A 57,274-nucleotide genomic window follows, 5' to 3' on the forward strand; every position below is an offset into this window, starting at 1 on the left:
CGCCCAAATCCATGATCCATTCGATGCCGGTAATTGCATAGAGACCGTCAATGAATTGGCTGACACCAAAACCGATTGTGACGGACACCCCGAGGATCGTTGCAACAACGCCCAGAACATCGACCACGTGGCCGAAAAAGCCGTTGACGAAACGACCGAACAGCGGTGTCAGCGCCGAGCGGATGGTCAGCGGCATATCACGGGTGTAGGCGTAGTAAGCCAGCGACAGGCCGGTCACAACGTAGATCGCCCAGGCATGGAAGCCGTAGTGCAGATAGGTGAAACGATAGGCCGATTGCAGCGCCTCTGGCGAGTTTCCCTCGACCGCACCGGAAACGACCACGGGGTTCGAGCCCCACAGGCCCAGCGGCTCGGCGGTGGCGAATACCATCAGGCCCACACCCAGACCTGCACCGAACATCATCGAGAACCAGGAAAAGTTCGAGAACTCGGGCTTTTCACCCGGCGTTCCCATTATCCGTCGACCGGTGGACGGGATGATGGCGACAATGGCGAGAAAGAAGAAAAACGCGCCAACAATAACCACGTAAAAGCCGTTGAATACCTCAAGCAACTGGCTGTTCAGACTACCAAGTGTGCTGTTCGCATTGGCCGGGAAGACTAGCGCCCAAAGCACCAATGCGACCATGACGGCCTTACTGATCAGTGCAATCGGGATACTGTAGTTCTCATAGAAACCGGCATCGGCCGTATCTATCTCAACGTCCGTAAAGGGTTCAGGTACCGACATATTCTCCTCCGTATTGTCGTCCTTATTGGGGAGGCCCCGTGTCGAAACATGAGCCGCCCGGATTTGTGGTGGTCAGATTGGCAGGCCGGGTTAGATGGCGCTGCCGAAAGGCGTCTCCTATTTTTGTGGCGTAAGTGGATCTTCCGGCCCAATAGCAAGCCCTTGTTTGCACAGTAAGTCAGTTGCGGTGAATTCAACTGATGAACGCTTCGAACCGAATGTGCCGTCTGCTTTTGTGTGCTGCGTTCCCATCAAATTTCCCTTCGGTATTTCCGGTCGGTCAGCAAAAACGGTCAAACCCGGGCCCGGATCTGACAAGGTTGTCAGGCGACCACGAAAGCTTGTAGAGCGCGATGTTTCTTGATCTGCTTGACTACAGCGCCCATCTGTCGCTACTCCGACCAGAACCGACACATTCTATAAAAATGCCGACATCCCACGGAAACATGACCGTCAAAATCACCTTTCACCCAGTACTCTCTGGCTTTCACCCTCAAAAATACTAATACTCAAGTGAATTGTAGTAACCCGTAACCTGACAGCGAACCCAAAGGCATCATGTCCAGACGTCATTATAACCTGCCACCCTTGACCACTTTGTCTGCTTTTGAGGCTGCCGCCCGCCACCTGAGCTTCAAGAACGCCGCAGAAGAGCTGTCGGTCACGCCCGGTGCGGTCAGCCATCAGATCAAGGCGCTGGAGGGTGATCTGGAATCGACCCTGTTCCAGCGCAAGCACCGCGGCGTGGACCTGACCGAAGATGGCAAAGCTCTGCACGAGGCTTTGTCCTCGTCCTTTGGGCGCATATCAAAAGTGATGGCCACAATTCGGGATCGCAAATCGGGGGGCAAGGTCACAGTCGGGTCAACGACGGCGGTGGCGGCGCTATGGCTGTCCCCGGCAGTGATCCGGTTCTGGCGCGAGAACCCCGATGTCAACGTGGATCAGCTGTCGCAGGACCGGCCGTTTCGGGAACGTCCCGATGTGGACTTCTTCATCCGCTACGGTCGGGACAGCGATCCTAACCTGTCTCACACGCCACTGTTTCGGGATCACCTGATCCCCGTCGCCAGCCCCGAAGTGGCGGAACGATTGCAGGGTGCCAGCCTCGAGGCGCTCGCTGCCGAGCGGCTGATCCATCTGGATCCAGAAGATCGCACCTGGACCACCTGGCCTGAATGGTTTCGGCAGTTAGGGCATAATGGCACAATCCCGATGGACTCGCGCGTCAACAGCTATTCGGTCGCACTGCAAGTGGCCCGCAAGGGGGCCGGGCTGGCATTGGGTTGGCAGCGCCTAATTCAGCCGATGTTGCAATCGGGAAAGCTGGAGGCGATCGGCCCTCATTTTCTGACCGCGCCGAACCAGTTTTACCTTGTGGGTCGCCCGGACGAAGAGCTGTCGGACAGCGCCCGCGCCCTGAAATCGTGGATTTTGCAAGAAGTTCAGGACGGCACGGTTTAGGTGAAATCAATCTCTGATGAACTTTTCTGGTATTGAGAGGAATCCTCCATATCCGCCAATAGGGTTAAAACGCATCCAGCAAAACCTCAGGAGAGCCCGATGAACAAGCATAGCGCGCTGTCTTCCGTTCTGGCCGATGTGGCAGTCGCAAATGGCCTGCCGAACGAGCATTATATCGACCCGGCCATCTTTGCCGAAGAAAAGCGTTCGGTGCTTTTTGCCAACTGGTCAGGGATCGGGTTCGGCAAGGATGTTCCCGAGGAAGGCGATGCCAAGCCCGTCGACTTTTTGGGCATGCCGCTGCTAATCGTCCGGGACAAAGATGGTGAAGTTGGCGTATTCCAGAACACCTGCCGTCATCGCGGCATGATCCTTGTCGACACCCCTCGCAAGATCGGTGGAGCAATCCGCTGCCCCTATCACAGCTGGTGCTACAGCCTGAAAGGCGAGTTGCGCGCGACCCCGCATGTTGGCGGCCCCGGCCAAAACAAGCACGCGGACGTCAATCGCGAAGATCTGGGATTGGTGCGTGTACGCTCATACATCTGGCGCGACGTAATCTTTGTGAATGTCGACGGCAAAGCACCCGAGTTCGAAGAGGTTCACAGCGCCCTGCTGGAGCGTTGGAAAGAGTTCGAGCAGCCCATCTTTCATGGCGGTGAAACATCCTCGTTCAAGCTTGAGGTCAAGACCAACTGGAAGCTGGCGGTTGAGAACTATTGCGAAAGCTACCACCTGCCCTGGGTGCATCCCGGCCTGAACAGCTATAGCCGGTTGGAAGACCACTACAATATCGAGGTGCGTGGTCATTATTCCGGTCAGGGCACGTTGGTCTATCGACAATTGGCCGATCAGGACGGCGCGACCTTTCCAGACTTCGATGGGCTCAGCGACAAATGGGGTGAAGGCGCTGAATACGTAGCGCTTTACCCCAACGTTCTGCTGGGCGTTCAGCGCGACCACAGTTTTGCCATCGTGCTGGAGCCTGTGGATCACGAAAACACCGTCGAGCATATCGAGCTATATTACGCCAAGAGCGTGGAAGACACGCCAGAACATGACGGGCTGCGTGCATCGAACGCGCAGCTGTGGAAGACCGTATTCGAAGAAGACGTCTTCGTAGTCGAAGGCATGCAGAAGGGTCGGCACGGGTTGCTGTTCGACGGGGGAAGATTCTCTCCGGCGATGGACGGTCCTACGCATAACTTTCACCATTGGGTCGCGACGCAAATCGAAAACGGCCGCGCCGAATAATGCACCAGATCGGCCAGCCATCGCCTGGCTGGCCGATTGCGTTTCAGACGGGGAACCAATGGACAAAGATGAATTGGATCGCCTGCTGCTGGAGGCGCATGAACGCAATGATCATGCGGCTTTGATCCGCTATTATACCATGGCCGCGGATGAGCGCGAACAGGCGCAGGATATCGACGCGGCTTGCTTCTATCTCACCCATGCCTTTGTTTTTGCGCTGGAATCCGGGTCGAAAGAGGCTGAAGCACTGAACCTGCGACTGGTTGCCCATGGGCGTGCACACCGGTTGGAGTTCTGAGTTTAGCTTCAGGTTAAACCCGCTCAACTCCGCATGAAATTTATGTCCGTTGTCCGCTTTGCATCCTTGGTGACACAAGGCGTATGAACCAACTTGGACACGGCAGACTCATGAAAACGAATGCACAGGCGGTGGTTATTGGCGGCGGGGTGATCGGGTGCTCGATCCTATATCATTTGACTAAGCTGGGCTGGCCGGATGTGGTGCTGCTGGAGCGGGATGAGCTGACTTCGGGGTCAACCTGGCATGCGGCGGCAAACATCCACGGGCTGCATGACAGCACCAATATCAGCCGGATTCAGCACTACACAATGACGCTCTACAAAGAGCTTGAGGCCGAGACCGGCCAAAGCTGTGGCGTGTTCCAGCCTGGTTCACTTTACCTGGCGCAAACCGAAGATAGGGAACATCAGCTGAGATTGCAGGCCGCGAAGGCCAGGCTCTATGGAATGAACTTCTATGAGATCAGCATCGAAGAGGCGCAGCGCCTGAACCCGCTGGTCAACTATGATGGCATCCGTTGCGTGATGTACGAACCGGACGGAGGCAATGTGGACCCTTCGGGTGTGACCAATGCCTATGCGGTCGGCGCGAGACAGCGCGGGGCCGAGATACATCGCTTTACCCCCGTCACCGCGACAGAGCAGCAGGAAGACGGCACGTGGATCGTGCGGGCGCCCAAAGGTGATATCCGCACCCCATGGGTCGTTAATGCCGCAGGTCTTTGGGGCCGCGAAGTGGCCAACCTGGCAGGGATTGAACTGCCCCTACAACCGACCGAGCACCAGTATTTCGTAACCGAGGCCATGGCTGACGTGGCCGCGCATGACGCCCGCCTGCCCTCGGTCAGTGACCGTGATGGCGAGTATTACCTGCGGCAGGAGGGTCAGGGCCTGCTGGTCGGCGCCTATGAAAAGGACATGAAGTTCTGGGCCGAGGACGGCACTCCGCTGGACTTTGCCCACGACCTGTTCCCCGACGATCTGGAGCGGATCGAAGAGAACATGATGAACGCCATCGAACGCCTGCCCGCCGTGGCTGAGGCCGGGATCAAGCGGATCATCAACGGGCCGATGATCTGGTCTCCGGATTCGAACGTTCTGATGGGCCCGGTGCCCGAGGTGGACGGCTATTTCTGCTGCAACGGCATTATCCCCGGCTTCTCGCAGTCCGGCGGCATGGGCCTGATGGCGGCGCAGTGGATCATCGAAGGCGAAACCCAATACGACATGTTCGCATGGGACATGGCGCGGTACGACACATGGGCCACCAAGGAATTCACCAAAGCGCGTGTAAAAGACCAATACGCCCACCGGTTCGCCATCCACTTCCCCAATGAGGAACGCAGCGCAGGTCGCCCCGCGCGCACGCGTCCGATCTATGAGACCCAGAAAGACATGGGGGCCGTGTTCGGTTTGAACGCGGGCTGGGAACACCCGCTATGGTTCGCCGACACGCCGGGGACGTTCGACACCAACGGCTTCGCCCGTCAAAACTGGTGGGGGCCAGTCGGCGAAGAATGCCGGATGCTGCGTGACCGGGCGGGGATCATGGATATCTCAAACTTTGCCAAATACGTGTGCAAGGGGCTCGGGGCCGAGGATTGGCTGAACGCCGTCTTTGCGAACACCATGCCCAAAGCGGTGGGTCGGTCCTGCCTGACGCCTTTGATATCAAAACGCGGGGGCATCGCCGGGGACTTCACCGTCACTCGCGTCGCTGAAGATGAGTTCTGGATCATCGGCTCGGGTTTAGCAGAGCGTTATCACAAGCGGTTCTTCAAGCAGGTCCCGCTGCCTGAAGGCACCACATTCGAAAGCCGGACCGAGGCAGTCTGTGGCTTCAACGTCGCCGGCCCAAAATCGCGCGAGATCCTGCAACGCCTGACTAATGCGTCGCTGGCTACCGAGGATTTCCCTTTCATGCGATCAGCCAGGTTCGAATTGGCGGGGATCGAGGCGCTTGCCCTGCGCGTTTCCTTCACCGGCGACCTCGGGTGGGAGCTACATTGCGCCACCGAAGATCAGACCCGCCTTTACGACGTACTGATCGAAGCCGGAAAGGAATTCGGCGCGGGTCCGGTTGGAAGCCGGGCGCTGATGTCGCTGCGCGTGGAAAAGGGCTATGGCTCGTGGAGCCGCGAATACAGCCCGGAATACTGGCCACATGAAGTTGGGCTGGAAAGGCTTTGCAAGTTTGACAAGGACTTCCTCAATAGGGACGCCGCCGCAGCCGTGTTGAATACCCCTGAACGCGAGCGGTTGGTCCTACTGCATCTGGATGAGGGCGACGTGACCGCGTCCAACGCCGATGCGACCGGCGGCGAGCCGATCTTCAAGAACGGTGAAGGTATTGGACGGGTAACTTCGGGCACCTATGGCTACACTGTCGGCATGTCGCTAGCCATGGGCTACGTCAAGAATGCGCAGCCGGGGGACGCGGTCGAGGTGATGGTGCTGGGTCGGCCCCACAAGGCGGTCATTCTGCATGAACCGCCCTTTGATCCCAAAGGCGAAGCCCTGCGCCGCTGATCGTATGGTGAACAGCCCCTGACCCTACGAGAGGCTGTTCACACGTTTCGCTCGGTTTATAGTCCAAATCGACCATAACGGTCGCTTTGGGAGGGGCGAGCGCATGGAACATCGCACGGACATGCTGATCGTCGGCGCCGGTTTCTCGGGGTTGACCATGGCGATCGAGGCGCGCAATCGCGGCATCAGCGACATCGCCATACTCGAAAAAGCAGGTGACATCGGCGGGACATGGCGTGAAAACACCTATCCCGGTGTGGCCTGCGATATCCCATCTCATCTTTATTCGATGGCCACCCACCTGAATCCGGATTGGAGCCGCGCCTATGCGGGCGGGTCTGAGATTCAGACCTACTTGCAGAAGGTCTGCCGCGATGAGGGACTGTATGACCTGTGCCATTTCCATCAACGGCTGAAGTCCGCCCGGTGGGATGGCGACCGATGGCACGTGGAAACTGAAGACGGTCAGCGGTGGTCGGCACGGTTTTTGGTCTCAGCAATCGGCGCTCTGCACGTGCCCAGCATCCCGGAAATTCCGGGCGCAGCAAGTTTCACCGGCCCCTGCTTCCATTCCGCCGAATGGGATCATGATGTGGACCTTGCCGACAAGCGTGTCGCGGTAGTGGGAACAGGCGCCTCAGCGGTACAGTTCGTGCCCGAGATCGTCGACACAGCCGCGCACATCACCATCTATCAGCGCTCGCCACCCTATGTTCTGCCTCGACCGGACGGTCCTATTGCCACTTGGGTGCGCAGCCTCTATCGGCGTATCCCCTTGTTGCCAAGACTGCGGCGCAAGCTGTTATACGTAATCTTCGAGTACCGGCACCGCGTATTCAGAGGCGAAGAGCGGATGGTGAGTTTTGCCATGAAGATGTGGCGCAAATCACTCGAGAATGCGATCAGTGACCCGGCCCAGCGCCTAACCCTGACCCCCGACTACAGGATCGGCTGCAAGCGCATCCTCAGCTCGAATGACTGGTACCCGACACTGGCGCGGGACAATGTGACCGTGATCCCGCATGGCGTGGTCTCGGTCGACGATGACCGGATCGTTGCGGCAGATGGCGACGAGATGCAGGCCGACGTTCTGATCTGGGGAACAGGATTTCACGTCACCGACGTGGTCGAGCGGCTGGATATCACAGGCGCTGATGGCCTGACCCTGCGCGAAGCATGGGCCGACGGGATGCAGGCCAATCTGGGTACTGCAATCGCCGGGTTTCCTAACTTCTTCATCCTGCTGGGTCCTCATACCGGGCTGGGCCACAATTCAGTGGTGTTGATGATTGAGGCACAGGTGCGCCATATCGGTCGCGTGCTGGGCCAGATGAAACGCGAAAAGCTGACCGCCATTGCGCCCGACGCTGCAAAGCAGGCAGCCTTCACCCAGGAAATGCGTCACCGCCATAGCGACAGCGTCTGGCAGGCAGGCGGATGCACATCCTGGTATCAGGACGCAGAAGGACGCAACACAACGCTTTGGCCGGGCACGGTATCAGAGTATGAAAGACGCATGGCACAATCCGGGTTGGAGCAATACCACCCTGCTCCACCACAAAGCGGAGACCGCTGAGATGACCACATTTCTGGTAGTTCTATTTCTATTCGCCGCGTTTCTCATCGGCATGAACCTGTGGACCCGGAAACTGACCCGTGAGGGGCAGGAACGGGTTCCGCAACTGGGCGACGTTATCCCTGTGCGCGGCGGCAGTATTCACTATGTGGAAAAGGGTGATCCCTCCAATCAGACAATCATTATGATCCACGGGCTTACGGGACAGTTGCAGCATTTCACTTATGCGCTCGTGGATATGTTGGCCGACGATTATCACGTGATAGCTGTAGACCGTCCCGGCTGCGGGTATTCGACCCGGGACACCGCAGATCTGGGCAGGCTGCCCGAACAGGCCCGCATGATACAGGAGTTTCTGGACACCAAAGACATCACTGACGCCATTCTGGTCGGTCATTCTCTGGGCGGAGCCGTGGCGTTGGCTATGGCGCTGGACTATCCGGAAAAAACCAAGACTCTGGCGCTGCTGGCGCCATTGACGCACAAACTGTCCGGCACGCCGCAGGTTTTCAGACCCCTGGAAATCCGCACGGAATGGCTGCGGAACCTGATCGGCAAAACAATCGCTGTGCCACTGGCCGCCAAAACCGCGCCTCATACCCTTGGTGCCGTTTTCGATCCCGAGCCCGCACCCCCAGATTTTCTTGACCGCGCAGGTGGCGCCTTGGGGTTGCGCCCCTCGGCCTTCGTCACCGGCTCGCAAGACGTTGTGGGTGTTGATGCCAGTATTGAGGCGCAAATGGCCCGCTATGGCGACCTGAGCGTCCCCGGCGGTATCCTGTTTGGTGCGCAGGATGCGATCCTGTCTCCTGCTGCTCAGGGCGATCCCATGACTCTGTTCGGCTTGCAACATGAAGAGGTCAAGGGGCTGGGCCACATGCTTCTAATCACGGCGCCGGACACCTGTGCCGAATTCATCCGCCGGATTGCGGGTGGTGAGAGCTCAAAGTCGAAAGCCGTAAACGAAACAGGATAACCGAGCGCGAAAAGAATCCCGCATTGACCGTGTTTTCCCTCTTGACCCTCCCAAGCCCCTCCCTTAAATCGCCTCTCACTCATGGCGGAGTAGCTCAGTTGGTTAGAGCAGCGGAATCATAATCCGCGTGTCGGGGGTTCAAGTCCCTCCTCCGCTACCATTCAACGACACAATCCAGTACCTGCATTCGACTGCACCGGCGCCCACTTTAGATTTCCGCGGATCTGACGTTTCGTTAGAATGTCAATTTGGGTGCGGCGCGTGTGATATCCTGTGAGCGTGTATGGCCAAACCCGTCAACATGGACGATCAGCTTCTCAGCTTTAGGGAAACGGTCGAAATAGATGAACTGAATGCTTTCTATAGCGTCTATATCCTGGCATTGAACCTGATAATCGGCCTGAAATTCGGCATGATTTTCCCGATCTGCCGCTGACTCATTGCTGCTTTCCGTCCTCAACCCCCTACCCGAAAAAGTGACGTTGGACGATGTCGTGAAACAGCCCGCCTCATCGGTCAGGGCAAACAATTCAAGGGGGTTGGAGAGGTCGGAAATCGCAATGGCGACCAGAGCGCGTTCATCGTCTGTCTCGGCAGGCCCATCCAATCCTACGATATCGCTACCGGGCGCAACGAGGGACAACGTTAAACTTGTGTCCGAGTAAACGACATCCAACTGACCCGCGCCATGTTCATCCAAGTGTCCTGCCTGCGCCAGAACACCGGCGGGTATCAATAACAGGGCGAGGGCTGCACTTTTCATAGACCTTGCACCACCTAAACAGGAATCACAAAGCTCATTCTAATGTGTTTAAAACAGCGCGCAATCGGGGCCGCAGTTCCAGAACCTCGCTATTTCTGGGGACATTAGTTCGACAAACGTGCGCGTCAATTAATTCCGACAATAAAACTCAGGTTGACATAACTGACTAATTCACTCAGTTATCGCACGGTAAGCGTTGCCGAGGCGACGCCAGTAAAATTGTTTCTGACAGGAAAGACCTCACCTCTATGACCAGATTTTTTGCCGCCACCAGCGCTTTGACCCTGGGCTTCGCTTCCGCAGCCGTTGCAGCTGATGCGCCGTCGAAGACCGATGTTCTGAACACTTACGCGAACATCGCCGAAGCCAAATTCGATGATAGTCTGATCGCCGCAAAGTCGCTGCAGGCCGCCGTGAACGCCCTGATCGCCGAGCCGTCGGATGCAACTCTGAACGCAGCCCGCGCCGCATGGGTTGCCGCGCGTGTGCCTTATCAGCAAACCGAGGTCTATCGCTTTGGCAACGCCATCGTTGACGACTGGGAGGGCAAAGTAAACGCATGGCCGCTGGATGAAGGCCTGATCGACTATGTCGATGCCGCTTACGGCGGCCCGACCGACGAAAACGAGTTTGCAGCGCTGAACGTGATCGCCAACTCCAGCTTTGAGCTATCGGGCGAGACAATTGACGCCAGCGAAATAACCCCGGAACTTCTGGGCGAGACATTGCATGAGGCGGACGGGATCGAGGCAAACGTTGCCACCGGCTATCACGCCATCGAGTTTTTGCTTTGGGGTCAGGACATGAACGGCCACGGCGCAGGCGCGGGCAACCGCCCCTGGACTGATTACGCCCAAGGCGATGACTGCACCAACAGCAACTGTGATCGCCGCGCACAATATCTGAGCGCCGCGACAGAGTTGCTCGTCAGCGATCTGGAATGGATGGCGAACCAGTGGAAACAAGGCGGCGAGGCGCGTGCCGTATTGACCGCGGATGAAACGGCAGGTGTCAGCGCAATTCTGACCGGCATGGGCTCTCTCTCCTATGGCGAGCAGGCGGGCGAGCGCATGCGCCTTGGCCTGATGCTGAATGACCCCGAAGAAGAGCATGATTGCTTCTCGGACAACACCCATAACAGCCACTATTACGATGGTCTGGGGGTCCAGAACGTGTATCTGGGCAGCTACACACGCATCGACGGCACCCCGGTCAGCGGCGCGTCGCTGTCTGATCTGGTGACCGCCACCGACCCGTCGCTTGACGCCGAGATGAAAGTCAAACTGGCCAACACAATGCAGGCTCTGGGTCGTCTGAAGTCCACTGCCGAAGCCGGCTTTGCCTATGACCAGATGCTGGAGCGCGGCAATGAAGGCGGCGAGCTGTTGATCATGGGTGGAGTGAACGGCCTGGTCGACCAGACCAAAACCATCGAGCGTATCGTGACCGTGCTCGAACTGGATCAGATCGACTTTGAGGGTTCGGACAGCCTGGATGACCCCGACGCTGTATTCCAGTAAAACAGAGGGTTTCGACCCATTGGGGAGCGGCAGTTTTGTGCCGCTTCCCACCATTGTCAGAAGCCAGGAACAGGTTCTCGCTGGACCTTCGCAAAATAACCTACTAATATAGTATGACATTAAGCTCTGAGCCCCGTCAGCCATGATCGTATGCCACTGCGCAAAAATCTCTGACCACGACATCCACGCCATGATTGGCTGGATGCGAACGTCGGACCCTTATGCGGTTATCACACCCGGCAAGATTTACCATGCGCTTGGAAAATCAGCGGATTGTGGCGGATGCATGCCGCTTTTCCTAGACTCGATGCGCTCCAGCGATAAGCTGGAAGTTCCCATGCAGCTTCGTGCGCTACGCACCCGAGTATCACAGGAGAGTGAAGATGAAGGGCGATCCCAAAGTCATAGAGTACCTCAACAAATCCCTGCGGCATGAGTTGACGGCGGTCAGCCAGTACTGGTTGCACTATCGCCTGCAGGAAGATTGGGGTCTTGGCCATATGGCTAAGAAAAGCCGCGAAGAATCCATCGAAGAGATGGGCCACGCAGACAAGTTGATCGAGCGTATCATCTTTTTGGAAGGACACCCCAACTTACAGAAACTTGACCCGCTGAGGATCGGCCAGAACCCCAAGGAAACGCTGGAATGTGACCTGGCCGCGGAAAACGACGCGCGCACATTGTATGTGGAAGCGCGGGACTATTGCAGGAAAGCGGCGGACTATGCGTCGATGTCCCTGTTCGAAGAATTGATCAGCGATGAGGAAAGTCATATCGACTTCCTGGAAACGCAGCTTGATCTGTACGAAAGGATTGGCGAAGCCAATTATGCGCAACTCAACGCATCGAAAATGGACGACGGCGAGTAAACTCGTTCTGCCGGTGGCTGCCCTGGCAGCCACCCAATCCCTGTCAGCCGAGCTGCGGGATCTGCACCTGAATTACCTTCCCAGAACCGAAGACGAACAGGCCCGTATCGCCACGGTCACTGCCGCACCTGATGATTTCAGTGTGCCGCAACGGTTTGAAGACCTGCCAGCCGGTGCAGCAACCGTACGCGCAAGAACAGACGCGGATGCGTTTTCACAACCCTCGGGTAATCTGAGCTTCGAACAGGAACTGGACTTCAAGGTCGGCAACGGGCTTTTCAAGAAAATCTGGGTGTCGTCTCCATCTTCGACGCTGGCCTCTGATGGGTTGGGTCCTCTCTACAACGCTCGCTCATGCCAGCGCTGTCACATCAAGGACGGGCGCGGGCACACGCCCAATGGCCCTGACGACAACGCGACCTCCATGTTCCTTCGGGTCTCGATCCCCGGCGGTCCAGAAGACGGGTATGCCGAGATCAAGGACTATATCGCCACCCTGCCCGAACCGAATTACGGCGGTCAGATGCAGGATCTGGCGCTGCCAGGTCATCCGGCCGAATACCGGCTGGATATTACCTATGAAGAGATTCCCGTCGCCCTGTCGGACGGAAAGTCTGTCACACTTCGCCAACCGACTTATGATGCGGTCGATCTGGGATACGGCCCGCTGCACGCGGAGGCCATGCTCAGCCCGCGTGTGGCACCTCAGATGATTGGTCTGGGTTTGCTCGAAGCGATCCCGGTCGAGGATCTGCTGGCCAATGCCGACCCGGACGACATGGATGGAAATGGCATTTCCGGACGCCCGAACATCGTCTGGTCGCATGAGTATGGCACACCGATGATGGGCCGGTTCGGTCACAAGGCCGGGATGCCCACGATCATCGAGCAATCGGCGGCGGCATTTGCCGGTGACATCGGCATTTCCAGCCCGCTTTACACAGCAGCCCACGGCGATTGCACCGTAACTCAGGTGGATTGTGTGAACGCCCCGCACGGGGATGGGGATGCGCGTGAATTTGAGATCGATCAGGTCGGCATGGATCTGGTGGCCTTCTACAGCCGTAACTTGGGCGTACCGGCTCGACGGGGCGTGGACACCCCACAGGTGCTGCGCGGCAAGCAAGTGTTCCACGACACCGGTTGCGCGTCATGCCATACGCCAGCGTTTGTCACTCACCGCATGGAAGATCGGCCCGAGCATAGCTTTCAACTGATCTGGCCCTATTCCGACCTGCTGCTGCATGACATGGGCGACAGTCTGGCCGATAACCGACCCGAGGCGCGCGCAACCGGCCGCGAATGGCGCACCCCGCCGCTGTGGGGCATCGGGATGACCGAACAGGTTTCAGGCCACACGCAGTTTCTGCATGACGGCCGCGCACGGTCCCTGCTCGAAGCGATTTTGTGGCACGGAGGCGAGGCCCAAGCGGCCCGAGATACAGTTGTCTCGATGCCCAAAGCCGACCGAGATGCCCTTGTCCGCTTTCTGGAGAGTCTCTGACCCATGCGCGTTTTTGCTGTTGCCGTTGCTTTGACGCTGCCCTTTTGTGCGCAGGCTCAGGACCACGGACCGATCCTGAGTGACACTGTCGAGGCTCATATCCTGCCGGGGTTTGCAGCTCTGTCCGACGCGACTGCGACGTTGACGCAGGCCGCACAGACGGATTGTGCGCCCGGCTCACCGCAACTGCGTGCGGCCTTTCATAAAGCCTTTGATGACTGGATCTCGGTCAGCCATCTGCGTTTTGGCCCGACCGAAGTGCAAGACCGCGCCTTTGCGCTGGCATTCTGGCCGGACACGAAGGGATTCACGCCCAAGGCGCTGACCGGGCTGATCGCGACCGAGGACACGGCCGTTCGCTCCCCCGAAGCGTTTGCCGAAACATCCATCGCCGGTCGCGGGTTCTTCGCGTTGGAGCAGATGCTTTACGATCCACGGTTCTCGGAACAAGGCAGCGAAGCCTATCGGTGCGCCCTGGTGCAAGCGATCGCGGCGGATATCGATGGCAATGCCAGTGCTATCAACACAGACTGGGCAAGCTATGCGACGGCACTGACGCAACCCGGGGGGGATAGCCCGTACCGGTCGGACGACGAAGCCATGCAGGAGCTGTACAAGGCCTTGATCACAGGTCTGGAATTCACATCCGACACCCGGCTGGGTCGCCCCATGGGCATTTTTCATCGCCCCCGGCCTAGCCGTGCCGAGGCGCGGCGGTCTGAACGGTCATTGCGCCATGTTGAATTGTCTCTGGCCGCGCTGCGTGAACTGGCCATTCGTCTTTCGGCGGACCACCCCGGAATTGCGGCTGATCTGGATGACGCGTTTGCCAAGGCGATCACTCGGGCGCAGTCCCTGGATGATCCGTCTTTTGCCGATGTGGCAACGCCACAAGGGCGGCTCCGGGTCGAAGCATTGCAGCAATCAATCAGCGATATCCGTGCAATTGCCTCGGCCGAACTCGGCCCGACACTGGGCATCAGTGCCGGGTTCAACTCACTGGACGGAGATTAAGCCATGACCAGTCGTCGCCATTTTCTGGCCGGTCTGGCCGCAGCCAGCCTTACGCCGGTTCAAGGCTGGGCGTCCGTTGGAGCGCCGGATTACCTGGCGGCCGCACTTTTCCCGGATGGCACCTATCGGCTGGCCGGGTTGGAAACGGGTGGAGACATCGTCTTCTCTCTGCCCCTGCCTGCACGCGGCCACGCAGCGGCGGCCCATCCCAAACGTGCTCAGGCGGTCGCCTTTGCCCGCCGCCCCGGAACCTTTGCCATCGTCATTGACTGCACAACGGGCACCGAGATCGCGCGGCTTGAAGCCCCAGTAGGCCGCCATTTCTATGGTCACGGCATTTTTTCACTCGATGGAACCCGGCTGTTCACCACCGAGAACGATTACGAAGCCGGAGAGGGTGTGATCGGCATCTGGGACGCCGATGACCACACGCGGTTAGGAGAATTTTCATCAGGTGGCATAGGCCCACACGACATGCGCCTAATGCCTGACGGCCAGACTCTGGTCATTGCCAATGGCGGGATAGAAACCCACCCAGAAACCGGTCGCACCAAGCTGAACCTGCCCGTAATGCAGCCGCGCCTCAGCTATGTGGACCTGTCGGGTTCGGTTTTAGAACAGGTGGAGTTGCCCCGCGCGCTGCAAAAAAACTCGATCCGCCATCTGGCTATGCGGCAGGACGGGCTGGTGGGTTTCGCGATGCAGTGGCAAGGGGACAAGACGCAGCACCCGCCGCTGCTGGGCTTGCACCGACGGGGTGAGACACCCCGTCTGCTCTCTGCCGCTGAAACCGATCAGAGCAGTCTGCAAGGTTATGCCGGCAGTATCGCTTTTGCCGGTGACGGAGAAACCATCGCAATTACCTGCCCGCGCGGCAATGCACTGCATCAGTATTCGATCGCGAATGAAACACTCGCGCATGCGTACCACTTAGAGGACGTCTGCGGCCTTGGTTCCGGACCAGATGGCTTTGTCTTTACCACCGGCACCGGAATCGTTGGGCAATTATCGGGTAAACAGGCCCGGGTCGCTGCGCGGCCTGACTGTCAGTGGGACAATCACCTGATACCCATTCGCACGACTGTGTAAATTCGGGAAATCCCGTCACATAGATTACACTTGGAAGAATCGAACTGCTGCCTTATTGGCGGGCGCTAAACTAGCACCGCTACTGCAAGGATTGACCTGATTGAAACAGACACCCGACGCACCGCATTCCATCTACGGGGTTGAGAAATGGGGCAAAGGCCTCATCGAGGTGACGGAGCACGGTGAGATTGGTCTGCGCAATCCCCTGGTCCCCGAAGCAGATGCGATCAGTCTGCCCGGCATTCTACACGATCTGGACGAACGCGGCATCAAGGCACCGATGCTGTTGCGCATCAGCTCATATCTGGAAAACGAAATCGCTCATATCAACGAAAGCTTCCGCGACGCCATAGCCCGCACCGGCTATAACGGCAGCTATCGTGGCGTCTTCCCGATCAAGGTGAATCAGCAGGCTCAGGTGATCGACCGGATCGTCGAGTTCGGCCAGAAATACAGCTACGGGCTTGAGGCCGGATCGAAACCCGAGCTGGTGATCGCTCTGGCGCACCGTCTGGCCAGCGAAGCGCTGATTGTTTGCAACGGCGTCAAGGATGCTGAATTCATCCAACTCGCCATCCTCAGCCGCAAGATCGGTTTCAACACGGTCATCGTTCTCGAAAGCCCGAAAGAGGCCGACACGGTCATCCAGGTCTATAAAGAGCTCGGTATCGAACCCCTGATCGGTGTGCGGGTGAAACTGACCAACCAGATCAGCGGTAAGTGGGAGGAAAGCTCGGGCGACCGCTCGGCCTTTGGTATGAACACCGATCAGCTGGTGACCACGATCGACAAGCTGAAAGAGGCCGGGCTTTTGCATTGCCTGAAGCTGCAGCATTCGCATCTGGGCTCTCAGGTTCAGGACGTCAACGACGTGCGCCGCGCCGTGGGCGAAGCCTGCCGCTACTACACCGAACTGACACGCGAAGGCGTGCCGCTGACCCATCTGGACCTTGGCGGCGGCATGGGCGTGGATTACACGGGTGAAAAGAAGGCCGCCGAGAACTCGATCAACTACACGGTCGAGGAATATTGCGCCAACGTGGTCGAGACCGTGGCCTATGCGATGGATGAGGCTAAGGTTGCCCACCCAACGCTGGTCACTGAAAGCGGCCGGGCAGTCGTGGCGACCTCGTCCATGCTGGTGTTCAATGTGCTGGAAAGCACGCTTTACGATGCACCCAATGGCCCAAAGGTGGAACCGGATGACCACCATCTGGTTTCGGACCTCGCCGCTGTCCATGGTTACCTCAGCAGCGACCGGCTGCAGGAATGCTGGAACGACGCCACCTTTTATCGCAACGAACTGCGCGCATTGTTCCGCCGCGGCTATGTCGATCTGCGCCAGATGGCCCGGTCCGAGCGGATATATCTGTCCCTAATGGCCCGCCTCAAGGCGCTGGCGGCATCCGACGACCTGGAGACGGACGTCGATGATCAGCTGGAGAAAGTGGCCGACATCTACCACTGCAACTTCTCGCTGTTCCAATCACTACCCGATGTCTGGGCCATCGACCAGCTGCACCCGATTGTTCCGCTGCAGGGCCTGAACAAAACGCCTGACCGCCGCGCGGTCCTGTCAGACATCACCTGCGACAGCGACGGCAAGATCGACCGGTTTATTCTGGCCGACGGCGTTTCACCCAGCCTGCCGGTGCATTCCCTGCCCGAAAATGGCGAGTACTTCATGGGCGTCTTCTTTGTCGGCGCCTATCAGGAAACGCTGGGTGATCTGCACAACCTGTTCGGCGACACCAACGTCGTCACCATAGACCTGCGCCCCGACGGCGGCTTTGACCTGCTGCACGAACAGGAGGGCGACACGATCAGCCAGGTCCTGTCCTATGTAGAGTTCGACCCGACCGACTGCGTCGCCGCGTTCCGCAAAATGGTGGACGAGGCAATCTCGACCGGTACTCTGATGGCCAAGGACCGCAAAACCCTGATGAGCGCCTATCGCGACTCGATCAACGGCTACACCTATTACGAATAACCCCAGAGAGGAGATTACCCCCATGGGAACTTTGAGTGGCAAAACACTGGTTGTCGGCGCGGGCGGCGTATCCCACGCCGCCGTGCATAAGATGGCGATGAATTCGGATATCTTTACCGAAATCACTCTGGCCAGCCGCACCAAATCGAAATGCGATGCCATCGCCAAGGCGGTAAAAGAACGCGTGGGCGTTGATATCGCGACCGCCGAACTGGACGCATACAAAGTCGAAGACACGGTGAAGCTGATCAGGGAAACCGGGGCCGAGATACTGGTGAACCTCGCCCTGCCCTATCAGGATCTGGTCCTGATGGACGCGTGCCTTGAGGCTGGTATCCACTATCTGGATACCGCGAATTATGAGCCCGAGGACGTGGCCAAGTTCGAATACCACTGGCAATGGGCTTATCAGGACAAGTTCAAAGAGGCGGGCCTGACTGCGATCCTCGGTTCGGGTTTTGATCCTGGCGTGACGTCGGTCTTTGCCAAATGGCTGAAGAAACACAAGCTGGACACCATTCGGCAGATCGACGTACTGGACGCCAATGGCGGCACCAACGATCAGGAATTCGCGACTAACTTCAACCCGGAGATTAACCTGCGCGAAGTGCTGGCCGAAGTCCGCCACTGGGAAAACGGCGCGTGGCAGTACAGCCCGGCGATGACCCACAAGGTCGAGTTCGACTTTCCCGCCATCGGCCAGAAAAACATGTACCTGATGTATCACGAAGAACTGGAGTCGCTCTCGACCCACTTCCCCGAGATCGAGCGTGCCCGCTTCTGGATGACCTTCGGTGACGCCTATATCACCCACGCCAAGGTGCTGGAGAATGTCGGCATGACCCGCATCGATCCGGTGATGCATGATGGTAAGGAAATTATCCCGATCCAGTTCCTGAAAACCCTGCTGCCCGATCCCGGTGATCTGGGTGCGGAAACCAAGGGCAAGGCCTGCATTGGCGACATCGCCACGGGTCAGGCCAAGGACGGCTCGGGCGAGAAGACCTTTTACATCTACAACATCTGTGACCACGAGGAATGCTACGCCGAGGTCGGCAGCCAGGCGGTCAGCTACACCACCGGGGTTCCCGCCATGATCGGCGCGGCGCAAGTGCTGAAAGGCAACTGGACCGAACCGGGTGTATGGAACATGGAACAGCTCGACCCGGACAATTTCATGGACATGCTGAATGAACACGGTCTGCCGTGGCAGGTCCACGAACTCGACGGCCCGGTCGAATTCTGACCTTACCATGAAACGAAATCGCCCGGATTTCATCTTTTCGAAAATACTCCGGGGGTCCGGGGGCAGAGCCCCCGGCCTCTCCACCTGACGGAGACGGCGGACATGACCGACATGATGACCACACAAGCCGGCGATGCAGGGGCCTTCCGCAATTTCGACTTCAACCGCGTACCGACACCTTGCTTCGTGGTCGATGAAAAAGCCGTCGAACGTAATCTGTGCATTCTCGCCGATATCGGCAACCGGTCCGGTGCACATTTCCTCAGCGCGCTCAAAGCGTTCTCGATGTTCTCTCTGGCCCCTCTGATCCGCCAATATCTCGGCGGCACCTGCGCCAGCGGCATTTACGAGGCGCGGCTGGGGCGCGAGGAATATGGCGGCGAGGTCGCAACCTTCTGCGCCGGGTACAAAGACTCGGACATGGATGAAATCCTGTTGCTGTCTGACCACATCATCTTCAACAGCCCGGCGCAAAAGGATCGGTTCCTCGCCAAGGCGCAGGCCGCGGGAGTGCAGGTCGGGCTGCGCATCAACCCCGAACATTCCGAGGGCGAGGTTCCCAAATACGACCCCTGCGCCCCATGTTCGCGCCTGGGCACGCCTGTCAATCAACTGACCGCCGAGGTACTCACCGGAGTCGACGGGCTGCACATGCACACCCTGTGCGAACAGGGGTTCGAGCCCCTACAACGCACATGGGCGGCTGTGGAGTCCAAACTCGCGCCCTTCATTAGCGGGCTGAAATGGCTGAATTTCGGCGGCGGCCATCACATCACCCGCGACGATTATGACCGCGAGGGGCTGGTGGCCTTCATCAAGAACATCCGCGCAAAATACGGCATCGACGTCTATCTCGAACCCGGCGAGGCCGTTGCGCTGGACGCGGGCATTCTGGTCGGGGAAATCCTCGACCTGCCGATCAACGGCATGAACCTTGCGATCACCGATATCTCGGCCACCTGCCACATGCCCGACGTCATCGAAGCCCCCTATCGCCCCGCGATGATGGACGAAGCCAAGGCAGGTCACACCTATCGGCTCGGCGGTCCGTCCTGTCTGGCGGGCGACGTGATCGGCGACTATACGTGGGACACGCCGCTGGAGATCGGCCAACGCTTCGCCTTTCTCGATCAGGCGCATTACTCGATGGTCAAAACCAACACATTCAACGGCGTGCCCCTGCCGACAATTGCTTTGTGGAACAGCGAAACGGATGAACTGAAAATCATCAGGCAGTTCGGCTATGACGACTTCAAAGAGAGACTCTCATGAGCATTTTCCTCGACAGTGAACTCACCGCGTCCGAACGCAGCGATGACGCCCGGTTCCGCGTGATCCCGGTGCCACTGGAGCGCACCGTCTCTTACGGGTCCGGCACCGCCAAAGGCCCCGAAGCGATCATCGAGGCCAGCAATGAACTGGAACGTATCACCGGCCATGCGGAACCCTGCGTCGAAGGCATCTTTACCGAAGCAGAGCTGGATTGTGACGCTGCCCTGCCCGAGATCATGGAACGGCTCGCTCAACGCACCGAGGCAGCGGTGCGCGCGGGCAAAATCCCCGTCGTGTTGGGGGGTGAACATTCGCTCAGCTACGGCTCGATTATGGGCGTGGCCCGCGCGTTGGGTCAGCCAATTGGTATCGTCCAGATCGACGCCCACGCTGACCTGCGCAACGCTTATCAGGGTGAGAAACATAGCCACGCCTCAGTCATGCATCTATTGGCCGAAGAAGGCGTTCGTCTGGCCCAGTTCGGTGTGCGCGCCATTTCGACCGAAGAGGCAAAAAGCCGCCTGAAAAACCACGTGTTCCATGTTGATGCCGAAGAGTTGGTGACAGGCAACATCCACGCCGTCGACCTGCCTGAGGATTTCCCCGAGTCGGTCTATGTCAGCTTTGACGTCGATGGCCTGGACCCGTCCCTGATGCCCGCCACCGGTACGCCGGTCCCCGGGGGCTTGGGCTATTATCAGGCGTTGCGATTGGTCGAACACGCGCTCAAGGGCCGCAAATGCGTAGGTTTCGACGTGGTCGAACTGGCCCCGGACGGCAATGCCGCCTGGGACTTTACGGCAGCCCAAATCGTGTACCGCTTGATGGCCGCCTGTTAACCCTCGGCGGTCTCGTTAAGCTCCATGTGGCCGCAACCCTTGTTCAGAACGCGGCGCAGCATGGGTTCGAAGAACTCCAAAGGTTTGGTCGGATAATCCGGGTCAAACGCCTTCTGATCGTATTCGTGACAGAAATAACGGCAGTCCTCCCAATGCGGACTGTCGCGGTACTTGTCGCGCGCATTCCGATCTCCGCCAAGGTGGTGGTTGTAGTAATAGCCCTGGAACACACAGTGGTGCTTGAGAATCCAATAGGTCTTTTCGCTGACATAGGGCTTCATCATCGCCGCCGACAGCTCGCCGTGGTTGTAGGGTGACAGGATATCTCCGGTGTCGTGGATTAGGGCAGCAACGACCAATTCCTCATCCGCACCGTCTTCGTAAGCACGCGTCGCTGCCTGCAGACTGTGCTGATAACGATTCACGGGATACGGCGTCCATTCCTCGTCTAGCGAGCGGATAGCATCTAGAATCCGGTCTGGAAGTGCTGCGTTATACGCTTCTTCATACTCCATTACGGCATCCCAATCGGCTTTGGTCGCCTCTTCGAAACTGGTCCAGGTTGGTTTGTGGCGTTTGTCCAGCATGGCGCGGTCCTTTGGCTCATTTGCTGGCTTCAAAATAGCTCAGGCCAGCCTTTCAAAAAAATGAATTGATTTTATCAATGCGATCAAAAAATACTTTCGACATGCAAATTAAAGCGATCGAGACCTTTCTGTGCGTTGCAGAGACCGGAGGCTTTCACGCCGCGGCCCGCAAGCTGAACGTGACCCAAACCGCCGTCAGTGCCCGTATCCGATTGATCGAAGATGAAACCGGCAAGCCGCTGTTCACACGTGGTGCCGGTGGAACCAGTCTTACGGAATTCGGGCGACAGTTCCGACCCTATGCCGAGCAGATGATGACGCTGTGGTCCTTCGCGTCCCGCGACTTGCCCGCGCAAACACAGAACCGGGTCGCCCTGCGTCTTGGCGCCCAACTCAGCATCTGGGACCCGTTGCTGGTCGATCTTGCCATTCAGTTTGAACAACGTCTTGGTCAGCTTCTGTTGACGCTCAACTATGACCATGGCCTGAACATGGTGGACGCGGTCGCGACCCATGTTCTGGACGCGGCATTGACGCATGAAATACCATCGGACCCACGTGTACAGTCTCAGGAGCTAAACTCAGAACGTCTATTGCTTGTCAGATCCCCGGAAGCGAGCGATCCGGTTTTCGTCAATCTGGAATTGGGCGAGGTTTACCAGGATCATATACGCTCGGCCGCAAGGCAGTCCTCGGGACAGACGGTCTTTCTGGGCAATTGCATGATGGCGTTGCGCTACGTCCTGAGACGGGGCGGAACAGGGTATTTTCCGGAATACGTTATCAGAGACCACCTGTCCGCAGGTAACCTTGTTCCGGTCGCCGGAGCGCTGGACCTGATGTTGCCATTATTTCTGGTGACACGTCGGGGCAGCGCAAACAATGACGATATCCTGACCTGCCTTACCGACCTGCGCGCAGCAGGCTAAGCCTCGGACAAGGTGCCGGTCCCGCTTTGCGGTCGTTTCCGCAACAACGGGCGCCCTGCGATCAGCAAAAAGAGGCACGAGATCAGGATGCCTATGACCGCCGGCAGGTATAGCAGAACCCACTGGTCAGGATTATCGATCACGACGGGTGAAACAAACCCCCGGACACCCTCAAGCAGAACCAGAATTGTAAAGGCGCCAAATATCTGTGGCCATAAACCAAAGCGCGAAAAACTGCCCAGCATCAGGGTTGCGTATCCGGCCATAGCCACAGCGACGCAAATGGCGATCCACGAAAACCTCTGGTGGAGTTCGTCGATCAGTTCGCCCTCGGTAAAGCGTTCGGCCGCTGTAATGGCATCCCGATTTCGCAATAGCTCGACTGTCGGAATGGCCTCGAGACTGCGCGCGGCAGAGCTATCGGTATTCGTCAGTTCGGATATGTCATACGACGCATCATCAAAAAGGGTCGAGGACAGGGTTTTGCCCTGGTGGTCAAAACGCAGTGCGATCCCTTCGACCATCACAAGGTGAATTCCGGTGCCGTTGTTGACCAGGTAAGCCGTCTTCGAAGAATAGCTGACCGGATTCAACCTGTCCCGCCGGTCTGAGACGAACACCTCGTGCAGCGTGCCGTCCAGGTCGATTCTGCCGATATAGACGGTTACACCATACGTCGGGTGCAGAAACTCACCCTCGTTCAGCAACTGTGCGGTAACGTCCCCTGCAACTTCGGCCTGACGTTGTTCCAGTTGCTCAACAGAAGCCGGGCGCAAAAAGACACTGATGACGGCCATTATCATTCCGGCCACGATACCAAACAGAAATACGGCGCGCGCCAACCGCCATGGGCTGGAGCCGGTGGCCAGCATCACCGTCAGTTCGCTTTCGCGGCTCAGGCGGTTGGTGGCATAAACCGCGGCGGCAAACACCGCCATGGGCATTACGGTCCGGATCAGTGTTGGCAGGGTCAGCGCGGTAAATTCGAGAAATACAATGGCTGGCTGGCCGCCGCTGATCACACGGTCAAACAGGCTGACGGACCGGGTGATCCAGAACACGCCCACCAGAACCAGGGTGAAAAAGCCGAATAGAATCAGCAATTGCCGCAGGAAATATCCATCAAAGCGCGACATGTACCCTCTTCCGCGTATCCGTAATGCGCGGGACCTTATGTCATTCCACCGGCATAGGAAACCGCGATTGACCGAATAGCATATTTCCCGATCCGGTTCAGGCGTAAACGAACATTAATTTTCACAACAGGCGAAATTCAGCACGGCTGCCAATCTGTCCATAAGGAACAGCCAGCCATGCAAAGGAGGGTGCTATGATGGCATATGCAGATTTCATTACTGGAAACGGTATCTTTTCAAACCTTTTCGCGTCCGCAGAGGACAGAAAGGCAAGGCGTGAAAAGAAAGCCGAGTACAAAAGAAAAAAGCGCGAAGTCGATATGATGTCGGAAAAGGAACTGATGGATCTTGGATATTGCAGACGGGATCTGCACGAGATCGTTTATCGGCATCATTTCACTGGCTAAGCGCGTCGCCGAAAAAGCCCCGCGGCGCGGCAAACAAACAAAGCGTTGTCGCGCCCGGACGCCATTTCCAACCGATTTCATAAAGTATCTCGCATGTAAGTCGCCAGCCGAGGCCACCAACAACGGGTTGGCTGATTTTACCTCTAATCCGGCAAAATGTAGATCGTCAGGTAGCACAACAGCTGGAACCCGCCTTGAACCATGTGGTTTTCTTCCAGATCGAATTTCATGACGGTCTGGTCCGAGAGAAAAAACGCCAGCCACAGGCCAAGCGACACGATAAAGGCCATGTCCACCCGCCTGATCCAGATATCCTTGCGTTCATAAGACGTTACAGCCGCGAAAAGGAACAAAAGCGCTGACAGTAGAGCCCACAGAATGATGCCGACAAAAAGGGAGACATCAATCGTAGTGGTCGACCCGAACTGCTCCAGCGTCTTTACAAGGAAGGGATAGTTGTTGCCGTCGAACCACGGGGTCGAGGTAAATCCCAAAAGCTCCAGCCCGCCTATGAAATCGGTCAGAAACGCAAACGCCCACCAGAGAAACCAGAAGATCACCAAACCCTGTTTAAACAAAACCCGCATTGATCGCCCCACGATCCAATTTTCGAAATATGCATGAGCAGGATACGCGGCATTGCAAAAAAACAAAAATTCGTGGCATCCATACCGAAGTACCCGAGGTACTTTTTGCAGGCGGGCCTGGTGGATTTTTAGGAAATGGCAGGGGCAGCAGGGTTCGAACCCGCGACCTACGGTTTTGGAGACCGTCGCTCTACCAACTGAGCTATACCCCTAAGGTGCGCCTCAGATATGCCAGCCGCGCGGCGGACTCAAGAGGCTTTTTCAGATTCCGTTACACTAATGCAAATGACAAACAAGTTGCGCGCGGCGTTGAGTTCTATAAGACACGGCTTGGCCAGTATGAAGGACCCCATCCGTGAGTATCCGCAAAAAGATCGCCGACAGCGAAGCCGTCCTGAACTGGGCAGCACGGCGCATCGCGGGCTATATCCGGATGGTCAACCGCAACACGAAATGGCAGCGCGTCGGTTATGAAGAACTGGACCAGCTCGCCGACCAGGGTGAACCTGTCATCGTTGTGTTGTGGCATCAGAGGCTGGCACAGTCGCCCTATTTCTTTCCGCTGGACAAGGGGCGCATCTGCTCGATCACGTCCGCCGCACGGGCGGGCAGCATGGTGGGTCGGGTCCAGAAACTGTTCGGAATGGACACCATTGCTATGTCCAGCCGCAAGCGCCACGTCGCCTTGTCGCGAGAGGTGTTGGGCATGATGAAAAAGGGCATCTCGATCGGAATTGCCGCTGACGGACCGCGTGGACCCGAGCGCGTGTTGTCCACCGTGCCCCTGGTCTGGGCGCGCTCGTCCGGCAAGCGGGTGTTCGGAATTACGTTTTCCGCCCGCCATGGGCGGGAGGCCGGGACCTGGGATCGCCTGTTGATGCCGCGCCCGTGGCGAAATGAAGGTGTGTTTCTGTGCCGGGAGTGGACCGAGACTGTGCCGCGCAAAGCCTCGGAGGAGCAGATCGAAGCGTTGCGCCAGAGTCTTGAGAACCACATGAACGACATCACCGCCGAAGCTGACCGCCTGGTCGGGCGCGAACCGTGGTCGCCCAGGAATTAACCGCCCCTGAGGCGCTGCATCAGGTAAACTTCACTACCCTCGGGGATCGGTTCGGTCAGCCCGCTGGCGATGACGCGCCCGTCAATGGCGATGGACACGCCCGCATCAATCGGACCCTGAAGCTGCGGATGCACGCGCACCAGTTCCTTCAGCAATTCGCCGGTGGTCTTGGCCTCGACCTCAACCACCTGCTGGCCCCCGGTCAGAGACCGGAGGCCTGACCAGAGGTGAACCTCAACCATTGTCCTTGAGCGCCGCCAGAATGCGTGGCGGTGACATCGGCAACTGATGCATCCGCACACCCGCCGCATGCGAAACCGCATTGGCGATCGCAGCCAGTGGCGGCACGATACCGGTTTCACCGACACCGCGCACCCCGAACGGGTGGCCAGGGTTCGGCACCTCGACGATCACGGTGTCGATCATCGGCAGATCGCTGGCGACCGGGATGCGATAATCGAGAAAGATCGAGTTCTGCAGGCGACCGTCGTCGCCGTAGATGTACTCTTCATTCAGCGCCCAGCCGATGCCCTGTGCGGCACCGCCCTGATATTGCCCTTCAACATAGGTCGGGTGGATTGCCTTCCCGGCATCCTGAATGACCGTGTAGCGGGTCACGCTGGTCTTACCGGTTTCCGGATCGACCTCAGCATCGACGATATGGGTGCCGAATGACACGCCCGCGCCTTCCGGTGTTGCTTCGAAATGGCCCGAAATCGGGCCACCGGTCGCGCCCATATGGGCGGTGATGTCCGCCAGCGGGCGCGGGTCGAAGTCACCTGCGTTGGGGCCTGAGGGCACCGCGCAGCCGTTTTCCCATTTAACCGCATCGACCGGGATACCCCAGCTGGCCGCCGCGCGGGCGCATAGCTGCTCTACCGCGTGGCGCGCCGCCTTGATAGTCGCCAATCCGCTGGCATAAGTCACGCGCGAGCCGTGTGAGACGTCGTTGTAGCCCAGCGAGGCTGTGTCAGCGACAGTCACCCGGATGTTTTCGTAAGGAATGCCCAGAACTTCGGCCGCCATCAGCGCCATAGACGCGCGCGAGCCACCGATATCGGGCGTGCCCACCATCACCTGAGCGGAGCCATCCTCGGACAGCGCCAGCGAGACGCTGGTTTCGCCACCGTGGTTGAACCAGAAACCGCAGGATATCCCGCGCCCCTGCCCCGGCTTCAGCGGCGCCGAGTAATGCGGATGCGCCTTGGCCGCTTCCAGTGTTTCGACCAGACCGATACGTTCGTAACGCGGGCCGTAGCTGGCCTTTGTGCCCTCATGCGCCGCGTTTTTCAGGCGTACCTCAATTGGGTCGAGCCCCAGCTTCTTGCAAAGCTCGTCAATCACCGACTCGACCGCAAAAGCCCCCATCGGGGCACCCGGCGCCCGGTAGGCCGCCTGTTTTGGGCGGTTGGCCATCACGTCATAGCCAACCTGCTTCACATTGGTCAGGTTATAAGGCGCAAATGCGCACATGGCGGTCATATCGCCCGGCGCGCCGGGGAAGGCCCCGCCTTGCAAGCGGAAGACGCCCTGAGCCGCCGAGATTGTGCCATCCTTCTTCATCCCGATCTTGACGTCCATCGACGCCGACGAGGTCGGACCCGTTGCCCGGAACACCTCGGACCGGGTCATCACCAACTTGACCGGGCGATTGGCCTTGCGGCTCAACGCCAGTGCCACCGGTTCAATGAAGACGGTGGTCTTGCCGCCAAATCCGCCACCGATTTCCGACGCGGTGACACGCAGTTGCGAAGTTTCGATCCCTAGCAACGCCGCGCAGGTCTTTTGCGCGATCCAGTGGCCCTGGGTGGTGCACCACAGCTCGCCCTTGCCGTCACTGCCCAGCGTCGCCAGACAGGCATGGGGTTCGATGTAACCCTGATGGGTGGCTTCGGTGGCAAAACTGTCTTCGATGACCAGATCGGCCTCGGCGAAGCCGGCCTCGACATCGCCATGGCCACTTTCATGGTAACGCACAACGTTCGGGTGCATCCCCTCGGGCACCGAGTAATCCGCCGCCCCTTCACGGATCACCGGAGCGTCCGGAGCCATCGCCTTGTCCACATCGGTGACATGGGGCAGCACTTCGTATTCGACTTCGATCAGCTTCAGGGCATCGCGCGCTGCCAGCGCCGAGGTTGCCGCAACCGCTGCCACCGCATGCCCATCATAGAGCGCCTTCTCTCCTGCCATTACGTTTTCCAGCACGTTCCAGAATTCGCCTTCCAGACCGGGCTTGAAAGGAACATCGGCGAAATCGGCACGGGTCACGACAGCTTTGACGTCTTTATGCGCCTCAGCCTTCGAAGCGTCGATCTTCACGATCCGCGCGTGCGCATGGGGCGAACGCAGAATTGCACCGTGCAGCATACCGGGCGCATAGGCGTCAGCCCCGAACCTGGCGCGGCCGGTGACCTTATCCAGCCCGTCCGGGCGATCGGGGCGGGTACCAACGAAGGTGAAGTCCGATTTACGATCGTCGAGTGCCATTACGAAGCCTCCCGCAGTTCTTCGGCCGTTTCCATCACGGCGCGAATGATCTTGTCATAACCGGTGCAGCGGCAAAGGTTGCCTGCCAGCCAGTACCGGGCTTCCTCTTCAGTCGGATTGGGGTTTTTCTCCAGCAGCGACTTGGCCGCCACCAGAATGCCAGGTGTGCAGATGCCGCATTGCAGGGCGGCATGTTCGATGAACTTTTTCTGCAGTGGGTGCAGGACATCGCCGTCCGCGATGCCTTCGACGGTTTCGATCTGCTTACCCTCGGCCTCGACCCCCAGCATCAGGCAGGAACAGACCAGACGACCATCAACCGTGACCGAGCACGCGCCGCAGTCACCGGTACCGCAGCCCTCCTTCGCACCGGTCAGATTCAGTTTGTCACGCAGGCAATCCAGCAGGGTCTCGCGCGGATCGCAGAGGTATTCGACCGCATCGCCATTGACAGTAGTGGATACGTGGAACTTGCTCATGCTTGTTCTCCCTTCGCACGGGCATAGGCGATTTTAGCGGCCCGTTTGGCCAGTACTCCGGCGACCTCGGTGCGGAACTCGATGGTGCCACGCTTGTCGTCAATCGGGTTGCAGGCGGCGGATGCGGAAGCGGCCAGAGCATCCAGCGCCGCGTCGTCCAGAGTGGTGCCAATGATGGCCTTGGCGCAGTCCTCAACCAGCAGCACGGTCGGCGCAACAGCGCCCAGCGACACGCGCGCTTCGGTAATGGTGTCGCCGTCCAGACGCAGGTTGACGCCGACGCCTACCACAGCGATGTCCATCTCGGTCCGCGGGATGAAACGCAGATAGGCGTCCCCGCCATTCTCACCCCGTGCGGGGATGTGAACAGCCGAGATCAATTCGCCCTTCGCCAGCGACGTCCTGCCCGGGCCTGTCGGGATGTCTTCGACCGCGACCTCACGATCACCATCCGGGCCGGTGACCGTGACGGTCACACCCGCGGCCACCATGGCGGGCACGGAATCCGCGGCCGGAGAACCATTGCACAGATTCCCGGTTAACGTCGCGCGTCCTTGAACCTGGGTCGATCCGATCAGGTCCATCGCCTCGACCACGCCGGGCCAGTCCCGGCCCAGTTCGGGATGTTCGCTCATCTCGGCACCGGTGGCTGCGACGCCCAGCGTCCAGCTGCCATCGGCATTGCTGTTGATGTCACTGACGCCATCAATCTTTTTGATGTCGATCAGCGTATCGGGCGTTACCAGGTCCGAGCGCAGCTGAACCAGAACGTCCGTGCCACCTGCCAAGAACCGAGTAATGCCCGGCGCATTCGCGGCCAGCGCCGAGGCTTCGGCAAAACTGGCGGGGCTGTGATAATCCATGAATATACCTCGCACCTGATGATCAGGATTCACTGGGGTTTGCAGGGGACGTTAGTGCAGCAACCCCACGGCGTCCATGGCTGGAACGACCAATTTTTGCGATTCAAAATGTCGTTTCCAGACCTCAGATCAGAGGTCGATCTCGATCACCCCATTTTGCTGGGTTGCGCGACTTTGGCACAGGATGATTGCGTCTTCGCGCTGCTTGTTCGACAGGACGAAATCGCGGTGCTCAATATCGCCGGAAATCACCCCGCATTTGCAGACGCCGCAGATGCCATCCGAGCATTTGACATCCACGTGAATCCCCGCCTCGTTCAGCACCTGAGCGGCGTCCTTATCCTCGGGGACGGTCAGTTCCCGACCTGATTTTGCCAGTTTCAGCGTGAAAGGGTGGTTTTCATACTCCGGCTGTTCCGGGACCGAGAAATATTCAAGATGCCGCGCCTCTTCTGGGAAACCCTGTTGCGTCGCCGCCTGTATAACGCCGTCCATATAGCGGTCCGGTCCGCAGGTGTAGACATGACAGCCATCCTGATAGCCCGACAGGATCGCGCCCAGATTGGCACGCGTGCCTTCGTCCGAGAAATGGTAATGCACGTGATCCGCCCATGGCATCGCCGCCAGATCACTCAGGTACCCGGCACCGGCCCGTGTACCGGCCGAATAGTGCAGTTCGAACGGTTGACCCAGCGCGTGCAGGCGATGGGCGAAGGCGATCATCGGGGTGATGCCAATGCCGCCGCCCATCAGGTAAGTTTTGGTTGCCGTCTCGTCCAGTTCGAAGTGGTTGATAGGTTTCGAGATGAAAACCTTGCGACCTTCATTGAAAATCCGGTGCAAGAGGGCTGACCCTCCGCGCCCTTCATCCTCGCGCAGCACCCCGATCTGATAGACGGACCGATCGGACGGATCCCCGGACATGGAATACTGTCGCAGAAATTCAGGAGCCACCAGCACGTCCAGATGCGCCCCAGCGGTCCAGTCGGGCAGCGGAGCACCATTGATCGGCGAAAACTCGTATTTGGTTACATCGGCTGTCATCTTGTCGACCTTGGTCAATTCGACACGCATCACCGGAGCGTCGCCGGCGATCTGATAGCGGTGCACCACAGACATGTCGCCGGCTGCCTTTCGCGCCTTGTACTCCTCGGCGGTCACCAGTGCCTCATAGGCGGCGATCCCGGCCTCGCGGTCCATCGCAAAGGGATAGGGCCAGGGGTGCGGCGCCAGATAGGCGGGGTAGACGGCCAGCGTCTGGTCCGCATATTTCAGGTCCAGATCCTTTTGCAGGTCGCGCCGGTTCAGGGGATGTTCCGAGGGGCGATAGGCCCCGTCAGGTTGCAACTCGATATCCCACCACCATTTTTTGATGTCGTTCAGACCGCCATTGCCCGCCGCGTCATCCAACTTCGCCAATACAGGCGCCGCTTGCGGAATATTCATCGCCGCCCAGCGGAACGGGCGTTCCTTGAAAATCCCCTCGAGGTTCCAAGGGCAGGTCTTCATGCAACGCCCGCACATCGCCCCGCCTGGCGTGGTCACGCGATAGGTGGCGCATTTCTGGCTGTCGGATTTCCAGATTTCATAGCCGTTGAACATCAGTTTCGGCCCGGCGGTAATCGCCCCGGACGGGCATTCCCGCGCGCATTTGTTGCATGACTCGCAAAAGGTCTGCAGGCCGAAATCGATCGGCTTGTCATGGCCCATCGGCATATCCGTCGTCACGACACCCGATTTCAGGCGCGGCCCCAGATAGGGGTTCAGGATGACCTCGCCGATGCGACTGACCTCTCCCAAGCCGGACAGCAGCAACAAGGGTGGCTGCAATACCTCCCCGTCCATCACCGTGTGCGCCTTGGCCTTGTAGCCGAGGTTGCGGATTTGCTGCGCGATCACACCGCCCAGCAGCGAGAACCGCAAATAGGCGCGCATGGATTGCGCGACGCTGATCCAGTCGTCACCGCTGGCGCCCTCCATGGTTTCATAACCCTGATCGATGATCATGCTGATGGCCTGATCATGGGGCGGTACGATCTCCTCTCCGGTTGCGTCGTGGGAATACCAGGTCCATTCGGGACAGCGGCTAAGCCCGACCGCATCCGCGCCAAGGAAATACGTCGCGGCCTTGATGTTTGCCGCATTCCGGTCTGCATCGGTAGGCGGCGTAGCAGCTGCGCTTTCTCCGTCTTGCAACAGCACAAACGCGCCCAGCGCACGCCTTTGCGCGAAGCTTGGAGCGGCTTTGCGCACGTAGTGCCCACCCTTCGCTGCATCCTGCAGCGCCTTACCCATGTCACCGAACTGCGCCCGCGCGAACATGTCGGCGCGCTTGGGAACTCGGGCGACATTCTCTTCGTCGATATAGGTGGTCGGCGTCTCGACGCGTTTGAGATTTTCAAACGGGTGAGCCCCGTCCACATAGCGCCGTTTGGCATAAGGGTCGCGGTTCAGCGCGTTCTTGGCAAAACCCGTTCCCAGCCACCAGGCCGGGCCTTGCGTACGAAACCACGGCTGCTGCGCCATCGGCCGCAGCGGCTGATCATGCACAATCTCCATCTCGGTCGTCACGGCCGCCAGACCGAACCGTCTGCCCAGCCACGGTGCAACAATATCCCCATCCTCGACCGAGGCCAGCCCCGCCGCCACCGCCAGCTTGCCCAGATCCACCTCAGACGACGTCGTCGTATGCGCCCGCGCATCAAACCCCAGCAAACGGATATAGTTTGCGATCACCACCGCATTCTCGGTCGCCAGCAAACAGGCGCGGTGATCCTGTGCGTCCGCAATCCACTCGGCACCCGGCTCATCCGGGTCGGGGTCACGGTTATGTTCGTATAGGAAAACTATGGCATGGCGGTGCGTACCCATCGGTTTAGGTGGGGCCTCCATGCTTTCCTTCAAATCAGCCATGATCACGTCGATGCCCGAGGCCAGCGTCTTGGTCTGCCGCGTGCGCAGAGCGTGGGCCAGACGGTCAATATCGGGGTTGCGGCGCGGTTCGCTGAGCAGCGCCTCGGGCGACAACGGTCCGCAGCCCATCATCGAGGCATCGTTGAAATAGCCAAATGCCTTGAGGTGATTGGACCGCTCGACGGGGTCTGCCGGAATTTCGGATTCGACCGGATTAACAAACCCGTCGCGAATGGCGTCCATCATCGCCTGAAATTCACCCATGGCGTTGACGATGCTTGCGGGCTGATCAGGCCGGTGAAAGCTGAGCGCGGGCATCGGCTGCGCCGAAGACAGGTCAGGCATCCGGCTTTGGCGGGCCAAACGCTCCAGCGGGTAGCGCCCCATGTGGACCGGTCTGTTCTTGTCCGAGAAAAAACGGATCCCCATGGCGCACCTCCTGTTGCTGATTGTCACCTAATGCACTGTAGACAGCAAAACCATTCATGAATAATCATAAACGATATGAACAAAACTGATTTCACCGACTTGGACGGCAAGGTCCTTCGCGTCTTTCTGACCATTCTCGAGGAAAGTTCCGTCTCAAAAGCCGCCGACCGGCTGGGCGTGACGCAATCGGCAATCAGCCACACGCTGAGTAAATTGCGCCAAGTGTTAGGTGACCCGCTTTTCGTGCGATCCGGGCAAGGCTTAACGCCAACCGAACGCGCCCTATCACTGAAAGAGCCGGTGCAACAGGTACTCGACGGTATGCGCGCACTGACCGAGGAGCGCCCCTTCGATCCGCAGTCCGAAGAGCTGAGTATCCAGATTGCAACCAACGACATGCCGCGCGAGCTGATCTTTCCCCGGTTATTGAGGGACGTTCGGGCCGAGGGCGTGCGGCTGAAACTTGGCTTTATCCCGTCCGGCGTACCAGACCCGGATCTGTTGCGCAGCGACCGGTGCCAGTTGATGCTGACCCCACTGCCCCCTGACGGCCCGGATATTTTCCAGAAACGAGTGCTCAGCAGCCCTTTGATGATCTTTTTCGATGGCAACCGCCGCGCACCGCCTGACAGTTGGCAATCATATTGCGAAACCGAGCATGTCGAAGTGCGGTTCGCGGACGGTCGCAGTTCCCGCGCGGTCATGCGCGGCGTGGATCAGACCCAGATCAGGTCACCCACCGTCTCTTTGCCGCATTTCAACGCAATTCCTTCCTTCGTAAAGGGCAGCGATCTGATTTCGACCGACACAGCCCTGATGAAGCACGGACCCTTGGCGGCGCTCGATTGTGCACCTTTGCCCTTCGCCTGCGAACCAGTTTCGATTTACATGGTGTGGCACCAGCGATCCGCAAACGATCCGGCCCATCGCTGGTTGCGCGACCGGATCGAAATCATCGCTTCGACGCTTCAGGCCTGAGACAACAACCAGTCCTTCATCACGGCAACAAGCTCGGGTTGGCGCGGCCTTTTGGGCACTACCACAAAAAAGCCGAGGTCTTCGATCAGCACGTCAGACAGCGGTTGCAGCAGCCGACCCGATGCAAGTTCCGCCGAAACCAAAGGCGCATTCGCCAGTGCAATACCATGCCCGGACACCGCCGCGTCAATTGCCAGACTGGTCTGGCTGAAATTCATCATGCGGGGTTTGCCTGCCACGCCGACCCGCTCCAGAAACAGAGGCCAGAGCCCATGCGTGTCGTTCAGCAGGACATAGCTCATCAGATCGGACGGGTGATTCACATGACCTGCAAGGCCAGGGCTGCAAACAAGGATGAACTCAGTCGCAAACAACGGTACTGCGATCAGATCGGTCCCAAAGGGCGCACGACCCTGACGCACCGCCAAATCCACTCCGTCGCTCCGGAAATCAGCCAGCCGTTCGCGCGCATCGACCTGAACCGTGATATCCGGGTGTTTGGCAGTGAAATCACTCAGACGGGGCACCAGCCATTTCGAGGCGAAACTGGGGGTGACGGAAATCGTAATTTGTCGATCCCCTGACAAATCTTCCACAGCGCCTTCGATCAACCGAAACGCGCGCCGCAGCGGTGCGTGAAAGCGCCGACCCGCCTCTGTCAGCACCAGACCACGGGGCACGCGGTCGAACAGCTTCTCAGACAACCGCGCCTCCAACCCGCGCACCTGCTGCGCAACGGCACCTTGCGTAACCCCGAGTTCCTCGGCCGCAAGACGAAAGTTCAAGTGTCGGGCCGAAGCTTCAAAGGCCCGGAGCGCGTTCAGAGGCGGAAGAGCGGCCATACAATCATCCAGTAGATTTTCTACAGCATAAAGCTAGAAGAACTGATTGGTCAAACCAGCCACGCAGGCGCATTTTGAGGGAAACATGACAATGGAGAATTCACATGACCAAAGTGGCACTTATTACGGCAGGCGGCAGCGGAATGGGCGCGGATTCGGCGCGTCGGCTGGCCGCTGACGGGTTCAAAGTCGGTATCCTGTCCTCTTCGGGCAAGGGTGAGGCACTGGCACACGAGCTGGGTGGCGTCGGGGTCACCGGATCAAACCAATCCTCTGACGACCTGCAAAAACTTGTCGACGCCGCAATGGCCCATTGGGGCCGCATCGACGTGTTGGTCAATTCAGCCGGACACGGGCCCCGCGCACCGGTTCTGGAGCTTTCAGATGAGGACTGGCATCTCGGGATGGACGTCTATTTCATGAACGCGGTCCGTCCGACGCGGCTGGTGACACCTATCATGCAGGCGCAGGGCGGCGGGTCGATCATCAACATCTCAACCTTCGCCGCGTTCGAGCCGGACCCAATCTTCCCCACCTCGGGCGTATTTCGTGCCGGGCTGGCGGCGTTCACCAAGCTGTTCTCGGACCAGTACGCGGCCGACAACATCCGAATGAACAACGTCCTGCCCGGCTTCATCGACAGTCTGCCGGAGAAAGAGGAATTTCGATCCCGCATCCCGATGGGCCGCTATGGGCGCAGCTATGAAGAGATCGCTTCGGTCGTTGCCATGCTGGCGTCCGAGGGGGGCGGTTACATCACCGGTCAGAACATCCGTGTCGATGGTGGAATCACCCGGTCGGTCTGAGGTCAGAACCGCGCTTTGATGAGATGTGTCAGTGCCGCGCCGGTTTCGAAATAGGCGCGGCGCAGGCCCGTCCAACTCTCGCGATATTCTGAAACCGAGGGGACGGGCAACTGGCTGGGATCATTATTCAGCAGGCTTTCGGCCATCAGGCGGCCGAACACCGTGCCCGGTCCTATCCCCCTCCCGGAAAAGCCGTGAACGGACAATGCGTTCGGACCGATCCGTGTAATCTTTGGAATGTGGTCCGAAGTCATGGCAATGCGCCCGTGCCATCCCTCGACCAATGGCTGATCGGCCAGCTGCGGGTAAAGCTCAGCCATCTTGCGCCGGACCCATCCTGAGTGCACTGCACGGCCCGCCTGCCCCAGATCGCCCATGCCGCCAATGATGAACCGCCCCTCCTGATCCATTCGAAACGAGGTCATGATCAGGCCGGTATCCCAACAGCCTTCGCCACCCGGCAGCAGGCTGGCACGTAAATTGTCAGACAGCGGAGCGGTGGAATACTGGAAGTAATAAACAGGCACATAAGCAGGGGTCGATGCCTTTAGACTCTGGTGATAAGCATTGGTCGCCTGAATCACTGACTTGGTGCGCACGGTGCCCTGAGCGGTATTTAGAAACCAGACACCATCGTATTGCTGCATGGATTCAACGGGGCTTTGCGTAAAAACCTGCGCTCCGGCCTCGGCGGCTGCGCGTGCCAATCCCCGGACATAAGCAAGCGGTTGGATTGTACCTGCTCGGGGGTCGAACAAGGCCCCATGGAATGCAGCGCTGCCGGTGCGCTGAATAGCCTGATCCGCAGAGAGTAATTCAACCGGTGCTCCCGATGCCGCGAGCTGTGTGTGGCGGGCCTGTAAGTCCTTCAAACCAGACGTGGAATGCGCACAGTGGAGAGTTCCACTACGCACCGGTTCGCAGTCGATCCCATGCCGATCGATCAGGTCAAACACATCCGCGGGAGCTGCGGCCAGCAAGTCGATCAGCCGATCCCCGGCCTCGCCCCCCAGATGCGCGCGGATATCGGCAGGCGGCAGCCACAGCCCTGCATTCGCCAGTCCCACATTGCGGCCCGAGCCACCATGACCGATTTCCTGCGCCTCCAGCAGGCAGACCGTCGCCCCCGCCCTTGCCGCCGTCAGCGCGGCGGAACAGCCAGTGTAGCCGCCGCCAATTACTGCCAGATCGACGGTCAGTTTGCCGGTCAGAGGGGCGCTGTCGACATGCTCACGGCAGGTTTTCAACCACAGGGACTGATCATGGTCGCTCACTTCCGGCTCCTTGAAATTGCAAAGATCATCAAGCCGGACTCAGCCGGTTGCAAGCGCCCTTTGGTCCTCACGCCCCATGGCAATCAGGAAAGGCTGCGCATCCTGCTGTACCTGAAAGGCAGCCTTGCTCCCCATGCCGCGCCAATCCGCCAGAACCAGCGATTGCGCCACCGCCCCACCCAGGGTTGCACCCGGACCGGTGACGATGAACAGGTCGGGGGCGAACTCGCGCGCGGCCGTTTGGATCGCAAGGGTGAAGTCATAGGTTTCGGTCACCTGATGGCCCAGCGTATACTCCCACAACGCCTGCGTATCCGTCGCGCCTGGCCACCAGATTTTGCCACGCCCGTCGATCAGGGGACGTTCGGGCTGGCCAAACAGGTCCATTCCCAGCCGCGTACGCCCCTCAGCGGCCACCGGAGCCTGCAGGTGTGTATGGAACGCGGCATGGTTCGCCAACCGCATGGGGAACCGTTCCTGCACAACCGGCTGAGAGGTTTCGAATGCCTTCAGCCCGTTTTCGTTGCCTGCCAGAACCAGCATCCCGCCCAGATCAATCGACAGCGCCAGATCGTGCCCGTCCATAGCGTTGATGCCTGCCACATCCGCCAGCAAATCGGCCTTCCTTTCCGGATCGTCCTGCCAGTCATCACCGGTGAACGGATAGACCAGCTGCCCGCCGATCAGATGGTCCTGCATCAGTGTTCCCATCGTATTCACGACGCGGAACCCGTTCTGCGGCGATAGCGCACCTCCGGCGGCCAGAGCGATATACCATCCCATCGAATTGCCCGTAACGGCGACCACCTCGATGTCGTCCGCCAAAGCCTGCGCATCGGCCAGCGATGCCGCATAGATCAGGGGAGAGGCCATATCTCCTCGGGAATATTTCGCCACCGTGTACCGGGCAGCACCGTCCAGTGCGGTCACTGCATCCTGCCCGGTCTCGGATCTGATGGCGTCAAAATCGTGGAACATCTCCATGCAGTCCGAATGATGGCGATGCAGATAGCCTAGCTCGGGTTTGTAATAGGTGCCCCTGCCGGGGCAGATGACAACGGCAGTGCGGGTCATGCTTTGCCTCCGGTCAGGTTCAAGGCGGCGGCTACAATCCCGTCTTTCGACGGCAATGGAGCAGCGTAGGCCGGTCCGGTGGCGATGAAGCAGTCCTCGGCCACGACGCGGGCGATTGGGGTGTCGGCGTCTTCTTGGGCAAAGAAGGTCATCAACGCCTCGGATTGACTGCCGGTGCGGCGGCATTCGTCGACGATCAGGATGTTTTTGCAGCCATTGGCGGCATCACGCAGCGCCTCTGTCGGCAGTGGTGCCAGCCAGCGCATGTCAATGACGCGGGTCTTCACACCGGCGGCGTCAAGCTCGGGCAAGGCCTGTTGTGACAGGTAATGTCCGTTGCCATATGTGACGATGGCCAGATCAGTTCCATCTCCGTGGACCCCGACCTCGCCTAAGGCGATGAGCCGGTCCGGCGAAGGATAGGTGGTCATCCAACCGGCATCCTGTGCCTCATGCAAATCGCGCATCGGGTACAGCGCGATGGGTTCCAGAAACACCACCACGCGCTGTTCCTCGCGCGCCAGCCGCACGCATTCGCGCAGCATCCGCGCCGCATCCGCGCCGGTCGAGGGACAGGCAATGATCACACCGGGAATATCGCGCAACACAGCCAGGGAATTGTCGTTGTGAAAATGCCCGCCAAACCCCTTCTGATACCCCAACCCCGCAATCCGCAGAACCATCGGGTTGGTGAACTGCCCATTCGAGAAAAACGGCAGGGTCGCGGCCTCGCCCCGTATTTGATCCTCGGCATTGTGCAGATAGGCGAGGAACTGGATTTCGGGGATGGGGACAAACCCGTTATGCCCCATGCCGATGGCAAGCCCCAGAATGGACTGTTCATCCAGCAGCGTGTCGATCACCCGGTCCGGGCCAAAGCGCTGCTGCAGTTTCTGCGTTACACCGTAAACACCACCCTTGCGCCCGACGTCTTCACCCATGCAGACGATTTCGCCATGTTCCAGCATCAGATCGGTTAGTGCCCAGTTGATCAGACGGCTCATCGGCTGAGGCTCGTCCATCACACGCATGTCACCGCCAAAGGCTTTGACGCGGGCCTCGGAACCGGGGCCGTTGGTGGGCTTAAAAGCGCGCTTGGGCGGGATCAGACTGGCCATCACGTCTGAGGCGCTGGCCAGATGCGGGCGCGTCGCCGCTTCGGCCGCAATTCGGTCGGTGCGGGCGCAGGTGTCCTGATAGATCTTCAGCGCCTGATCCGGCGATAGTGCACCAGCCTGATCCAGCAGACGCACAGTATGCAGCAACGGATCGTTGGCTTCATCAGCCTCGACCTCGGATTTTGGCAGATAGGTGGTGGGAACATCCGCTCCGGCATGGCCATAAAGGCGCACCGTTGTCAGGTGAAGGAAGGCGGGCCTTCTGCGGGCGCGGACGTAGTCGGCGGCCTCTTTCGCCGTGGCATAGGTTTCATAAATATCCAGCCCATTGGCCCGGAAATACTTGATCCCCGGGCGATGCTCCATTGACGCCTGAATCCAACCCTTCGGCGTTTTCACCGATATGCCGATCCCGTTATCCTCACACACAAACAGCAGCGGCAGTGGCGTCGACTGCACACTGGTCCAGCCCGCCGTGTTGATTGCCCCCTGCGCCGTCGAATGGTTGGCCGAGGCATCGCCAAATGAGCACATTGCGATCCCATCCTCAGGCAATTCCCGATGCTCAGGATCATGTCTGCGCGCCGCACCCAGCGAATACGCCGCGCCCACCGCTTTGGGCAGATGGCTCGCGATAGTCGAGGTTTGCGGCGGGATCGTCAGAGCCTTGGACCCCAGCACCTTGTGCCGCCCTCCCGAGGTGGGGTCTTCCTTGGAACATGCAAAACTCAACAACATGTCCCACGCGATTTGCTGGCCGGGCACCTGTTCCGCGCGGGCGATCTGAAACGCCGCGTCGCGGTAATGCAGAAACGCTATGTCCGTAGGGCGCAGAGCGTGTGCCACCGCCGCCATCCCCTCGTGCCCGGACGACCCGATGGTATAGAACCCCTGCCCGGCTTTTTGCATTGCACGGCTGGTCCGATCCAACGCCCGGCTAAGGACCTGCGACCGGAACAGAGACACGGCATCCGTCTTACCCAGCCCCGCCTGCGGGGTCGCGCCATCGGGAAAGTCACGTCTGGCAACCCGGTTCAGGAAATTTTCGTGAACGATCTGAGCCCGATCCATGGCGTCTTCCTCAGTAGTCTGCGGTTACGGGTTGGCGGTTGCAGCCGGTAAACGGCGAACCTTTCTTGCAGGCTTTTGATGACATTGGCAAAAGAAAGCCGCAACCGTCCCGGAGATATCCATACATACTGCTGTGCTGGGTCATATTCGTTTGCCTAAATTAAAACCTGCATTTGTATCAGGCTGGCGGTTTGCAAATGCCAGTGATAATCCGTCCGAAAGGTATGAGGATTAATCATATGATAGCGCCACGTCGTTTCCTGCCCTCCATCCCTTCATTGCTGGCCCTCGAAGCCGTCGACCGCCTTGGCAGCGCGTCTGCCGCCGCAGAAGAACTGTCCCTGACCCAAAGCGCGGTCAGTCGACAGCTCAAGTCAATGGAAGAACAACTGGGTGTCGATCTGATCCAGCGCAGTCAGATGCGGCTGCATCTGACGCCGGCAGCAAAAGAATATGTTCAGGTTGCCCGAACGGCGCTGAACCAACTGGCGCAGGCGTCGCTGAAACTCAAAGCCAACCCAACTGGCGGATCGCTGAACTTGTCGATCCTGCCCGCGTTCGGAATGCATTGGCTTGCCCCACGCCTTCAGGATTTCGCGCGCCAACACCCCGAAGTGACAGTCAACCTCAACACACGTCTGCGGCCGTTCGATTTTGAAACCGAACATTTCGACGCCGCCATTCACTTTGGTCAACGGGACTGGGCCGGAGTGAACTATCTGCCCATCATGCGCGAGGATGTGATGCCGGTTTGCGCACCGGATTTGTTGCCGCAAAATGCAGGTGATATCGGATGGCTGACGAACGCGCCCTTGCTGCACATTGAGACACGGCCCGACGCCTGGGAAAGATGGTTTGCCGCTCAGGGGCATAAGGTGTCCGGAATTGGCGGAATGCTGTTCGACCAGTTCTCAACCATGGGCCAGGCTACAATTCACGGGCTCGGCGTGGCGCTGCTCCCCAGTTACCTGATCGAAGATGACCTCCGGACCGGGCGGCTGGTACCGGCCTGGCAAGGGCCGGGGGTAAGTTTGGGTGACTTTTTTCTGGTTTGGCCACAAACCCGCGCGGAATCCGAGCCGCTGAAGTCCTTTCGTCTCTGGCTGCAAGGGCAGATTGACAAAAATCCATCCCGCGAGTCCTGAACGTCACGCAAACATGCGCGGCCTTCGGCCTTGCGTCCTGCGGACAGCAGGGGGCCAGGCAGGCGCGGGCTGTGCCCGCGCCTGCCTGGCCCAACGGGAGGAGATGTTTCTTAAGCAACATTGACGACGGGCGGGAGGTACCGCGTCGTATTCAGGTATCCAAAGACCGGGCGATGAGCTCTTTCATGATCTCATTGGTACCGCCATAGATCATCTGAACGCGCGCATCCGCGTAGAGGCGGGCAATGGGGTATTCCATCATGAACCCGTATCCGCCAAACAGCTGAAGACACTCGTGCATGATCTCGTTCTGTACTTCCGAGCCCCAGTATTTCACCATCGAGGCCGCCGCAGCATCCAAGGTGCCCGCTTCAATCCGTGCGACGCAATCATTGACAAAGCTGCGCAGAACTTCGGCTTTGGTCTTGCACTCCGCCAGTTTGAACCGTGTGTTCTGGAAATCCATTACCCGTTGCCCGAAAGCCTTGCGTTCCTGCGTGTATTTCACCGTTTCCGAAATGGCGAAATCAATCGCGCCCAGCGCACCGATGCCGATCGTCAGACGTTCCCATGGCAGTTGTCTCATCATCTGATAGAAGCCCTGGCCCTCTTCGGCGCCAATGAGATTGGTCATCGGTACTTTGACGTCTTCAAAGAACAGCTCGGCAGTGTCATTGGCCTTCATGCCCAACTTCCTGAGGTTACGCCCTTTGCGGAACCCGTCTGCGTCGTCGGTTTCAACGGCAATCAGCGACACGCCCTTGGAGCCAACGGCCCTGTCCGTTTTACAGGCCACCAGAATCAGGTCCGCCGACTGCCCGTTGGTGATGAAGATCTTGGATCCGTTCAGCCGGTATGAATTCCCGTCCTTGTCGGCCGTCGTCCGAATGGACTGCACATCCGAACCTGTGCTGGGTTCGGTCATGGCCAGCGCGCCTACCATCTCGCCCGACGCCAGGCGAGGCAGCCATTTCTGCTTTTGATCTTCGCTTCCGTAAGCTGCCAGGTAATGGATTACTATGAATTGAATGCCAACCCCCCATCCGGTATCGCCATGGGCGGCTTGTTCGTAGATCGTGACGGCGTCAAAACCGACGCCACCTCCGACACCACCGTAAGCTTCAGGTATCGCACCGGCCATCAACCCGGCCTCTCCTGCCTTTTGCCATATGTCACGGTCGACGATGCCGTTCTCGTTCCAGCGCTCGATATTGGGAACCAGTTCATCCTCCATGAACCGGTTCGCCATTTCCGCAAACATCTGGTGTTCATCGGTCACCCAACTGGCAGTGGTGGTGAAAAGCGGCATGCATGGTCCTCCCGATTCAATTTTCGGTCAGAGTAGCTTTGGATTTTGCATGGTCCAATCCGTCAAACGGGTTGCTACGCAACGTCTTTTTGGCGACAGAGCCCCGTTTACGCCAACGCGTTGTCCAGAAGAACCTGTGCTGCTGCCTTGGCGTCCTGCGCCGCATCGCAGGTTTTGAGAAGCACAGTCGTCACGATCGCGCCTTCCTGCAACAACATGATCTGGCAGCCCAGCTTTTCCGGATCGCGCGCACCAGCCTTGCGCGCCAGATCTGTGAAATAGTCCAGCAGAAGACGCTTGTGCTCGGCCGCCTGCACGTGGATCGGGTGATCCTGATCCTGATACTCGGCCCCCGCCTTGATGAACATGCAGCCGCGAAACCCATCCTCATTGAACCACTCGCCAAGCGCATCGAAACTGGCAATCAACTGACCGGCGGGAGTATCCGCAAGAATTTCGATCCGGCGCATGAAATCGTTCCGGAAATTCTCGTCCCGTAACCGCAAGGCCGCCAGGATCAGCTCTTCCTTGGTGCGAAAGTGTTTGTACATCGACGTTTTCGACACGCCCGTTTCAACCACCAGTTTGTCCATCCCAGTGGCGTGAAATCCGTCGCGGTAAAAGACCTGCAACGCATTGCGGACCAGTTCGTCACGTTTGTTGGGGCGCATGAGGTGGCTCCTGAGTGTACAGATCAGTACATAGTACTAATCGAACCGGACTGCAATAACTGAGCATTAAACCCTTGTTTTTACTACAACCCAAAGAACACTCGGCAGCGGAGCAGACATATTTTCAAAATTGGACTTGAAAACATTTACCGATCAGTACACATTGAAAGCAAGATGTACCGATCTGTAAACCTTGGAGCGATCAGATGCGACGCCGTGCCAGCCCATTCTCATCCCAGTACGTCCCATTTCTTTTGAGCCTCGCGCTTTTGGCCGCCTCGTTGACGTGAAAGACCAGCTGATGACCCGCCCCCCTCTGCCCCCTTTCACAACGGAAACCGCCAGTCAGAAAGTCCGCATGGCAGAAAATGGCTGGAATAGCCGTAATGCCGATGTGGTGACACCGGCCTATACCGAAGACAGCCAGTGGCGGAACCGGGCCGAGTTCATCAGTGGGCATGATGAAATCCACGCCTTTTTGACCCGCAAGTGGCACAGGGAACTGGATTACCGGTTGATCAAAGAGCTGTGGGCGTTCTCAGGCAACCGCATCGCCGTGCGGTATGCGTATGAGTGGCATGACGACAGCGGCCAGTGGTTTCGATCCTATGGCAACGAAAACTGGGAATTCACCGGAGATGGCAGAATGGCCAAACGGCACGCGTCACTGAATGATTTGCCAATTACCGAAGCGGAACGCCTGTTTCGCTGGCCGCCAGGACCTCGCCCCGAAGATCACCCGGGCCTCTCGGACCTGGGCCTTTAGAAAGGACATCCCATGCCCCGCGCCTTTTCAGAACTGACTTTCACCCCTACCGTTCGCGCCCATCAGGAGCGGATGGGGTCCGCGAAAACCTACGCAAAGTTCATTGAGGGTGGCCCGCAACAGGGGCATGAGATCGGTGACGCCGAAAAGGCTTTCATCGAGGCGCGGGACGGGTTTTATCAATCCACCGTCTCGGAAACCGGCTGGCCCTACGTCCAATATCGCGGCGGGCCGGTGGGATTTCTCAAAGTACTTGGACCGCAGACAATCGGATACGCCGATTTCTCGGGTAACAGGCAATACATCTCGCGCGGAAACTTAGACGGCAATGACCGGATCGCCATGATCCTGATGGATTATGCCAACCAGCGGCGTTTGAAAATACTGGGCCGGGTGGAATTCACGGAAGGCGAGGCAGCGGCAACCGATCTATATCCCGACGGCGCAGAGGCCCCCGCCGAACGCGCTGTTGTCATCCGGGTCGAAGGGCTGGATTGGAACTGCCCGCGCCATATCACGCCGCGATTTACCGAGGCCGAATTGCGCCCCCATCTGAACACTTTGGGCCAGCAACTGGCGCAGTTGCAACTCGAGAACGAAAAACTGAAACAGCAATTGTCACAACTGTCCTGAACCCGGCACGCCGGAACAGGAAGGGGCGTCTTAAAACAAGGAACCGTTCCGATGCTGCGTTCTGCGTTGAATTTTGTAAGCCTTTGTCTCTTTGGCTTTACGCTGCTTACGGCATCCCTGATGCTGGCCTTTTTTGCCTCGCCCGAGGCCGTGCGTACGCAACCGCCTGCGTTGTATGACTCGCTTTTGCTGGAACTGCTTTCGAACAGGTAACCCAATTTGCCGTCGCGCCACCGGCGTTAGCAATTCGCAAAAAAATTCCGACACCCCTTGACCTTCCCGTGACTGGAACCCTCATCTGAAGGGCAAAGAACAGTTTAGGATGAGTCGGATGGCCGCGCCGCAGACAACTCAGTTGAAAATCTCGGGCATGGGATGTGCCTCGTGTGTGGGACGTGTGGAAACTGCCTTGCGCGACGTACCGGGGGTTTCTGATGCGTCCGTCAACTTTGCGACGGAAACTGCACAGGTCACTCATGACGGACCGGTTAGCGCGCTGACGGATGCCTTGACCATGGCCGGCTATCCGGCGGCGACCCGGCAATCGACCCTAAAAATCGGCGGGATGAACTGCGCATCGTGCGTGGCCAAGATCGAACGGGCATTGACTGCGGATCCGGCCGTCGTTGATGCACAGGTCAACCTGGCGACCGAAAGCGCCCAAGTTACCTATATCGACGGTGCGACCGATCCACGGACCTTGGCGCAACTGTCTGAGGATGCCGGATATCCGGCCCGCGTTGCCCAGGCCGCAAACGATGGTCAGACCGATGCAGCCAAATCCGAAGAGGCAAAGGCTCTGACCCGCTCCACTGTGTTTGCCGCAGTCCTGGCCCTACCGGTGTTCGTACTGGAGATGGGCGGCCATATGATCCCCGCCTTTCACCATTGGGTGCAGGCGACCCTTGGCACTCAGACCAGCCATCTGATCCAGTTCGCGCTGACGTCGGTTCTTTTGATAGGGCCGGGTCGGGTCTTCTACGCCAAGGGCATCCCGTCCCTGCTGCGCGGATCACCGGATATGAATGCACTGGTCGCTTTGGGAACCGGAGCGGCCTACCTGTTCTCGGTCACCGCCACGTTCACACCACAGGTTCTGCCTCAGGGCAGTGCCAATGTGTATTTCGAGGCCGCCTCGGTCATCGTTGTGCTCATTCTGCTGGGCCGCGTGATGGAGGCGCGGGCCAAGGGGCGAACCGGGGCCGCGATCCGCAAGCTGGTCGGGTTGCAACCCAAGACGGCTCGCGTCGAGCTGGACGGCACCTTCATTGACCGCGCGATTGCGGACATCACGGTGGGGGACATCCTGCAAATCCGCCCGGGAGAGCGCGTGCCGGTGGATGCCGAAGTGCTTGAGGGCACCTCCTACGTGGATGAAAGCATGATCACAGGCGAACCTGTTCCTGTGGGCAAATCACCTGCCGATCAGGTCGTCGGCGGCACCGTCAACGGCACCGGCGCATTGCGGGTTCGCGCCACGCGGGTCGGGGCCGACACGGTGCTGGCGCAGGTCATTCATATGGTGGAACAGGCGCAGGGGGCCAAGCTGCCGATACAGGGCCTCGTCGACCGGATCACTGCGTGGTTCGTACCTGCTGTGATTGCCGTGTCGCTGCTGACGATTGCCGTTTGGCTTATCTTTGGCCCTGCACCAGCCCTCCCGATGGCGTTGGTCACCGGGGTCTCGGTCCTGATCATCGCATGCCCTTGCGCCATGGGTCTGGCGACGCCGACCTCGATCATGGTGGGCACAGGACGTGCGGCGGAACTGGGTGTTCTGTTCCGCAAGGGTGACGCGCTGCAGCAGTTGCAACAGGCCAGGGTCGTTGCGCTGGACAAGACAGGAACGCTGACGATGGGGCGACCCGAGTTGGAGAACGTCACCACCGCAAACGGCTTTGACCGCGCCGACGTTCTGCGTCTGGCGGCAGCGGTCGAGGCGCGGTCCGAACATCCGATTGCCAGCGCGATTACCCGCGCGGGCCCTGCAGAGTTGCCTGCACTTTCGGAATTTGAGTCATTCACAGGTCTTGGGGTTCGGGCCGTGATCGAAGATCGCAGCGTGCTGATCGGCTCGCCCAGGTTGATGGCGCAGAACGGTGTGGACCTGACCGATCTGAAACCCGAAGCTGACCAGCGCGCAACAGAAGGTGCGACACCACTATTTATCGCCATTGACGGTCAGGCGGCGGCGATGCTTGCGGTCTCTGATCCCGTCAAACCCGGCACTGCGCAGGCGCTGGGACGGTTGCACGACATGGGTCTGACACTTGCAATGGTCACCGGAGACAACGCGCGCACGGCGCAGGCGCTGGCCGACAAGCTGGGCATCGACCATGTCACGGCAGAGGTTCTGCCAGACGGCAAGCTGGCCGCAATCAACGCCTTGCGCGACCAGTTCGGCACGCTGGCCTTTGTCGGTGATGGCATCAACGACGCCCCGGCGCTGGCGGCAGCGGATATCGGAGTGGCCATCGGCACCGGCACCGATGTGGCGATTGAAACAGCAGATGTGGTGCTGATGTCCGGCGATCTGCGCGGCGTGACCAACGCGGTTGAGATCAGCCGCCGGACCATGCGCAATATCCGGCAGAACCTCGGCTGGGCATTTGGCTACAACATCCTGCTGATCCCTGTGGCCGCCGGTGTTCTGTACCCGTTCAGCGGCCATCTTCTGTCCCCTGCCCTTGCCGCGGGGGCAATGGCATTGTCGAGTGTTTTCGTCGTCTCGAACGCGCTGCGCCTGCGTCGGGTTCGGGCCAGCTTGCCGGAAAGCGCTCAGGACCACTCAACCCAATCGGTGACGTCATGAATATCGGAGATGTGGCAACCCAGACCGGCCTGCCGGCCAAAACGATCCGGTACTACGAAGATATCGATCTGATAAAACCGCTGCGAGACGACAACGGCTATCGCAGGTTCCGCGATCAGGACGTGCACAAGCTGAACTTTCTGGGCCGCGCCCGTGCACTGGGGTTCACCATCGAGGATTGCCGGACACTGCTGGCCCTGTACGAGGACGAAACCCGCGCCAGCGCCGATGTCAAAAAGGTAGCACGGGCGCACATGGTGCAGATCGAAGCCAAAATCGCCGACCTGAATGCAATGCGCGACACGCTCGGCCATCTGATCGATGCCTGCGCCGGGGATGACCGGCCAGATTGTCCGATCCTGCAGGATTTGGGCGGCAAGGCCTAACGCGGGGTTGCCCTTTGGGCGCAGCTTTGCTTTGTCTCTGCCTAACATTCCGGCCTGCTGAACTAAATGGGTACCGGACAGCAGAGAGGATCATCAAATGGCAAAAATTTCGTTTCTGGGTCTGGGCGTGATGGGCTATCCCATGGCCGGTCACCTGCAGGCTGCAGGTCATGACGTCACCGTTTACAATCGCACTGCGTCAAAGGCCGAAGCCTGGGTCGCCCAGCATGGCGGGGCGATGGCGGAAACGCCGAACGCGGCTGCACAAGGGGCCGAGTTCGTCATGTCCTGCGTCGGCAATGACGACGACCTGCGCATGGTCTGCACAGGTGCGGATGGCGCGTTTCACGGCATGGCAGAGGGTGCGATCTTTGTCGATCACACCACCGTTTCGGATAAGGTGACACGCGAACTCTATGAGGCCGGTAAATCCCAGGGGATCGCTTTTGTGGACGCCCCGATCTCGGGCGGGCAGGCCGGGGCCGAGAATGGCGTTCTGTCGATCATGTGCGGCGGGGATCAGGCGGCCTATGACGCGGCAGAGCCGATTATGCAGGTTTACTCCAAAATCTGCCGCCGCATCGGAGACAGCGGCGCTGGGCAATTGACAAAGATGTGCAACCAGATCGCCATTGCCGGTCTGGTTCAGGCCCTCAGCGAAGCGCTGCATTTCGCCGAAAAGGCGGGGCTGGATGGCCGCTCGGTTGTCGAGGTGATCAGCCAGGGTGCAGCCGGTAGCTGGCAAATGGTGAACCGGCATGAGACCATGCTGGACGATCACTTCGAGCACGGGTTCGCAGTCGACTGGATGCGCAAGGATCTTGGAATTTGCCTGAACACAGCCAATGAAACCGGTGCCTCGCTGCCGGTGACCGCACTGGTCGATCAGTTCTACAAGGACGTGCAGAAACTGGGCGGAGGGCGCTGGGATACGTCCTCGCTAATCAAACGGCTGCAGGCGCTTGACTGAAGGATGGCCGCGAACGTGACCGAGATGACGGAATACTGGGCGCGCGCCCTACGCTCCCATTGGGGTCTTGAGGCCAAACTGACCCGGCTGGATGGCGAATACGACCTGAATTTTCTGGTTCGGGCCACCAATGGTCAGGACTACGTCCTGAAAGTCATGCGCGCCGGGTGCGAGGCGGAGTTTGTGGACCTCCAAGTCAAGGCGTTGGAGCATATTGCTTCTGAGGCCCCGGGACTGCCGTTTCCAAAAGTGTTCCCGGACATAAATGGTGCATTACTGCTGGAGATCGCCGATCCGCAGGGACAACCTCGTCTGGCTTGGCTACTCGAATGCCTGCCGGGGCAGTGCTATGCCAAGGCCGCGCCGAAATCCGAGGAACTGATCCTGAAACTGGGGCGGGTTCTGGGGGCAACTGACCGGGCGTTGGAGCGGTTCGCCCATAACGGGCTGCACCGGGTGAAATTCAAATGGGACCTGACGCAGGCTGCATGGATATCGGACAGGCTGGAGGCCATCACCGACCCCGCGCGACGCGCCTTGTTGTCGGGCATATGCGCCGGTTTCGGTGCGATCTCGGACAAGTTGTCGGGGCTACCGCAGCAGGCCATCCACAACGACGCAAATGACTACAACATTCTGGTCGAAGGCGAGATAGGTCAACGCCAGAGCATATCCGGCGTGATAGATCTGGGTGATATGTGCGCCGCGCCGCGCGTCTGCGATCTGGCGATTGCCGGGGCCTATGTCGTTCTGGACCACCCCAAACCTGAACGCGCGCTTGCCGCCCTGGTGCGTGGCTACCACGCCGCCAACCGACTGCGCGCTGACGAGGTCGATCTGATCTGGCCGCTGCTGCGGATACGGCTTGCCGTGTCCGTTGTGAACTCGACCCTGATGGCGGCTGAAAGCCCCGACGATCCATATGTGACCATCAGTCAGGCCCCCGCCTGGCGGTTCCTCGAAAATCAGGCCGTCAATGGCGGCCTGATGTCCGCTCGCCTGCGGGCCGCCTGCGGGCTGCCGGTCACGGATGGGGCTGAACGTATTCACGCCTATCTCACTGAACATCGCGGCCAGTTCGCGCAGATGTTCGGGCAAGACCTGAACGATGTGCCAATGGGTTCGCTTTCCGTCGAAAACTCGACCTGGCCGCAGAACCCGTTCCACATGCCGCTGGACGAAGCCGCCCGGGTGGGTGAAGAATTCGGAGAAGGCCTTTGGCTGGGCTATTACAACGAACCCCGCTTGATCTATGCAGAACCGGGGTTCCGCAAGGGGCCGTGGAAGGCTTCGGACAGACGCACTGTGCATCTGGCGGTGGATGTGTTCGCCCCGTCGGGCACGGTGCTGCACGCGCCGATGAGCGGTCGGGTCGAGGCGGTCGAGAACCGCGAGGCGCATCTGGACTATGGTGGCGTCGTAATCCTGCACCACGAAACACCCGAGGGTGATCCCTTCTATACGCTCTACGGTCATCTGGACCCCGAAGTATGTGATCGGCTGAAACCGGGCGACCCAGTGGCACAGGGTGCGGCATTCGCCCGGCTGGGGGATGCCACGCAGAATGGCGGTTGGGCTCCACACGTGCATTTCCAACTGGCCCTGACCACCGACGGGATGCAAACCGACTGGCCCGGCGTCGGCGACCCGGATGAGATGGAGCTGTGGCACGCCGTCTGCCCCAACCCGGCGGCACTGCTGAACCTGCCGGACGACAAAGTTTACTATCGCCCAACGGACAAACAGGCGATCCTGCGGGGACGGCACGACCATTTCGGCGGCAACCTGTCGCTGACCTATGACGATCCGGTCATGCTGGTGCGGGGTTGGAAACATCACCTGTTCGACGAATGGGGCCGCCCCTATCTGGACGCCTATAACAACGTCCCGCATGTGGGCCATGCACACCCGCGCATTCAGGCGGTGGCGACGGATCAATTGAAGCGGATGAACTCGAACACCCGCTATCTGCACCCGGCACAGACAGCGTTTGCAGATAAGGTGCTGTCCAAGCTGCCAGATCATTTCGAGGTCTGCTTCTTCGTCAATTCAGGCACCGAAGCCAACGAACTGGCACTGCGACTGGCGCGTGCCCATACCGGGGCCAAGGGGATCGTGACGCCGGATCACGGCTATCACGGAAACACAAACGCCGCCGTGGCAATCTCGGCTTACAAGTTCAACAAGCCGGGTGGCGTTGGACAGGCCGACTGGGTTGAACTGGTCGAGGTCGCGGACGATTATCGCGGATCATTCAAACGCGACGATGCGGATCGTGCCCAAAAGTTCGCCGCCCTTGTAGACCCGGCAATTGCGGCGTTGCAGGAGAAGGGTCACGGGGTTGCGGGCTTTATCGCCGAAACCTTCCCCTCGGTCGGTGGTCAGATCATTCCGCCCAAAGGCTATCTACCGGCGGTTTACGAGAAAATCCGCGCTGCGGGCGGCGTTTGCATCGCAGATGAGGTGCAAACGGGTCTGGGCCGTCTGGGTGACTACTATTTCGGCTTCGAACATCAGGGCGCACTGCCGGATATCGTTGTCATGGGCAAACCTATCGGTAACGGCCATCCCTTGGGCGTGCTGGTCACGACCAAAGCAATTGCCGACAGCTTCAACAACGGGATCGAGTTCTTTTCGACCTTCGGTGGTTCAACCCTGTCCTGCCGCATCGGCAAAGAGGTTCTGGACATCGTCGATGACGAAAAACTTCAGAAGAATGCCCGTGAGATGGGCGCGCGCCTGATGAATGGGCTGCGCCAGATCGAAAGCGATTTCGGCTGTGTCGGTGATGTTCGCGGGATGGGCCTTTTCCTGGGGGTGGAACTGATCAACCCCGACGGCTCGGAAGGCACCGAGATCTGCCAATACGTCAAGAACCGGATGCGGGATCACCGCATCCTGATCGGCAGCGAAGGGCCAAAGGACAATATCCTGAAAATCCGCCCGCCCCTGACCATCAATGCAGAGGATGTGGACATGATCCTTTGGGCACTGCGCGACGTTCTTTCGGAAATCGGCGATTATGCCCCCGCCCCGGTCTGCGACCATGATCATCACCACGCAGGTTGCGGGTGCTGCTGAAAAATGACCCCGGCACGTTTTGCCGGGGTCGCGCCAATGCCGATTAATGCAGCATGGCCGAGGGGGTCTCGTGACCGGTGTTCGGTATCGGTATCGCCGCTGTCATGCGCCGCAGTGCCAGCCCGAGTTCTTCGGACAACGACGTCAGTGCAGGCGCAAAATCCGGGCGTACAATCAGCGTGGCCATCATCATCGCATCTTCCCGTGCTCCTTCGGACGCCGCCGCGATCATCTGGGCAAAGCAATTCTCATCCGCACCAAGGCATGAACATCCCAATCCGTGACGGATCAGAGGACGCCGCCCGTAATTGGCGCAAAGAGAACATAGCCGATCAAGGGTCAACATCGCGGCGCGTCCGCAATCCACGCCCAGCGCAACTTTGAAATCACTGGCGGCATCCGCGCGTCCGCTCGCACCGTCGCCCCAAAGGCGCAGGTACATCACTGCGCCGGCTTCGATGGGGGTCAGGTCGGACAGCCGGCCAACTGCCGTCCCGCCGCGTGTGGAATGGGAACTCATTTCGTCAGGATCAACTTGCCGGCGCGGGTGATGCGCAAGGTATAAAGCTGATCGCCCAGTTGGATATGGGCAAGGTTTCCGCCCTTGGTCAGTTCTTCGGCTTTATGAGCCGGAAGCATGGACACCGCATAGGACTGGCTGGGATTAGGGTTCTGCATATTCATCAGGACAACTCCAGGGATTCACGGGCGAAAGGCCTTAATCTGTTCGCGTTTTCGACGATCTGGCTGACCCGGATGTGGGTTGGCTGATTGCTCTCCAGTTAATCTGATTATTTTAGTCAGGTAAGTCAAGTCTCGTTTTGGCTAAATCCCGGCAGTAGCATGATTGCGCCGGTATCACAGGCGGGCTAGGTCTTGCGCAGAAACCGACACTGACGAGGAAGCCGATGAGCGCGACAATCATGTTCGATCTGGACGGAACGCTGGTCGACAGCCTTCCGGACCTTGCGGCTGCTGTGAACAGGATGCTGCAGGATGCAGGGGTAGCTCCCTTATCGCAGGGCACTGTTAAGCAATTCGTTGGTAACGGTCTGCCCAAGCTGGTTGAGCGGGTAATCCGACATTGTGACCTACCGTTGAACCGTCACGCGGAATTGTCGCGGCTGACCTTGGCGCATTACAACGCGGCCTCAAGCGATAAAACCGCTGTCTATCCCGGCGTACCGCAAGCGCTGGATCAATTGCGTCAAATGGGGTGCGTTCTGGGCGTCTGCACAAACAAACCCGAGGCACCCGCGCGTCACGTTCTGGAGGCGCTGGATTTGGCGCACCATTTCGATGCCGTCCTTGGCGGCGACAGTCTTCACACCCGCAAACCCGATCCGGCCCTTCTGGAGGCGAGCTTTGATGCCGTCCGCTCCTCTGGCCTGCGCCTTTTTGTCGGTGACAGTGAGGTGGACGCAGAAACAGCACAGCGGACGCAGGTGCCGTTTCTATTGTTCACCAATGGCTATCGAAAGTCCCCGGTTGCCGAGATTCCGCACACGGCCAGCTATCGCGACACATCAACCTTGCCTGCACTGGTCACGGAAGTGCTGCAGAAAGTCGGGCAGACCACCTAAAATCCGGGGCCTGCCGCAAGAGGTAAGATCTGGATTGAAACGAGTCCCGGTTGGTAATCGAGGGGCCGGCCGAGGGGGTTAGTAGCCAGCCCCTCATGGGGGAAAAGTGGTATGGTCCGGAAAGACCGTATCAATACGAAACAGTTAACCAATCCATCCAGAAACAGGTATAGGGGGTTTCCCGTAGAGCCCGCGACAGCGTTGAAATTGCTGCTAATTATTTTGCGATTTTCAGGTAGTGTGAGCCGTTTCTTTGTCCATTGAACTACAAACTGCCATTTTTTGCGCGTTTACAGACATGGCAAAATCAAAAAAGCGGGGTGGAAATCCACCCCGCCTGTCGCCGCCAAGGCCCCCAACCTCGGCAACGCCTGATACTGCGTTTGTCAGATAGCCAGATACTCTTCACGCAGTTGCGAATTTTCCAGCACTTCATTCGCCGTGCCATCGAACACAATGCTACCCGTATCGAGGATGATGGCCCGGTCGGCCAGTTCCAGCGCCCGCACCGCGTTTTGCTCGACAATGATCGTGGTCATGCCCTGTTGCTTGACGTGAATCAGCGTTTTCTCAATCTCGTCTACGATGACCGGTGCCAGCCCTTCATAAGGCTCATCCAGCAGCAGCACCTTGATGTCGCGCGCCAATGCCCGTGCAATTGACAGCATCTGCTGTTCACCGCCCGACAGAGTCACACCTTCCTGCTTGCGACGTTCTCCCAGTCTTGGAAACAACTCGTAAAGCCGTTCCAGTGACCAACCTACAGGCGGCGCGATCTGCGCGAGTTGCAGATTCTCTTCGACCGTAAGGCCTGGAATGATCCGCCGGTCCTCGGGCACCAGACCCAGCCCGGCAGCCGCGGCTTCGTAGCTGGCCATCTTGTGCAGTGGCTGGTGGTCCAGCCAGATCTCGCCATGCCGCACTTCGGGCTCACCCACCCGCGCGATGGACCGCAGGGTCGAGGTTTTGCCTGCCCCGTTCCGGCCCAGCAGCGCCAGAATTTCGCCCTCGTGCACGTTAAAGCTGACACCTTGCACGATATAGCTTTCGCCGTAATAGGAATGCATGTCCCATACCGACAGAAATGCCGGTGCGGTGCTGGCCCTGTTAGCATGTTTTGAAAAGTCAGGTTTCTCGTTCATAGCTTTTCCTCACGCTGCCTCGCCCAGATAAGCCTCACGGACTTTCGGGTTTCCGCGGATGTTTTCCGGAATGTCTTCAACCAGCGGCGTGCCCTGCGCCAGAACGGTGATGCGTTCGGCCAGGCTGAAGACGACGTGCATGTCGTGCTCGATGATGGCGATGGTGATGTCTCGCTCTTCCTTGATCTGTTTCAGCAGATCGATGGTGTTGTTGGTGTCCGCACGCGCCATGCCCGCAGTGGGTTCGTCCAACAATAACAGGCGTGGGTTTTGGCTGAGGCACATGCCGATCTCAAGCCGCCGCTTGTCGCCACGAGACAACGACGCGGCATGCATCTCGCGTTTGTCAGCCATGTTCATCTCTTCCAGCATCGCCTCGGCCTGTTCCACGACCGCCTTTTCATTGGCGATAGTTTCGTAGGCGTGCATGCGGAACGCGCCGTCCCGCATTGCGAATATCGGGATCAGCATGTTTTCCATCACCGTCAGCTCGCCGAAAATCTCGGGTGTCTGGAACACGCGGCTGATGCCCATCTGGTTGATCTGAAACGGCTCGAGCCCCAGCACCGAGTTGTTGTCGAACAGCACGGACCCGGTATCCGGCATCAGCTTGCCGACCAGACAGTTCAGCAGGGTCGACTTACCCGCGCCGTTCGGACCGATAATAGCGTGGACCGAGTTTTCCTCGACGCTGAGGGTCACATCGGACAGCGCCTTGAGACCACCAAAGCGTTTACTGACGTCTTTGACTCTTAGAATTGCCATGGCCGCCCCCCTATTCCGCAGGCTCAGTTTTGCCCGACGGTGCATCGTCAGATTTTGTTTTCTTGCGCTTGAACCAGTTCAGCAGGCGCTGCCCCCCCTCGACCAATCCGCCCGGCAGGTAGATCACCACCAGCATGAACAGGATGCCCAGCGTAAGGTGCCAGCCCTTGCCGATGAACGGATGGATCAGGAACACAACCGCGTCCTCAAGCCCATCGGGCAGGAAGGCGAACCAGCTGTGCAGCACGTTGTCGTTGATCTTCGAGAAGATGTTCTCGAAATACTTGATGAAGCCTGCGCCCAGAACCGGGCCGATCAGCGTGCCTGTGCCACCCAGAATGGTCATCAGAACGACCTCGCCCGAGGCAGTCCATTGCATCCGCTCGGCCCCCGCCAGCGGGTCCATCGCAGCCATCAGGCCACCGGCCAGACCGGCATACATGCCCGAGATCACGAAGGCCGCCAGCGTGTAAGGTTTGGAATTCAGGCCGGTATAGTTCATCCGCTGCTGGTTCGATTTCACCGCCCGCAGCATCATGCCAAAAGGAGACCGGAAAATACGGATGGCCAGATAGAACACCACCATCAGGATCACGGCGCACAGGTAGTAACCCGCGTTGAAGTCGAAACTCCAGGCCCCCAAATCCATCGTATAGGTCGCCCGCATCGGCAGTCCGAACAGGTGCGGCAGGTCCGGTGCATTGGCACCCTGCAGGATTTGCGGATCGTCCGCATAGACCTGCAGGCCGGTTTCCCCGTTGGTCAGGTTGAACTTGGGGTTCGACAGCACCGAATAGGCCAGCGCAAAGCTCATCTGTGCGAAAGCCAGCGTCAGGATCGAGAAATAGATACCCGACCGCCGCAGGCTGACAAACCCGATGAGAAGCGAGAACAGACCCGCCACCACGACGCTCAGCGCAATAGCCGGAATGACGTTGTAGCTGAGCAGTTTGAACATCCATACGGCGGAATAGGACCCCACGCCAAGGAAGGCCGCGTGGCCAAAGGACAGATACCCGGTCAGGCCGAACAGGATGTTGAAACCGATCGCGAAGATGCCGAAGATCACGAAGCGCTGCATCAGATCCGGATAACCCGCGTTGAACTGCGCCATCGCACTGCCCTCGGGGAACGGATTCAGGATGAAGGGGGCCAGCAACGTCAGGAGGGCGACAATGATCAGCAGGCTGGTGTCTTTTTTGTTTAGTCCCAACATGGATTATTCCTCCATCACGCCTTTGCGGCCCATCAGCCCGCGCGGCCGCGTCAGCAACACAACAATGGCGACAAGGTAGATGATGATCTGGTTGATGCCCGGTATCGTAGTGGTGGCCCAGGTCGTCGAAGCAAAGCTTTCCAGGATGCCAAGCAAGAATCCGGCCAGCACCGCACCGGGCAATGAACCCATGCCACCCACAACAACCACAACGAAGCTAAGGACCAGAAAATCCATGCCCATGTGGTAGTTCGGCGGGTTGAGCGGCCCGTACATCACACCGGCCAGCCCCGCCACAGCGGCGGCAATGCCGAACATGATGGTAAAGCGGCGGTCGATATTAATACCCAATAGCCCAACAGTTTCACGATCCGCCATCCCGGCGCGGACGACCATACCGAAGGTGGTAAATTGCAGGAACGAAAAGACCGCACCGATAATACCCACGGCAAAGCCGAAATAAACCAACCGCCAGATCGGATAGATGATCGCGTTAGGGTCGAACCCTACCATGACACCAAGATCAACCGAGCCGCTCAGTGCATCAGGCGGCGGGGTCTGGATCGGGTTGGCGCCGAAGAAATACTTGACGATTTCCTGCAAAACGATGGCCAGACCAAAGGTCACAAGGATCTGATCCGCGTGCGGACGCTTGTAGAAATGCTTGATCAGCCCTCGTTCCATCACGTAGCCGACCAGCAGCATGATCGGGATCGCGAACAGGATGGCCAACGGCACGGACCAATCGATGATCGTCGCGCCAACTTCGGGGCCGAACCAGGCTTCGACGTAAGGG

Annotated in this window: 52 protein-coding genes and 2 tRNA genes (1 of these 54 cut by a window edge); 31 read left to right on the top strand and 23 right to left on the bottom strand. The window is 58.9% G+C overall.

The genetic code is table 11. The features are described from left to right. Window positions 1-751: BCCT family transporter (locus tag GOX66_RS16105; protein WP_170763764.1), on the bottom strand; the 751-nt coding region annotated here is incomplete at its 3' end. 558 nt (window positions 752-1,309) lie between these two features. Between GOX66_RS16105 and GOX66_RS16110 the strand changes: the two genes are divergently transcribed. From GOX66_RS16110 to GOX66_RS16140, 7 genes are all read left to right on the top strand, one after another. Beyond that, window positions 1,310-2,215, top strand: coding sequence for a LysR substrate-binding domain-containing protein (locus tag GOX66_RS16110; RefSeq protein ID WP_170763765.1), 906 nt, complete (start codon window positions 1,310-1,312; stop codon window positions 2,213-2,215). A gap of 99 nt (window positions 2,216-2,314) precedes the next feature. Continuing rightward, window positions 2,315-3,469: an aromatic ring-hydroxylating oxygenase subunit alpha gene (locus GOX66_RS16115; protein ID WP_170763766.1), complete on the top strand. Its 1,155-nt coding sequence runs from the start codon at window positions 2,315-2,317 to the stop codon at window positions 3,467-3,469. A gap of 58 nt (window positions 3,470-3,527) precedes the next feature. Beyond that, window positions 3,528-3,767 (top strand): hypothetical protein, encoded by a 240-nt coding sequence (locus GOX66_RS16120; RefSeq protein WP_170763767.1) that lies wholly within the window; start codon window positions 3,528-3,530, stop codon window positions 3,765-3,767. A 110-nt stretch (window positions 3,768-3,877) separates the two neighbouring features. After that, window positions 3,878-6,298 carry a GcvT family protein gene (locus GOX66_RS16125; protein WP_170763768.1) on the top strand — a complete coding sequence of 807 codons (2,421 nt, stop codon included), beginning with the start codon at window positions 3,878-3,880 and terminating at the stop codon, window positions 6,296-6,298. 103 nt (window positions 6,299-6,401) lie between these two features. After that, window positions 6,402-7,874, top strand: a complete 1,473-nt coding sequence (locus GOX66_RS16130; protein WP_170763769.1) for a flavin-containing monooxygenase — start codon at window positions 6,402-6,404, stop codon at window positions 7,872-7,874. Window position 7,875: 1 nt separating this feature from the next. Beyond that, window positions 7,876-8,850: an alpha/beta fold hydrolase gene (locus tag GOX66_RS16135; protein WP_170763770.1), complete on the top strand. Its 975-nt coding sequence runs from the start codon at window positions 7,876-7,878 to the stop codon at window positions 8,848-8,850. An 83-nt stretch (window positions 8,851-8,933) separates the two neighbouring features. After that, window positions 8,934-9,010, top strand: a tRNA-Met gene (locus tag GOX66_RS16140). Between the two features lie 75 nt (window positions 9,011-9,085). Here GOX66_RS16140 and GOX66_RS16145 read toward each other — a convergent pair. Further along, entirely contained in the window at window positions 9,086-9,613 is a 528-nt protein-coding gene (locus tag GOX66_RS16145; RefSeq protein ID WP_170763771.1) for a ZrgA family zinc uptake protein, read from the bottom strand. Window positions 9,614-9,861: 248 nt separating this feature from the next. Between GOX66_RS16145 and GOX66_RS16150 the strand changes: the two genes are divergently transcribed. From GOX66_RS16150 to speB, 10 genes are all read left to right on the top strand, one after another. Continuing rightward, window positions 9,862-11,133, top strand: a complete 1,272-nt coding sequence (locus GOX66_RS16150; protein ID WP_170763772.1) for an imelysin family protein — start codon at window positions 9,862-9,864, stop codon at window positions 11,131-11,133. A 142-nt stretch (window positions 11,134-11,275) separates the two neighbouring features. After that, window positions 11,276-11,569, top strand: a complete 294-nt coding sequence (locus GOX66_RS25850; protein WP_237212637.1) for a (2Fe-2S)-binding protein — start codon at window positions 11,276-11,278, stop codon at window positions 11,567-11,569. After that, window positions 11,517-12,002 (top strand): bacterioferritin, encoded by a 486-nt coding sequence (gene bfr / locus GOX66_RS16155; RefSeq protein WP_170763773.1) that lies wholly within the window; start codon window positions 11,517-11,519, stop codon window positions 12,000-12,002. The genes GOX66_RS25850 and bfr overlap by 53 nt, the downstream gene beginning before the upstream one ends. Further along, window positions 11,962-13,506: a di-heme oxidoreductase family protein gene (locus GOX66_RS16160; RefSeq protein ID WP_170763774.1), complete on the top strand. Its 1,545-nt coding sequence runs from the start codon at window positions 11,962-11,964 to the stop codon at window positions 13,504-13,506. Before bfr ends, GOX66_RS16160 begins: the two co-directional genes overlap by 41 nt. Before the next feature lie 3 nt (window positions 13,507-13,509). Continuing rightward, window positions 13,510-14,520, top strand: a complete 1,011-nt coding sequence (locus GOX66_RS16165) for an imelysin family protein (RefSeq protein WP_170763775.1) — start codon at window positions 13,510-13,512, stop codon at window positions 14,518-14,520. A gap of 3 nt (window positions 14,521-14,523) precedes the next feature. Beyond that, window positions 14,524-15,609, top strand: a complete 1,086-nt coding sequence (locus GOX66_RS16170) for a DUF1513 domain-containing protein (RefSeq protein WP_170763776.1) — start codon at window positions 14,524-14,526, stop codon at window positions 15,607-15,609. Window positions 15,610-15,709: 100 nt separating this feature from the next. Further along, on the top strand, window positions 15,710-17,599 hold the full coding sequence (gene speA, locus GOX66_RS16175; RefSeq protein WP_170763777.1) for a biosynthetic arginine decarboxylase: 1,890 nt from the start codon (window positions 15,710-15,712) through the stop codon (window positions 17,597-17,599). Window positions 17,600-17,621: 22 nt separating this feature from the next. Beyond that, window positions 17,622-18,845 (top strand): saccharopine dehydrogenase family protein, encoded by a 1,224-nt coding sequence (locus GOX66_RS16180; protein ID WP_170763778.1) that lies wholly within the window; start codon window positions 17,622-17,624, stop codon window positions 18,843-18,845. A 102-nt stretch (window positions 18,846-18,947) separates the two neighbouring features. After that, window positions 18,948-20,117, top strand: a complete 1,170-nt coding sequence (gene nspC / locus GOX66_RS16185; RefSeq protein WP_170763779.1) for a carboxynorspermidine decarboxylase — start codon at window positions 18,948-18,950, stop codon at window positions 20,115-20,117. Further along, window positions 20,114-20,956, top strand: a complete 843-nt coding sequence (gene speB / locus GOX66_RS16190; protein ID WP_170763780.1) for an agmatinase — start codon at window positions 20,114-20,116, stop codon at window positions 20,954-20,956. The genes nspC and speB overlap by 4 nt, the downstream gene beginning before the upstream one ends. Here the strand turns inward: speB and GOX66_RS16195 are convergent. After that, complete coding sequence (locus GOX66_RS16195) at window positions 20,953-21,543, bottom strand: HD domain-containing protein (protein ID WP_170763781.1); 591 nt, start codon at window positions 21,541-21,543, stop codon at window positions 20,953-20,955. The genes speB and GOX66_RS16195 overlap by 4 nt on opposite strands. A gap of 101 nt (window positions 21,544-21,644) precedes the next feature. Here GOX66_RS16195 and GOX66_RS16200 point away from each other — a divergent pair, with 101 nt between their 5' ends. Then, a complete protein-coding gene (locus GOX66_RS16200; protein ID WP_170763782.1) occupies window positions 21,645-22,472 on the top strand; it encodes a LysR family transcriptional regulator in 828 nt (275 codons plus the stop codon). Here the strand turns inward: GOX66_RS16200 and lptF are convergent. Further along, window positions 22,469-23,608, bottom strand: coding sequence for an LPS export ABC transporter permease LptF (gene lptF, locus GOX66_RS16205; RefSeq protein WP_170763783.1), 1,140 nt, complete (start codon window positions 23,606-23,608; stop codon window positions 22,469-22,471). The genes GOX66_RS16200 and lptF overlap by 4 nt on opposite strands. Window positions 23,609-23,802: 194 nt before the next feature. On the opposite strand from lptF, the gene GOX66_RS16210 reads away from it, so the two are divergent. Beyond that, a complete protein-coding gene (locus GOX66_RS16210) occupies window positions 23,803-24,015 on the top strand; it encodes a hypothetical protein (RefSeq protein ID WP_170763784.1) in 213 nt (70 codons plus the stop codon). A 143-nt stretch (window positions 24,016-24,158) separates the two neighbouring features. Here the strand turns inward: GOX66_RS16210 and GOX66_RS16215 are convergent, their stop codons facing one another. Continuing rightward, window positions 24,159-24,602: a hypothetical protein gene (locus tag GOX66_RS16215; protein ID WP_170763785.1), complete on the bottom strand. Its 444-nt coding sequence runs from the start codon at window positions 24,600-24,602 to the stop codon at window positions 24,159-24,161. Between the two features lie 136 nt (window positions 24,603-24,738). After that, window positions 24,739-24,814: transfer RNA gene (locus GOX66_RS16220), tRNA-Trp, on the bottom strand. 143 nt (window positions 24,815-24,957) lie between these two features. Between GOX66_RS16220 and GOX66_RS16225 the strand changes: the two genes are divergently transcribed. Then, window positions 24,958-25,662, top strand: coding sequence for a DUF374 domain-containing protein (locus tag GOX66_RS16225; protein WP_170763786.1), 705 nt, complete (start codon window positions 24,958-24,960; stop codon window positions 25,660-25,662). Here the strand turns inward: GOX66_RS16225 and GOX66_RS16230 are convergent. From GOX66_RS16230 to GOX66_RS16250, 5 genes are all read right to left on the bottom strand, one after another. Beyond that, window positions 25,659-25,904, bottom strand: a complete 246-nt coding sequence (locus GOX66_RS16230; RefSeq protein WP_170763787.1) for a MoaD/ThiS family protein — start codon at window positions 25,902-25,904, stop codon at window positions 25,659-25,661. The two genes, GOX66_RS16225 and GOX66_RS16230, sit on opposite strands and share 4 nt — an antisense overlap. After that, window positions 25,897-28,152: a xanthine dehydrogenase family protein molybdopterin-binding subunit gene (locus GOX66_RS16235; protein ID WP_170763788.1), complete on the bottom strand. Its 2,256-nt coding sequence runs from the start codon at window positions 28,150-28,152 to the stop codon at window positions 25,897-25,899. Before GOX66_RS16235 ends, GOX66_RS16230 begins: the two co-directional genes overlap by 8 nt. Then, window positions 28,152-28,631, bottom strand: coding sequence for a (2Fe-2S)-binding protein (locus GOX66_RS16240; RefSeq protein ID WP_170763789.1), 480 nt, complete (start codon window positions 28,629-28,631; stop codon window positions 28,152-28,154). Before GOX66_RS16240 ends, GOX66_RS16235 begins: the two co-directional genes overlap by 1 nt. Then, entirely contained in the window at window positions 28,628-29,494 is an 867-nt protein-coding gene (locus GOX66_RS16245; RefSeq protein ID WP_170763790.1) for an FAD binding domain-containing protein, read from the bottom strand. The genes GOX66_RS16240 and GOX66_RS16245 overlap by 4 nt, the downstream gene beginning before the upstream one ends. A 129-nt stretch (window positions 29,495-29,623) precedes the next feature. Then, entirely contained in the window at window positions 29,624-32,836 is a 3,213-nt protein-coding gene (locus tag GOX66_RS16250; RefSeq protein WP_170763791.1) for a reductive dehalogenase, read from the bottom strand. A 75-nt stretch (window positions 32,837-32,911) separates the two neighbouring features. Here GOX66_RS16250 and GOX66_RS16255 point away from each other — a divergent pair, with 75 nt between their 5' ends. Further along, a complete protein-coding gene (locus GOX66_RS16255) occupies window positions 32,912-33,814 on the top strand; it encodes a LysR family transcriptional regulator (RefSeq protein WP_170763792.1) in 903 nt (300 codons plus the stop codon). Here the strand turns inward: GOX66_RS16255 and GOX66_RS16260 are convergent. Beyond that, on the bottom strand, window positions 33,805-34,656 hold the full coding sequence (locus GOX66_RS16260; protein WP_170763793.1) for a LysR substrate-binding domain-containing protein: 852 nt from the start codon (window positions 34,654-34,656) through the stop codon (window positions 33,805-33,807). The two genes, GOX66_RS16255 and GOX66_RS16260, sit on opposite strands and share 10 nt — an antisense overlap. 104 nt (window positions 34,657-34,760) lie before the next feature. Here GOX66_RS16260 and GOX66_RS16265 point away from each other — a divergent pair, with 104 nt between their 5' ends. Next, window positions 34,761-35,462 carry an SDR family oxidoreductase gene (locus tag GOX66_RS16265; protein ID WP_174822768.1) on the top strand — a complete coding sequence of 234 codons (702 nt, stop codon included), beginning with the start codon at window positions 34,761-34,763 and terminating at the stop codon, window positions 35,460-35,462. Window positions 35,463-35,464: 2 nt separating this feature from the next. Here the strand turns inward: GOX66_RS16265 and GOX66_RS16270 are convergent, their stop codons facing one another. Genes GOX66_RS16270 through GOX66_RS16280 form a run of 3 tightly spaced genes read right to left on the bottom strand, consistent with a single transcriptional unit; the run spans window position 35,465 to window position 39,999 of the window. Then, window positions 35,465-36,736, bottom strand: coding sequence for an FAD-dependent oxidoreductase (locus GOX66_RS16270; RefSeq protein WP_170763794.1), 1,272 nt, complete (start codon window positions 36,734-36,736; stop codon window positions 35,465-35,467). Between the two features lie 39 nt (window positions 36,737-36,775). After that, window positions 36,776-37,810 carry an ACP S-malonyltransferase gene (locus GOX66_RS16275; RefSeq protein ID WP_170763795.1) on the bottom strand — a complete coding sequence of 345 codons (1,035 nt, stop codon included), beginning with the start codon at window positions 37,808-37,810 and terminating at the stop codon, window positions 36,776-36,778. Then, window positions 37,807-39,999, bottom strand: coding sequence for a dehydrogenase E1 component subunit alpha/beta (locus GOX66_RS16280; RefSeq protein WP_170763796.1), 2,193 nt, complete (start codon window positions 39,997-39,999; stop codon window positions 37,807-37,809). The genes GOX66_RS16275 and GOX66_RS16280 overlap by 4 nt, the downstream gene beginning before the upstream one ends. Window positions 40,000-40,238: 239 nt before the next feature. Here GOX66_RS16280 and GOX66_RS16285 point away from each other — a divergent pair, with 239 nt between their 5' ends. Beyond that, entirely contained in the window at window positions 40,239-41,144 is a 906-nt protein-coding gene (locus GOX66_RS16285) for a LysR substrate-binding domain-containing protein (protein WP_170763797.1), read from the top strand. A 151-nt stretch (window positions 41,145-41,295) separates the two neighbouring features. On the opposite strand, the gene GOX66_RS16290 is transcribed toward GOX66_RS16285, so the two are convergent. Together GOX66_RS16290 and GOX66_RS16295 are read right to left on the bottom strand one after the other, a co-directional pair. Beyond that, complete coding sequence (locus GOX66_RS16290; RefSeq protein ID WP_170763798.1) at window positions 41,296-42,453, bottom strand: acyl-CoA dehydrogenase family protein; 1,158 nt, start codon at window positions 42,451-42,453, stop codon at window positions 41,296-41,298. Between the two features lie 107 nt (window positions 42,454-42,560). Next, window positions 42,561-43,124: a TetR/AcrR family transcriptional regulator gene (locus tag GOX66_RS16295; protein ID WP_170763799.1), complete on the bottom strand. Its 564-nt coding sequence runs from the start codon at window positions 43,122-43,124 to the stop codon at window positions 42,561-42,563. A 301-nt stretch (window positions 43,125-43,425) separates the two neighbouring features. Here GOX66_RS16295 and GOX66_RS16300 point away from each other — a divergent pair, with 301 nt between their 5' ends. The 7 genes from GOX66_RS16300 to GOX66_RS16330 all read left to right on the top strand — a co-directional run bounded on the left by GOX66_RS16300 (window position 43,426) and on the right by GOX66_RS16330 (window position 51,772). Continuing rightward, complete coding sequence (locus GOX66_RS16300) at window positions 43,426-43,890, top strand: nuclear transport factor 2 family protein (protein ID WP_170763800.1); 465 nt, start codon at window positions 43,426-43,428, stop codon at window positions 43,888-43,890. Between the two features lie 12 nt (window positions 43,891-43,902). Then, the gene (locus GOX66_RS16305; protein ID WP_170763801.1) at window positions 43,903-44,523 is read left to right on the top strand and encodes a pyridoxamine 5'-phosphate oxidase family protein; all 621 of its coding nucleotides are present in this window, start codon (window positions 43,903-43,905) and stop codon (window positions 44,521-44,523) included. Between the two features lie 51 nt (window positions 44,524-44,574). After that, window positions 44,575-44,736: a hypothetical protein gene (locus tag GOX66_RS16310; protein ID WP_170763802.1), complete on the top strand. Its 162-nt coding sequence runs from the start codon at window positions 44,575-44,577 to the stop codon at window positions 44,734-44,736. A 118-nt stretch (window positions 44,737-44,854) separates the two neighbouring features. Then, entirely contained in the window at window positions 44,855-47,335 is a 2,481-nt protein-coding gene (locus tag GOX66_RS16315) for a heavy metal translocating P-type ATPase (RefSeq protein WP_170763803.1), read from the top strand. After that, complete coding sequence (gene cueR / locus GOX66_RS16320) at window positions 47,332-47,721, top strand: Cu(I)-responsive transcriptional regulator (protein ID WP_170763804.1); 390 nt, start codon at window positions 47,332-47,334, stop codon at window positions 47,719-47,721. Before GOX66_RS16315 ends, cueR begins: the two co-directional genes overlap by 4 nt. A 97-nt stretch (window positions 47,722-47,818) precedes the next feature. Further along, complete coding sequence (locus GOX66_RS16325) at window positions 47,819-48,691, top strand: NAD(P)-dependent oxidoreductase (RefSeq protein WP_170763805.1); 873 nt, start codon at window positions 47,819-47,821, stop codon at window positions 48,689-48,691. Window positions 48,692-48,715: 24 nt separating this feature from the next. Then, window positions 48,716-51,772 carry an aminotransferase class III-fold pyridoxal phosphate-dependent enzyme gene (locus GOX66_RS16330; RefSeq protein ID WP_170763846.1) on the top strand — a complete coding sequence of 1,019 codons (3,057 nt, stop codon included), beginning with the start codon at window positions 48,716-48,718 and terminating at the stop codon, window positions 51,770-51,772. Between the two features lie 43 nt (window positions 51,773-51,815). Here GOX66_RS16330 and GOX66_RS16335 read toward each other — a convergent pair whose 3' ends face one another. Together GOX66_RS16335 and hemP are read right to left on the bottom strand one after the other, a co-directional pair. After that, window positions 51,816-52,292, bottom strand: coding sequence for a hypothetical protein (locus tag GOX66_RS16335; protein ID WP_170763806.1), 477 nt, complete (start codon window positions 52,290-52,292; stop codon window positions 51,816-51,818). Next, window positions 52,289-52,456, bottom strand: coding sequence for a hemin uptake protein HemP (gene hemP, locus GOX66_RS16340; RefSeq protein WP_170763807.1), 168 nt, complete (start codon window positions 52,454-52,456; stop codon window positions 52,289-52,291). Before hemP ends, GOX66_RS16335 begins: the two co-directional genes overlap by 4 nt. A 224-nt stretch (window positions 52,457-52,680) precedes the next feature. Between hemP and gph the strand changes: the two genes are divergently transcribed. Then, window positions 52,681-53,355 (top strand): phosphoglycolate phosphatase, encoded by a 675-nt coding sequence (gene gph, locus GOX66_RS16345; protein WP_170763808.1) that lies wholly within the window; start codon window positions 52,681-52,683, stop codon window positions 53,353-53,355. Between the two features lie 386 nt (window positions 53,356-53,741). Here the strand turns inward: gph and GOX66_RS16350 are convergent, their stop codons facing one another. The 4 genes in view from GOX66_RS16350 to GOX66_RS16365 are tightly spaced (at most 10 nt apart) and all read right to left on the bottom strand, a layout consistent with a single transcriptional unit that may run on beyond the window. Further along, window positions 53,742-54,497 carry an ABC transporter ATP-binding protein gene (locus tag GOX66_RS16350; RefSeq protein ID WP_170763809.1) on the bottom strand — a complete coding sequence of 252 codons (756 nt, stop codon included), beginning with the start codon at window positions 54,495-54,497 and terminating at the stop codon, window positions 53,742-53,744. A gap of 9 nt (window positions 54,498-54,506) precedes the next feature. Then, entirely contained in the window at window positions 54,507-55,262 is a 756-nt protein-coding gene (locus GOX66_RS16355; protein WP_170763810.1) for an ABC transporter ATP-binding protein, read from the bottom strand. A gap of 10 nt (window positions 55,263-55,272) precedes the next feature. Beyond that, window positions 55,273-56,478 carry a branched-chain amino acid ABC transporter permease gene (locus tag GOX66_RS16360; RefSeq protein WP_170763811.1) on the bottom strand — a complete coding sequence of 402 codons (1,206 nt, stop codon included), beginning with the start codon at window positions 56,476-56,478 and terminating at the stop codon, window positions 55,273-55,275. 3 nt (window positions 56,479-56,481) lie between these two features. Beyond that, a protein-coding gene (locus tag GOX66_RS16365) for a branched-chain amino acid ABC transporter permease (protein WP_170763812.1) crosses the window boundary here: on the bottom strand, window positions 56,482-57,274 show its 3' portion. The gene runs 239 nt beyond the window's last position; the window shows 793 of its 1,032 coding nt (coding positions 240-1,032); its start codon lies beyond the right edge, outside the window; it ends in the stop codon at window positions 56,482-56,484.

This window comes from Ruegeria lacuscaerulensis, from assembly GCF_013031245.1.
Classification (GTDB): domain Bacteria; phylum Pseudomonadota; class Alphaproteobacteria; order Rhodobacterales; family Rhodobacteraceae; genus Ruegeria; species Ruegeria lacuscaerulensis_C.

What these genes read in the sequence shown, in the direction of transcription:
- GOX66_RS16120 (WP_170763767.1), top strand. Translation starts at nt 3,528, where the DNA reads ATGGACAAAGATGAATTGGATCGCCTGCTGCTGGAGGCGCATGAACGC.
- GOX66_RS16230 (WP_170763787.1), bottom strand. Translation starts at nt 25,904, where the DNA reads ATGGTTGAGGTTCACCTCTGGTCAGGCCTCCGGTCTCTGACCGGGGGC.
- GOX66_RS16160 (WP_170763774.1), top strand. Translation starts at nt 11,962, where the DNA reads ATGCGCAACTCAACGCATCGAAAATGGACGACGGCGAGTAAACTCGTT.
- GOX66_RS16360 (WP_170763811.1), bottom strand. Translation starts at nt 56,478, where the DNA reads ATGTTGGGACTAAACAAAAAAGACACCAGCCTGCTGATCATTGTCGCC.
- GOX66_RS16330 (WP_170763846.1), top strand. Translation starts at nt 48,716, where the DNA reads ATGACGGAATACTGGGCGCGCGCCCTACGCTCCCATTGGGGTCTTGAG.
- cueR (WP_170763804.1), top strand. Translation starts at nt 47,332, where the DNA reads ATGAATATCGGAGATGTGGCAACCCAGACCGGCCTGCCGGCCAAAACG.
- GOX66_RS16235 (WP_170763788.1), bottom strand. Translation starts at nt 28,152, where the DNA reads ATGGCACTCGACGATCGTAAATCGGACTTCACCTTCGTTGGTACCCGC.
- GOX66_RS16305 (WP_170763801.1), top strand. Translation starts at nt 43,903, where the DNA reads ATGCCCCGCGCCTTTTCAGAACTGACTTTCACCCCTACCGTTCGCGCC.
- GOX66_RS16170 (WP_170763776.1), top strand. Translation starts at nt 14,524, where the DNA reads ATGACCAGTCGTCGCCATTTTCTGGCCGGTCTGGCCGCAGCCAGCCTT.
- GOX66_RS16315 (WP_170763803.1), top strand. Translation starts at nt 44,855, where the DNA reads ATGGCCGCGCCGCAGACAACTCAGTTGAAAATCTCGGGCATGGGATGT.
- GOX66_RS25850 (WP_237212637.1), top strand. Translation starts at nt 11,276, where the DNA reads ATGATCGTATGCCACTGCGCAAAAATCTCTGACCACGACATCCACGCC.
- GOX66_RS16210 (WP_170763784.1), top strand. Translation starts at nt 23,803, where the DNA reads ATGATGGCATATGCAGATTTCATTACTGGAAACGGTATCTTTTCAAAC.
- GOX66_RS16110 (WP_170763765.1), top strand. Translation starts at nt 1,310, where the DNA reads ATGTCCAGACGTCATTATAACCTGCCACCCTTGACCACTTTGTCTGCT.
- GOX66_RS16195 (WP_170763781.1), bottom strand. Translation starts at nt 21,543, where the DNA reads ATGCTGGACAAACGCCACAAACCAACCTGGACCAGTTTCGAAGAGGCG.
- GOX66_RS16355 (WP_170763810.1), bottom strand. Translation starts at nt 55,262, where the DNA reads ATGGCAATTCTAAGAGTCAAAGACGTCAGTAAACGCTTTGGTGGTCTC.
- nspC (WP_170763779.1), top strand. Translation starts at nt 18,948, where the DNA reads ATGACCGACATGATGACCACACAAGCCGGCGATGCAGGGGCCTTCCGC.
- GOX66_RS16290 (WP_170763798.1), bottom strand. Translation starts at nt 42,453, where the DNA reads ATGCCGCTTTTCACCACCACTGCCAGTTGGGTGACCGATGAACACCAG.
- GOX66_RS16215 (WP_170763785.1), bottom strand. Translation starts at nt 24,602, where the DNA reads ATGCGGGTTTTGTTTAAACAGGGTTTGGTGATCTTCTGGTTTCTCTGG.
- GOX66_RS16310 (WP_170763802.1), top strand. Translation starts at nt 44,575, where the DNA reads ATGCTGCGTTCTGCGTTGAATTTTGTAAGCCTTTGTCTCTTTGGCTTT.
- GOX66_RS16245 (WP_170763790.1), bottom strand. Translation starts at nt 29,494, where the DNA reads ATGGATTATCACAGCCCCGCCAGTTTTGCCGAAGCCTCGGCGCTGGCC.
- bfr (WP_170763773.1), top strand. Translation starts at nt 11,517, where the DNA reads ATGAAGGGCGATCCCAAAGTCATAGAGTACCTCAACAAATCCCTGCGG.
- GOX66_RS16300 (WP_170763800.1), top strand. Translation starts at nt 43,426, where the DNA reads ATGACCCGCCCCCCTCTGCCCCCTTTCACAACGGAAACCGCCAGTCAG.
- GOX66_RS16115 (WP_170763766.1), top strand. Translation starts at nt 2,315, where the DNA reads ATGAACAAGCATAGCGCGCTGTCTTCCGTTCTGGCCGATGTGGCAGTC.
- GOX66_RS16135 (WP_170763770.1), top strand. Translation starts at nt 7,876, where the DNA reads ATGACCACATTTCTGGTAGTTCTATTTCTATTCGCCGCGTTTCTCATC.
- GOX66_RS16255 (WP_170763792.1), top strand. Translation starts at nt 32,912, where the DNA reads ATGAACAAAACTGATTTCACCGACTTGGACGGCAAGGTCCTTCGCGTC.
- GOX66_RS16285 (WP_170763797.1), top strand. Translation starts at nt 40,239, where the DNA reads ATGATAGCGCCACGTCGTTTCCTGCCCTCCATCCCTTCATTGCTGGCC.
- GOX66_RS16250 (WP_170763791.1), bottom strand. Translation starts at nt 32,836, where the DNA reads ATGGGGATCCGTTTTTTCTCGGACAAGAACAGACCGGTCCACATGGGG.
- GOX66_RS16165 (WP_170763775.1), top strand. Translation starts at nt 13,510, where the DNA reads ATGCGCGTTTTTGCTGTTGCCGTTGCTTTGACGCTGCCCTTTTGTGCG.
- GOX66_RS16145 (WP_170763771.1), bottom strand. Translation starts at nt 9,613, where the DNA reads ATGAAAAGTGCAGCCCTCGCCCTGTTATTGATACCCGCCGGTGTTCTG.
- GOX66_RS16200 (WP_170763782.1), top strand. Translation starts at nt 21,645, where the DNA reads ATGCAAATTAAAGCGATCGAGACCTTTCTGTGCGTTGCAGAGACCGGA.
- hemP (WP_170763807.1), bottom strand. Translation starts at nt 52,456, where the DNA reads ATGAATATGCAGAACCCTAATCCCAGCCAGTCCTATGCGGTGTCCATG.
- lptF (WP_170763783.1), bottom strand. Translation starts at nt 23,608, where the DNA reads ATGTCGCGCTTTGATGGATATTTCCTGCGGCAATTGCTGATTCTATTC.
- GOX66_RS16265 (WP_174822768.1), top strand. Translation starts at nt 34,761, where the DNA reads ATGACCAAAGTGGCACTTATTACGGCAGGCGGCAGCGGAATGGGCGCG.
- GOX66_RS16295 (WP_170763799.1), bottom strand. Translation starts at nt 43,124, where the DNA reads ATGCGCCCCAACAAACGTGACGAACTGGTCCGCAATGCGTTGCAGGTC.
- GOX66_RS16240 (WP_170763789.1), bottom strand. Translation starts at nt 28,631, where the DNA reads ATGAGCAAGTTCCACGTATCCACTACTGTCAATGGCGATGCGGTCGAA.
- GOX66_RS16325 (WP_170763805.1), top strand. Translation starts at nt 47,819, where the DNA reads ATGGCAAAAATTTCGTTTCTGGGTCTGGGCGTGATGGGCTATCCCATG.
- GOX66_RS16130 (WP_170763769.1), top strand. Translation starts at nt 6,402, where the DNA reads ATGGAACATCGCACGGACATGCTGATCGTCGGCGCCGGTTTCTCGGGG.
- GOX66_RS16150 (WP_170763772.1), top strand. Translation starts at nt 9,862, where the DNA reads ATGACCAGATTTTTTGCCGCCACCAGCGCTTTGACCCTGGGCTTCGCT.
- GOX66_RS16275 (WP_170763795.1), bottom strand. Translation starts at nt 37,810, where the DNA reads ATGACCCGCACTGCCGTTGTCATCTGCCCCGGCAGGGGCACCTATTAC.
- gph (WP_170763808.1), top strand. Translation starts at nt 52,681, where the DNA reads ATGAGCGCGACAATCATGTTCGATCTGGACGGAACGCTGGTCGACAGC.
- speB (WP_170763780.1), top strand. Translation starts at nt 20,114, where the DNA reads ATGAGCATTTTCCTCGACAGTGAACTCACCGCGTCCGAACGCAGCGAT.
- GOX66_RS16260 (WP_170763793.1), bottom strand. Translation starts at nt 34,656, where the DNA reads ATGGCCGCTCTTCCGCCTCTGAACGCGCTCCGGGCCTTTGAAGCTTCG.
- GOX66_RS16280 (WP_170763796.1), bottom strand. Translation starts at nt 39,999, where the DNA reads ATGGATCGGGCTCAGATCGTTCACGAAAATTTCCTGAACCGGGTTGCC.
- GOX66_RS16180 (WP_170763778.1), top strand. Translation starts at nt 17,622, where the DNA reads ATGGGAACTTTGAGTGGCAAAACACTGGTTGTCGGCGCGGGCGGCGTA.
- GOX66_RS16335 (WP_170763806.1), bottom strand. Translation starts at nt 52,292, where the DNA reads ATGAGTTCCCATTCCACACGCGGCGGGACGGCAGTTGGCCGGCTGTCC.
- GOX66_RS16125 (WP_170763768.1), top strand. Translation starts at nt 3,878, where the DNA reads ATGAAAACGAATGCACAGGCGGTGGTTATTGGCGGCGGGGTGATCGGG.
- GOX66_RS16350 (WP_170763809.1), bottom strand. Translation starts at nt 54,497, where the DNA reads ATGAACGAGAAACCTGACTTTTCAAAACATGCTAACAGGGCCAGCACC.